50 protein-coding genes and 1 tRNA gene are annotated in these 51,418 nt (G+C 67.5%); 10 read left to right on the top strand and 41 right to left on the bottom strand.

All coding sequences use genetic code 11. The features are described from left to right. Positions 1–273: transposase (locus tag H512_RS0117850; RefSeq protein ID WP_026784612.1), on the bottom strand; the 273-nt coding region annotated here is incomplete at its 3' end. A 118-nt stretch (positions 274–391) separates the two neighbouring features. Here H512_RS0117850 and H512_RS0117845 point away from each other — a divergent pair. Together H512_RS0117845 and H512_RS24715 are read left to right on the top strand one after the other, a co-directional pair. Then, on the top strand, positions 392–958 hold the full coding sequence (locus H512_RS0117845; RefSeq protein WP_026784611.1) for a polysaccharide biosynthesis/export family protein: 567 nt from the start codon (positions 392–394) through the stop codon (positions 956–958). A gap of 112 nt (positions 959–1,070) precedes the next feature. Continuing rightward, positions 1,071–2,549 (top strand): undecaprenyl-phosphate glucose phosphotransferase, encoded by a 1,479-nt coding sequence (locus H512_RS24715; protein ID WP_053240017.1) that lies wholly within the window; start codon positions 1,071–1,073, stop codon positions 2,547–2,549. Here the strand turns inward: H512_RS24715 and H512_RS0117835 are convergent. From H512_RS0117835 to H512_RS24700, 10 genes are all read right to left on the bottom strand, one after another. Further along, entirely contained in the window at positions 2,543–2,917 is a 375-nt protein-coding gene (locus H512_RS0117835; RefSeq protein WP_026784610.1) for a DUF1667 domain-containing protein, read from the bottom strand. The two genes, H512_RS24715 and H512_RS0117835, sit on opposite strands and share 7 nt — an antisense overlap. Continuing rightward, a complete protein-coding gene (locus H512_RS24710; RefSeq protein ID WP_084798585.1) occupies positions 2,917–4,221 on the bottom strand; it encodes an NAD(P)/FAD-dependent oxidoreductase in 1,305 nt (434 codons plus the stop codon). Before H512_RS24710 ends, H512_RS0117835 begins: the two co-directional genes overlap by 1 nt. Further along, entirely contained in the window at positions 4,214–5,707 is a 1,494-nt protein-coding gene (locus tag H512_RS24705; protein WP_053240016.1) for an NAD(P)/FAD-dependent oxidoreductase, read from the bottom strand. Before H512_RS24705 ends, H512_RS24710 begins: the two co-directional genes overlap by 8 nt. Positions 5,708–5,981: 274 nt before the next feature. Beyond that, a tRNA-Pro gene (locus tag H512_RS0117820) sits at positions 5,982–6,059 on the bottom strand. Positions 6,060–6,301: 242 nt separating this feature from the next. Continuing rightward, on the bottom strand, positions 6,302–6,976 hold the full coding sequence (locus H512_RS0117815; protein ID WP_026784609.1) for a MerR family transcriptional regulator: 675 nt from the start codon (positions 6,974–6,976) through the stop codon (positions 6,302–6,304). A 176-nt stretch (positions 6,977–7,152) separates the two neighbouring features. Then, positions 7,153–7,473, bottom strand: a complete 321-nt coding sequence (locus H512_RS0117810) for an integration host factor subunit alpha (RefSeq protein WP_026784608.1) — start codon at positions 7,471–7,473, stop codon at positions 7,153–7,155. Between the two features lie 149 nt (positions 7,474–7,622). Continuing rightward, the gene (locus H512_RS0117805; protein WP_026784607.1) at positions 7,623–8,594 is read right to left on the bottom strand and encodes a beta-ketoacyl-ACP synthase III; all 972 of its coding nucleotides are present in this window, start codon (positions 8,592–8,594) and stop codon (positions 7,623–7,625) included. A 4-nt stretch (positions 8,595–8,598) separates the two neighbouring features. Next, the gene (plsX, locus tag H512_RS0117800) at positions 8,599–9,663 is read right to left on the bottom strand and encodes a phosphate acyltransferase PlsX (RefSeq protein WP_026784606.1); all 1,065 of its coding nucleotides are present in this window, start codon (positions 9,661–9,663) and stop codon (positions 8,599–8,601) included. A gap of 119 nt (positions 9,664–9,782) precedes the next feature. After that, entirely contained in the window at positions 9,783–10,325 is a 543-nt protein-coding gene (locus H512_RS0117795; protein WP_026784605.1) for a DUF177 domain-containing protein, read from the bottom strand. After that, complete coding sequence (locus H512_RS24700) at positions 10,322–10,867, bottom strand: ubiquinol-cytochrome C chaperone family protein (protein WP_036792464.1); 546 nt, start codon at positions 10,865–10,867, stop codon at positions 10,322–10,324. The genes H512_RS0117795 and H512_RS24700 overlap by 4 nt, the downstream gene beginning before the upstream one ends. A gap of 361 nt (positions 10,868–11,228) precedes the next feature. Between H512_RS24700 and H512_RS0117785 the strand changes: the two genes are divergently transcribed. Further along, the gene (locus H512_RS0117785; RefSeq protein WP_245585447.1) at positions 11,229–11,702 is read left to right on the top strand and encodes an outer membrane protein assembly factor BamE; all 474 of its coding nucleotides are present in this window, start codon (positions 11,229–11,231) and stop codon (positions 11,700–11,702) included. A 62-nt stretch (positions 11,703–11,764) separates the two neighbouring features. On the opposite strand, the gene rarD is transcribed toward H512_RS0117785, so the two are convergent. From rarD to H512_RS0117755, 6 genes are all read right to left on the bottom strand, one after another. After that, the gene (rarD, locus tag H512_RS0117780) at positions 11,765–12,682 is read right to left on the bottom strand and encodes an EamA family transporter RarD (RefSeq protein ID WP_053240014.1); all 918 of its coding nucleotides are present in this window, start codon (positions 12,680–12,682) and stop codon (positions 11,765–11,767) included. 114 nt (positions 12,683–12,796) lie between these two features. Then, positions 12,797–14,932, bottom strand: coding sequence for a sodium-translocating pyrophosphatase (locus tag H512_RS0117775; protein WP_026784602.1), 2,136 nt, complete (start codon positions 14,930–14,932; stop codon positions 12,797–12,799). A 296-nt stretch (positions 14,933–15,228) separates the two neighbouring features. After that, positions 15,229–15,810: a YqaA family protein gene (locus H512_RS0117770; RefSeq protein WP_026784601.1), complete on the bottom strand. Its 582-nt coding sequence runs from the start codon at positions 15,808–15,810 to the stop codon at positions 15,229–15,231. Positions 15,811–15,898: 88 nt separating this feature from the next. Beyond that, entirely contained in the window at positions 15,899–16,891 is a 993-nt protein-coding gene (thiL, locus tag H512_RS0117765) for a thiamine-phosphate kinase (protein WP_026784600.1), read from the bottom strand. A 1-nt stretch (position 16,892) separates the two neighbouring features. Beyond that, on the bottom strand, positions 16,893–17,393 hold the full coding sequence (gene nusB / locus H512_RS0117760; protein ID WP_026784599.1) for a transcription antitermination factor NusB: 501 nt from the start codon (positions 17,391–17,393) through the stop codon (positions 16,893–16,895). A 195-nt stretch (positions 17,394–17,588) separates the two neighbouring features. Then, on the bottom strand, positions 17,589–18,101 hold the full coding sequence (locus H512_RS0117755) for a ClbS/DfsB family four-helix bundle protein (RefSeq protein WP_026784598.1): 513 nt from the start codon (positions 18,099–18,101) through the stop codon (positions 17,589–17,591). A gap of 102 nt (positions 18,102–18,203) precedes the next feature. Between H512_RS0117755 and H512_RS0117750 the strand changes: the two genes are divergently transcribed. Then, positions 18,204–18,851 carry a MarC family protein gene (locus H512_RS0117750; protein ID WP_026784597.1) on the top strand — a complete coding sequence of 216 codons (648 nt, stop codon included), beginning with the start codon at positions 18,204–18,206 and terminating at the stop codon, positions 18,849–18,851. A 61-nt stretch (positions 18,852–18,912) separates the two neighbouring features. On the opposite strand, the gene H512_RS0117745 is transcribed toward H512_RS0117750, so the two are convergent. The 3 genes from H512_RS0117745 to H512_RS0117735 form a co-directional block, all read right to left on the bottom strand. After that, positions 18,913–19,227: a hypothetical protein gene (locus H512_RS0117745; RefSeq protein ID WP_026784596.1), complete on the bottom strand. Its 315-nt coding sequence runs from the start codon at positions 19,225–19,227 to the stop codon at positions 18,913–18,915. Positions 19,228–19,358: 131 nt separating this feature from the next. Continuing rightward, complete coding sequence (locus tag H512_RS0117740) at positions 19,359–21,446, bottom strand: molybdopterin oxidoreductase family protein (protein WP_026784595.1); 2,088 nt, start codon at positions 21,444–21,446, stop codon at positions 19,359–19,361. A 102-nt stretch (positions 21,447–21,548) separates the two neighbouring features. Continuing rightward, positions 21,549–21,905, bottom strand: coding sequence for a carboxymuconolactone decarboxylase family protein (locus tag H512_RS0117735; RefSeq protein ID WP_026784594.1), 357 nt, complete (start codon positions 21,903–21,905; stop codon positions 21,549–21,551). Positions 21,906–22,292: 387 nt separating this feature from the next. Here H512_RS0117735 and H512_RS25980 point away from each other — a divergent pair, with 387 nt between their 5' ends. Then, entirely contained in the window at positions 22,293–24,302 is a 2,010-nt protein-coding gene (locus H512_RS25980) for a methyl-accepting chemotaxis protein (RefSeq protein WP_053240013.1), read from the top strand. 73 nt (positions 24,303–24,375) lie between these two features. Here the strand turns inward: H512_RS25980 and thrS are convergent, their stop codons facing one another. The 3 genes from thrS to H512_RS0117715 all read right to left on the bottom strand — a co-directional run bounded on the left by thrS (position 24,376) and on the right by H512_RS0117715 (position 27,726). Then, positions 24,376–26,346, bottom strand: a complete 1,971-nt coding sequence (gene thrS, locus H512_RS0117725) for a threonine--tRNA ligase (RefSeq protein ID WP_026784593.1) — start codon at positions 26,344–26,346, stop codon at positions 24,376–24,378. A 115-nt stretch (positions 26,347–26,461) separates the two neighbouring features. After that, positions 26,462–26,929, bottom strand: a complete 468-nt coding sequence (locus H512_RS0117720) for a threonine/serine exporter family protein (RefSeq protein WP_026784592.1) — start codon at positions 26,927–26,929, stop codon at positions 26,462–26,464. Further along, on the bottom strand, positions 26,929–27,726 hold the full coding sequence (locus H512_RS0117715) for a threonine/serine exporter family protein (RefSeq protein ID WP_026784591.1): 798 nt from the start codon (positions 27,724–27,726) through the stop codon (positions 26,929–26,931). The genes H512_RS0117720 and H512_RS0117715 overlap by 1 nt, the downstream gene beginning before the upstream one ends. An 814-nt stretch (positions 27,727–28,540) precedes the next feature. Here H512_RS0117715 and H512_RS0117710 point away from each other — a divergent pair. Then, entirely contained in the window at positions 28,541–29,482 is a 942-nt protein-coding gene (locus tag H512_RS0117710) for a 1-phosphofructokinase family hexose kinase (RefSeq protein ID WP_026784590.1), read from the top strand. 96 nt (positions 29,483–29,578) lie between these two features. On the opposite strand, the gene sufA is transcribed toward H512_RS0117710, so the two are convergent. From sufA to H512_RS0117675, 7 genes are all read right to left on the bottom strand, one after another. Beyond that, positions 29,579–29,947 (bottom strand): Fe-S cluster assembly scaffold SufA, encoded by a 369-nt coding sequence (gene sufA / locus H512_RS0117705; protein WP_026784589.1) that lies wholly within the window; start codon positions 29,945–29,947, stop codon positions 29,579–29,581. A 177-nt stretch (positions 29,948–30,124) separates the two neighbouring features. Continuing rightward, the gene (locus H512_RS0117700) at positions 30,125–30,502 is read right to left on the bottom strand and encodes an SUF system Fe-S cluster assembly protein (RefSeq protein ID WP_026784588.1); all 378 of its coding nucleotides are present in this window, start codon (positions 30,500–30,502) and stop codon (positions 30,125–30,127) included. Positions 30,503–30,507: 5 nt separating this feature from the next. After that, a complete protein-coding gene (locus tag H512_RS0117695; protein WP_026784587.1) occupies positions 30,508–31,740 on the bottom strand; it encodes a cysteine desulfurase in 1,233 nt (410 codons plus the stop codon). A 46-nt stretch (positions 31,741–31,786) separates the two neighbouring features. Then, positions 31,787–33,136: a Fe-S cluster assembly protein SufD gene (sufD, locus tag H512_RS0117690; RefSeq protein ID WP_026784586.1), complete on the bottom strand. Its 1,350-nt coding sequence runs from the start codon at positions 33,134–33,136 to the stop codon at positions 31,787–31,789. 11 nt (positions 33,137–33,147) lie between these two features. After that, positions 33,148–33,900 (bottom strand): Fe-S cluster assembly ATPase SufC, encoded by a 753-nt coding sequence (gene sufC / locus H512_RS0117685; protein WP_026784585.1) that lies wholly within the window; start codon positions 33,898–33,900, stop codon positions 33,148–33,150. Between the two features lie 100 nt (positions 33,901–34,000). Next, positions 34,001–35,476, bottom strand: a complete 1,476-nt coding sequence (gene sufB, locus H512_RS0117680) for a Fe-S cluster assembly protein SufB (protein WP_026784584.1) — start codon at positions 35,474–35,476, stop codon at positions 34,001–34,003. Between the two features lie 81 nt (positions 35,477–35,557). Next, complete coding sequence (locus H512_RS0117675) at positions 35,558–36,733, bottom strand: cysteine desulfurase family protein (RefSeq protein ID WP_026784583.1); 1,176 nt, start codon at positions 36,731–36,733, stop codon at positions 35,558–35,560. A gap of 312 nt (positions 36,734–37,045) precedes the next feature. Here H512_RS0117675 and H512_RS0117670 point away from each other — a divergent pair, with 312 nt between their 5' ends. Continuing rightward, positions 37,046–37,702 (top strand): alpha/beta hydrolase, encoded by a 657-nt coding sequence (locus tag H512_RS0117670; protein WP_026784582.1) that lies wholly within the window; start codon positions 37,046–37,048, stop codon positions 37,700–37,702. A 97-nt stretch (positions 37,703–37,799) separates the two neighbouring features. Here the strand turns inward: H512_RS0117670 and H512_RS0117665 are convergent, their stop codons facing one another. The 5 genes from H512_RS0117665 to crcB all read right to left on the bottom strand — a co-directional run bounded on the left by H512_RS0117665 (position 37,800) and on the right by crcB (position 42,295). Further along, positions 37,800–38,246, bottom strand: a complete 447-nt coding sequence (locus tag H512_RS0117665) for a hypothetical protein (RefSeq protein ID WP_026784581.1) — start codon at positions 38,244–38,246, stop codon at positions 37,800–37,802. A gap of 308 nt (positions 38,247–38,554) precedes the next feature. Further along, positions 38,555–39,181: a LysE/ArgO family amino acid transporter gene (locus H512_RS0117660; protein ID WP_026784580.1), complete on the bottom strand. Its 627-nt coding sequence runs from the start codon at positions 39,179–39,181 to the stop codon at positions 38,555–38,557. Between the two features lie 127 nt (positions 39,182–39,308). Next, positions 39,309–40,745, bottom strand: a complete 1,437-nt coding sequence (locus H512_RS0117655; RefSeq protein ID WP_026784579.1) for a sensor domain-containing diguanylate cyclase — start codon at positions 40,743–40,745, stop codon at positions 39,309–39,311. A 105-nt stretch (positions 40,746–40,850) separates the two neighbouring features. Further along, positions 40,851–41,915 (bottom strand): RluA family pseudouridine synthase, encoded by a 1,065-nt coding sequence (locus H512_RS0117650; protein WP_026784578.1) that lies wholly within the window; start codon positions 41,913–41,915, stop codon positions 40,851–40,853. Beyond that, positions 41,912–42,295 (bottom strand): fluoride efflux transporter CrcB, encoded by a 384-nt coding sequence (gene crcB / locus H512_RS0117645; RefSeq protein WP_026784577.1) that lies wholly within the window; start codon positions 42,293–42,295, stop codon positions 41,912–41,914. The genes H512_RS0117650 and crcB overlap by 4 nt, the downstream gene beginning before the upstream one ends. A 324-nt stretch (positions 42,296–42,619) precedes the next feature. Between crcB and H512_RS24690 the strand changes: the two genes are divergently transcribed. Then, positions 42,620–44,554 carry a potassium transporter Kup gene (locus H512_RS24690; RefSeq protein WP_084798584.1) on the top strand — a complete coding sequence of 645 codons (1,935 nt, stop codon included), beginning with the start codon at positions 42,620–42,622 and terminating at the stop codon, positions 44,552–44,554. Positions 44,555–44,793: 239 nt separating this feature from the next. Further along, positions 44,794–45,384 (top strand): L,D-transpeptidase, encoded by a 591-nt coding sequence (locus tag H512_RS0117635; RefSeq protein WP_245585446.1) that lies wholly within the window; start codon positions 44,794–44,796, stop codon positions 45,382–45,384. Between the two features lie 72 nt (positions 45,385–45,456). On the opposite strand, the gene H512_RS0117630 is transcribed toward H512_RS0117635, so the two are convergent. The 3 genes from H512_RS0117630 to H512_RS0117620 form a co-directional block, all read right to left on the bottom strand. Beyond that, positions 45,457–45,807 (bottom strand): gamma-butyrobetaine hydroxylase family protein, encoded by a 351-nt coding sequence (locus tag H512_RS0117630; RefSeq protein ID WP_026784575.1) that lies wholly within the window; start codon positions 45,805–45,807, stop codon positions 45,457–45,459. A 179-nt stretch (positions 45,808–45,986) separates the two neighbouring features. Beyond that, positions 45,987–48,005: a putative bifunctional diguanylate cyclase/phosphodiesterase gene (locus tag H512_RS25975; protein WP_026784574.1), complete on the bottom strand. Its 2,019-nt coding sequence runs from the start codon at positions 48,003–48,005 to the stop codon at positions 45,987–45,989. 162 nt (positions 48,006–48,167) lie between these two features. Further along, entirely contained in the window at positions 48,168–48,497 is a 330-nt protein-coding gene (locus tag H512_RS0117620; RefSeq protein ID WP_026784573.1) for a DUF6949 family protein, read from the bottom strand. Between the two features lie 187 nt (positions 48,498–48,684). On the opposite strand from H512_RS0117620, the gene H512_RS24680 reads away from it, so the two are divergent. After that, positions 48,685–49,437 (top strand): hypothetical protein, encoded by a 753-nt coding sequence (locus H512_RS24680; protein WP_053240012.1) that lies wholly within the window; start codon positions 48,685–48,687, stop codon positions 49,435–49,437. 27 nt (positions 49,438–49,464) lie between these two features. Here the strand turns inward: H512_RS24680 and H512_RS0117610 are convergent, their stop codons facing one another. From H512_RS0117610 to H512_RS24675, 3 genes are all read right to left on the bottom strand, one after another. Next, a complete protein-coding gene (locus H512_RS0117610) occupies positions 49,465–49,677 on the bottom strand; it encodes a DUF3126 family protein (RefSeq protein ID WP_026784572.1) in 213 nt (70 codons plus the stop codon). A gap of 142 nt (positions 49,678–49,819) precedes the next feature. Then, complete coding sequence (gene cysE, locus H512_RS0117605; protein ID WP_036792448.1) at positions 49,820–50,647, bottom strand: serine O-acetyltransferase; 828 nt, start codon at positions 50,645–50,647, stop codon at positions 49,820–49,822. A 492-nt stretch (positions 50,648–51,139) separates the two neighbouring features. Next, positions 51,140–51,418, bottom strand: a 279-nt coding sequence (locus tag H512_RS24675; protein WP_036792435.1) for an IS256 family transposase, incomplete at its 5' end; no start/stop codon positions are given.

Raw genomic sequence — 51,418 nt, 5'->3', positions numbered from 1 at the left:
GTCGTCGGTCAGTCCCAGCTCGACCAGCGTTTCGAGGATGCCATCCCAGACGCCACCCTCGGCCCAACGGCGAAAGCGGACATAAACCGAATTCCACTTGCCGTATTCGGGCGGAAGATATCGCCAGGGAGAGCCGGCGCGCATGATCCACATCATCCCATTGAAATATCGACGATTGTCCTGGGCGGGTCGCGCCCACCGCCCTCGCTCGGAAGGCAACAGAGGTTCAATGATCGCCCACGCAGCGTCGCTCACATCGCTCGGATAGCCCAAGGGAACCTCCTCCGAAGAAGAACCCTTGAATCAAACCTCGGCTGATTTGGGAATCCCTTTTGTCAACGCAGCCTAGGCTCCCCTCCTGTATTCGCGCTGATTTCGTGGGGACCTTCGCATGCGGCGACGCGCCTTTCTCGGTCTGGCCCTCCTCGGCCTCGGCGCCTGCACCAGCCTGCCCCGGCGGCCGCCGGTCGCCGCGCCGGCCGTTCCCGACGGGCTCGACGGTCCCTACCGCCTCGACAGCGGCGACAAGCTGCGCGTCACCGTCTTCGAGCAGGCCGCGCTGTCCGGCACCTTCGCCGTCGATCAGGCCGGCTACATTTCCTATCCGCTGGTCGGCAACGTCGCGGCGCGTGGCCTCACCACGCAGGAGGTGGCCGGCGCCCTCACGCGCGGCCTCATGAAGGGCTATCTCAACAACCCCGACGTCACCGTCGAGGTCGACACCTACCGCCCCTTCTTCATCATGGGCGAGGTGCGCAATCCCGGCCAGTACACCTATGTCAACGGCATGACGGCCGAGACGGCGGTGGCCATCGCCGGCGGCTTCACCGCCCGCGCCGACGAGCGCCGCATCGAGGTGTCGCGCCGCCTGAACGGCAAGACCTATGTCGGCCTGCTGCCGCCGAGCGCGCTGGTCCGCCCCGGCGACGTGCTCAGGATCGCCCAGCGGCTGTTCTGACCGTTCACCTTCTCGAAAGCATAAGCGCTGGGATTCGCCGCCGCTTTACTTCACCTCAGGAATTTTCCGGCCATCATGCCGGCACTTGTTCGCCCTTCCGGGATGGATTGCCATGAGCATCACAGAACCGGCCTCCGGGCCTGTCCCCCATCTGCCAACGGCCGCCGAGGTCGTCGCCCGGCACTATCGCGATGCCTCGATCGCCCCGTCGCTGGTCAGCGGCCTCGCCGCCGCCTTCGAGGGCCTCTGCCTGGCGGCGGCCGGCCTTGTGCTGCTGCCGCTGTTCTCCGCCTCGCTGGCCGGCCTGACGACGGCGATTCCGGTGGCTGCCGCCGTCCTGACGCTATTGCTGGCGGCGGCGCTCGGCGCCAATGATCTGGCCATGCTGCGCCGCCACTCCCGGCGCCTCGCCAAGCTGCTGGTCGCTTGGTCGAGCGTGTTCGGCTTCGTCTCGGTGCTGCTGATCGTCGGCGACGGCGTGCCGCAGGTCGAGCGGCTGTGGTTCCCGGCCTGGTATGTGGCCGGCGTGATGGTCCTCGGCCTCGCCTCGGCGCTGACCACGCGCGTCACGCGCCGGCTCACCCGCGCCGGCCGGCTGCAGAAGCGCGCCGTCATCCTCGGCGGCGGCGCCATGGCCGAATCCCTGATCACCGCCCTCGAGGAGAGCGGCGGCAACGAGCTGGCCATCCTCGGCATCTTCGACGACCGCAACGACGACCGCAGCCCGGAGAGCCAGCAGGGCTTTCCGAAGCTCGGCGACACCTCCGACCTCGTGGAATTCTCCCGTGTCGCGGCCGTCGACCTGGTGATCGTGGCGCTGCCGCCGACCGCCGAGGTGCGCATCCTGCAACTCCTCAAGAAGCTGTGGGTGCTGCCGGTCGACATCCGCCTGTCGGCCCATTCCAGCAAGCTGCGCCTCAGGCCCCGCTCCTATTCCTACATCGGCCGCGTGCCCTTCCTCGACCTGTTCGACCGTCCGATCACCGGCTGGTCGCAGGTGTCGAAGCGCCTGTTCGACGTGGTGGTGGCCAGCCTCGCCATCGTGGCGCTGTCGCCGGTGATGCTGGGAGCCGCCATTGCGGTGAAGGCCACCTCCAGGGGACCGATCCTGTTCCGCCAGCCGCGCTACGGCTTCAACAACGAGGTGATCTCGGTGATGAAGTTCCGCTCGATGTACGCCGATCAGGCGGACATCAAGGCGGAGAAGGTGGTGACGCGCGGCGACCCGCGCGTGACGCCGGTCGGCCGCTTCATCCGCAAGACGTCGATCGACGAACTGCCGCAGCTGTTCAACGTGCTGAAGGGCGACCTGTCGCTGGTCGGGCCGCGGCCGCACGCCGTCAACGCCCACACCCAGCACAAGCTGTGGGAAGAAGTGGTCGACGGCTATTTCGCCCGTCACAAGGTGAAGCCGGGCGTCACCGGCTGGGCGCAGATCAACGGCTGGCGCGGCGAGGTCGACACGCCCGACAAGATCCAGGCGCGCGTCGAGCACGACCTCTATTACATCGAGAACTGGTCGGTGCTGTTCGACCTCTACATTCTCATGCTGACGCCGATCCGCATCCTCAATCAGGAAAACGCCTACTGAACGACCGAAATATCCCGCGCCGCCCGGAAGTCGACGCCGAGCCCCAGCGCGTCGGCGACGACGATCTCCCCCTCGGCGATCGGCGCCATCACGGACACGCCGCGCAGGAGATTCAGACAGTCGAAGATGCGGTCCTTCGGCACCGGCGCCACCGAGACCACCGGCAGCAGCGGCAGGCCGCCGCCGGAGACCCGCACCGTCGTCGTCACCATGCGCTTGGGCGACACCACCTCCTTGGCGGCATAGGCGAGGCCCTTGTTGCAGGTGAAGCCGGTCAGCGTCGTCACCGTGCCGTCTTCGACGGTCACTTCGCCGCCGCAGCCGATCGGACAGACGATGCACTGGATCGCATGAACCACGCGGGCCATCACGCCTCCTCCCCGATTTCTTCCTCGGTCTCGGCCTTGCCGGGCGCCGGCGCCAGGCGGAATTCCAGCTTGGTGGCAGCGCCGATCTTCCGCACGGGGATATCGGCGACGATCATCTCGCTCGGCTTGACGATCCTGAGCTTGCGCTCGAAAGCCAGTTCGCCGTCCGCATAAAGCTGGAGCAGCGACGCGCCCATCGGTCTGGCCGCCCGGAAATAGAAGCGCACACTCATTTTGCCCGGCTCAAGGGGCGACAGCCGCTGCGGCACCACCGTGCGGATGCCCTCACCCGCCGCCACCTGCCGCGCCGCACCGCCTTCCGGCAGTTCGCCGCGGGCGTGGCGGGCCGCCGAGCGGCCGGCGATCGCCGCTTCCTCGGACACCCAGTCGACGAGGTCGTGGACATGCAAGACGTTGCCGGCGGCGAAGAAGCCGGGGAGCGAGGTCTGGCGGAACTGGTCGACCAGCGCGCCGCCGGTGATCGGATCGAGCATGAGGCCGGCCGCCCGGCCGAGTTCGTTCTCGGGAATGAGGCCGACCGACAGCAGCACGCAGTCGCAGGCGACGTCGAAGGCGGTATCGGGAACGATCTCCAGTTTCTCGTTCACCTGCGACACCGTGATCCCGGTCACCCGGTCCTTGCCGTGGATCGCCGTCACCGAGTGGCCGAGGTAGAGCGGGATGCCGAAATCTTCGAGGCACTGGACGATGTTGCGGGTGAGGCCGTTGGAATAGGGCATGATCTCGAACACCGCCTTCACCTTGGCGCCCTCGAAGGTCATGCGGCGGGCCATGATCAGGCCGATGTCGCCGGAGCCGACGATCACCACCTCCTTGCCCGGCAGGTAGCCCTCCATGTTGACCATGCGCTGGGCGGCGCCGGCCGTGAACACGCCGGCCGGCCGGCTGCCCGGCGTGCGGATGGCGCCGCGCGTCCGTTCGCGGCAGCCCATGGCGTAGACCACCGACGTCGCCCTGACCACCTGAAGGCCGGCCTGCGGGCTGACCGAGGTGATGACGCCGCCCGGCTCGGCGGCGAGCACCGTCGTGTCGAGCCAGACGTCGATGTCCGAGTTCCGCACCATCTCGATATAGCGGTGGGCGTAGCCGGGCCCGGTCAGTTCCTCCTCGAAGCGGCGGAGGCCGAAGCCGTTGTGGATGCATTGTTGCAGGATGCCGCCAAGCTCGCGGTCGCGCTCGATGATCAGCACGCGCTCCGCGCCGGCTTCCCTGGCGGCCAACGCCGCCGCCATGCCGGCCGGGCCGCCGCCGATCGCCACCACGTCGTAAGACAGTTCACGCATGGATGCCCTCCGCGGCTCCGATGTCGGCGCGCGGCAGGAACAGCCACGAATCCGCCGAGTCCTTGCGGACGGCGGTGACGGGGATACCCAGTTCGCGGGCGAGAATGGCCGTGACGCGCGGCCCGCAGAAGCCGCCCTGGCAGCGGCCGGCGCCGGCCCGCACCCGCCGTTTCACGCCGTCGACGGTGCGGGCGCCGCAGGGCGACAGGATAGCCGCGACGATTTCCGCCTCGGTGATCGTCTCGCAGCGGCAGATGACGCGGCCGTAGAGCGGATCGGCGGCGACCAGCGCCGCCTGCGCCGGCCGATCGAGATCATGGAAGCGCGGCTTGGCCGGATTGACCGGCACGAAGCCCGCCCTCGGCCGGAGCTTCAGGCCGGCTTCGGCCAGCACCTCCACCATCGCCTCGCCGATGGCCGGCGCCGAGGTCAGGCCGGGCGACTGGATGCCGGCGGCATGCACGAGGCCGCGCGTCACCGGCGACGGACCGATGACGAAATCCTTGCCGGCGGCGGCGCGCAGACCGGCGAACTCGGTGATCGCCGTGCCGAGCGGCAGCGCCGGCACGATGCGGCGGGCGCCGGCGACGATGCCGGCGAGGCCGCCGGCCGTCGTCTCGCGGTCGTCGGGATCATCGATGTCGACAGCATCAGGGCCGATGAACACGTTGCCGTGCACGGTGGGCGCCACCAGGATGCCCTTCGACACCTTGTCGGGCGTCGGAAACAACACCGTGTTGACGAGCTGACCGACGCTGCGGTCGAACAGGATGTACTCGCCGCGGCGCGGGCGGATGGTGAAGCTGTCGTCACCGGCAAGGCGCGCCACCGCGCCCGAGTGGAGGCCGGCGGCATTGACGACGAAACGCGTGGCAACGCGGCCGCGCGTCGTGCAGACCGCGGTGATCGCCCCGCCGACGACGTCGATGCCGGTCACCGCGCATTCGGTGACGATTCGCGCGCCGTTCCGGATGGCGTTCTCGGCGAAGCCGACGGTGGCCAGGAACGGGCAGACGATGGCACCCGACGGCGCCCAGAGAGCGCCCGCCACCTCCGGCGAGACATTCGGCTCGTGGGCGAGCAACCGGTCGCGGTTCCAGATTTCGAGGCCGGGCACGCCGTTGTCGCGGCCGCGCTGCCGGAGGTCGGCGACGGTGTCCATCTGGCCGGCGTCCTTCGCCACCACCAGTGATCCCGTCGCCTTGCGCGGAATGCCGAGCCCCTCGGCGAGATCGGCGTAGAGCCTGGCGCCGCGCACGTTCAGCTTCGCCTTCCAGGTGCCGGGATCGGCGTCGAAGCCGGCATGCAGGATGCCGCTGTTGGCCTTCGACGTACCGGTGGCGACGTCCGGCGCTCGTTCGATCAGCAGCACCGACAGCTCGAAGCGCGTCAGCTCGCGGGCAATGGCACAGCCCACCACGCCGCCGCCGATCACCACCACGTCGGCGGTGGCCGGCAAAGGTCCGGCTCCGAAGGTACCCGTCATGCGCCGCTCCCCGAACTCATGCTCCGCTCCCCGATTGCAGCCGGACGCCGGCCCGCCGCTGGCCTTCCCGCCATACCCGAACCGGCGAAAGTTCATTTGATCTTCGTTTCAGTTCGATTTTTCTTTCGTATCATTTTCAATCGAAACTTCGGATCGGTATGAACACCTACGGCCGGTGGCCCGGCGGTCGTCGGCCGTCAGGGAGCGCAGAAAAACGCCCGGGGCGCGCTGTTGCACGCCGGGACGGAATCGCTTGGGATTTCAGGAGGAAAGATGGTCGGGCAGAGAGGATTTGAACCTCCGACCCCGTGTCCCCCAGACACGTGCGCTAACCAGGCTGCGCTACTGCCCGCTCCATCATCGTCAGGCGCCAAGCGCCGGACGGGAGGGATTTAGCCGGTTCGATCCGGCGGGACAAGTGCTAATTTCGCCCACCCCCAGCCGCCGGCCTTTCGGAGATCCTCTGCAACCCCGCTATGGGGATCGGCGGCTCGGCTTCCCGGCACCGAAGCGGCGCCGACGCTCAGCTCCACGAGCACCGGAAGCCCGGAAAGCCGAGGCGAATGGCCGCCGCGGCAAATCCCAGGGCAGGCGTCAGCGCGTCTGATCGAGCAGGCGCTTGCATTCCAGGAGTTCGAACAACGTCGATTGCAGGCGACGGATGTCCTCGCGCGACAGCGCGCCGGAACCGCCGCCGGCCGGCGCCGCATGCTCGGGCGCGGCGCGGAAGCGCTCCATGAAGCGGAAGCCGCCACCCCGGCTGGCGTTCTCCGGCAGGATGCCGGCCGGCAGCGGCTCATCGATCTCCGACGGACGCACCGGCGGCGGCTCGACGCGCGGTTCCGCCCTCGCCTCCATCCGCGGTTCCACCCACGGATCGGCGCGCGTCGGAGCGGCGGCAGGCTCCATCTCCGGCTCGCCCGGCGCGACATCGTCCTCGGCCGCATCGTCCATATCCGCGTCGGCCCCCTCCGGCGCCGCCGGGATCGGCTCGCCGGGGTGGCGCCAGACCTCCATCACGAAGCGGGCGCCCTGCTCCTTCAGGATGCGCTGAACGCCCTTGATTGTGTAGCCTTCACCGTAGAGGAGATACTGGATGCCGCGCAGCAGTTCGACGTCGTCGGGGCGGTAGTAGCGGCGACCGCCGCCGCGCTTCATCGGGCGGATCTGGCTGAATTTGGTTTCCCAGAAGCGCAGCACATGCTGCGGAAGATCAAGATCCTCCGCAACCTCGCTGATCGTCCTGAAAGCGTCCGTTGCCTTTTCCACGCCGCCGCTCGACCTGATGCCGCCCTGAATCCCATGAGACCGGATTCGCAAAGCGCTCCACTATAGAAGGGGTACGTGAAAAATGCCAAGCCCGATCTCGCACCAACGCGAAGATCGTCCACCAGGCCATTGTATTTCAATGATAATTTCCGCGCGGCCCAGGGCTCGCCGGCGGTTCAATCGTCGGCTTCGGCGGCAGAGCTGTCGCCACCGTTGATTTCCGTCTTCAAGACGTTGCTCGGCTTGAACACCAGCACGCGGCGCGGAAGGATCGGCACTTCCTCGCCGGTCTTCGGGTTGCGGCCGATGCGCTCGGTCTTCGAGCGAACCGAAAACGTTCCGAAGGACGACAGCTTGACGGTCTCGCCAGTCACCAGACAATCGGCGATCTCGCGCAGCACCGATTCCACGAGTTCGGCTGACTCGCTCCTCGACAGCCCGACCTTCTGGTACACGGCCTCGCATAGATCGGCGCGGGTTACAGTTTTGCCCCCCATGGATCGCAAGCTCCCGTTGTTCCAGTCGACCGCGGATCAGCCGCCGGTCGAGACCAAAAGACACAGGCGAGGAAGGTAGTGCCAGATACGGATGCGGTCAATCCTTTTTCCGCGCAAGTCTTTCCAAATAAACAAAAAACCGATCCATGCTACCAACGTAGGATCACAGCGCCCCAGGTGAGGCCACCGCCGACCGCCTCGAACAGCAGCACGTCGTCGCGCTTCACCTTGCCTGTGCGCACGCCGGAATCGAGGGCGAGCGGGATGGTCGCCGCCGAAGTATTGGCGTGCCCCTCGACGGTGATAATCGTCTTTTCCAAGCGTATGCCGAGCTTCTTGGCCGATCCCTCGATGATGCGGCGGTTGGCCTGATGGGGAACGAACCAATCGATGCTGGCGCCGTCGAAACCGGTCGCCTCGAACACCGACTTGATGACGTCGCCGACGCCACCGACCGCGAACTTGAACACCTCCTGGCCATGCATGCGCACATGGCCGGGCGCGCCGGTCATCGACGGGCCGCCGTCGGTGCAGAGCTTGTCGACGTGGCGACCGTCGGCGCGGAGGCTGGCGGCGAGCAGGCCGCGATCGGCCGTCGTGCCCTCGCCCTCCTCAACGCCGAGCACCACGGCACCGGCGCCGTCGCCGAACAGCACGCAGGTGGTGCGGTCGTTCCAGTCGAGGATGCGCGAGAAGGTATCGGCGCCGATCACCAGCGCCTTGCGGGCAAGGCCGGTGCGCATCAGGCTGTCGGCGACGGTGAGCGCGTAGATGAAGCCCGAACAGACCGCCTGCAGATCGAAGGCGAAGCCGTGGGTAACCCCGAGCTTCCTCTGCACCTCGACGGCCGACGACGGAAAGGTGCGGTCGGGCGTCGCGGTGGCCAGCAGCACCAGGTCGATCTCGTCGGCGCTGACGCCGGCGGCGGCCAGCGCCTCGGTGGCGGCGGCCGCGGCAAGGTCGGAGGTCAGCTCGCCGTCGGCGGCGATGTGGCGCTCGCGGATGCCCGTGCGCTGCACGATCCATTCATCCGAAGTGTCGACCCGCTCGGCGAGTTCCTTGTTGGTCAGAACCTTGGCGGGCAGGTAGCTCCCCGTGCCCAGAATGACGCTTCGGATCACGGTGTCAGCTTCCTTTCTCGCCGGCGACGGCGCCACCCGCCGCCTGCTCCCGGTAGTAGTGGGCAAGGTCGGTCTCGATCTTGGCCATCAGGCCATTGCGCGCCATGTCGTAGCCGAGATCGAGCGCCGCCGCAAAGCCGAAGGCGTCGGTGCCGCCGTGGCTCTTGATGACGATGCCGTTGAGGCCGAGGAAGACGCCGCCGTTGTACTTGCGCGGATCCATTTTCTCCCTGAGGCCCTGGAAGGCGCCGCGCGCCAGCAGATAGCCGAGGCGCGTCATCCAGGTGCGGCCGAGCGCCGTACGCAGGTAAGCAGTCATCTGCTTGACCGTGCCTTCCGCCGTCTTGAGGGCGATATTGCCGGCAAAGCCCTCGGTGACGATGACGTCCACCCGGCCGCGGCCGATGTCGTCGCCCTCGACGAAGCCGGCATAGTCGAGGTTGGCGAGCGCCGTCTCCTTGAGGATCTGGCCGGCCGCCCGCACCTCCTCGTTGCCCTTGACGTCCTCGACGCCGACGTTGAGCAGCCCCACCGTGGCGACTTCGGTATGGAACAGGGCACGCGCCATGGCCGCCCCCATCACCGCGAAGCCGATCAGCTGCTGCGCGTCGGCGCCGATCGAGGCACCGACGTCGAGCACGATCGATTCCGATTTCAGGTTCGGCCAAAGCGCGGCCAGCGCCGGCCGGTCGATGTTGGCCATGGTCCTGAGGCAGAACTTCGACATGGCCATCAGCGCGCCGGTGTTGCCGGCGGAAACGGCGAAATGCGCCTCGCCCTTCTTCACCGCCTCGATGGCCCGCCACATCGACGACTTCCAGCGGCCGTGGCGCAGCGCACTCGACGGCTTCTCGTCCATCGCCACGGTGACTTCGCAATGGTGGAAGCGCGAGGCGGCCTTGACGGCCGGATACTGCTCCAGCACCGGCAGCACCACGGCTTCGTCGCCAAACAGTTCGTAACGGAGATCGGGGCGCCGCGTCAGTTCGAGATCGGCGCCGGCGAGCGTCACCGACGGCCCGAAGTCGCCGCCCATGACGTCGATGGAGATGGTGAGAGGTTCGGCCATGAATCCTCGGATGCGCGGCGACCGCCGACAATAACGCGGCGGGAAGATAACCATTCCCCCCGCGGACACAACAGCAAAATGTGCGCCCGCCGCCGTGGAGGGCGGCGCGACGGCAACCGTCAGGGTTGCTTGTCCTTCAGCGCGGAGAGGCCGGCGAAGGGCGATTCCGCCTCGTCCTCGCTGCCGTCGTCCTCGATCAGCGGCGTGAACTCGGCCCCCGGCGACCGCGGGTAGGGATCGAGGCCGACGGCGATGAACTCGGTGGCGAGCACGCCGAGATCGACAAAGGCGCCGACGATCGGCTCCGGCGGGTCCTCGGCGTCGATGTCGACCTCGATCTCCTCGTCCACCGGCTCGATCTCGCTTTCCGGCAGAAAGCGCAGATCGACGGTCTCGGAGATGCTCTCGGGCACCGGTTCGAGGCTGACAACGCAGGCTTGCTCGACCTCGGCCCTCACCTCGCCCGTCACCTTGAAGCCGGTCTTGCGGAACGGCGTCACCAGGAATTCAGCCGAGGCGTTCGCTACCTTGAGGATGCCGAGCGCATCGGCGATGGCCTTGCATTCGGCCGGCGTCGCCTCGATGCTCACCGGCGTGCCGCGCGGCTGCACCCGGTCCCAGGCGAAGCGGCGGGAGAAGGGGATAGGATCTTGGTCGGTCATGGCGTCTCCTCGGCGGCGGCAAAGAGCGGCGGGGAAGGCAGGTTGCCGGCGGCCAGTTCGGCGGCCGGCGTTCCGGCGAGGCTGTCGGCGAAGCTGTGGACGTGCTCGGCGAGGCGGGCGGCGTGTTGGGGATCGGCCTTGCCGCCGTAGACGTTGCGCGCCAGCGTGTCGGCGAGCGCATCCGGCCGGTCGCCGGCCAGCGCCGCCGCCGTCGCCTCCATGCGGCCGTAGAAGGCGCCGGCCAGCTTCTTCAGGCGGCGTTTGAGGCCGCTGTCGTCGTAGCCGATCTCGCGCAGCGAGCGCTGCATGTCGTCGATAAACAGTTCGGTGAGGCCGCGCGCCGTCTCGCGGCCGGCCGCCTCGGCGGAGAGGCGATGGACGACCAGGCCGACGTGCAGCATCAGCATCTCCAGCCGCCCCTCGACGCTGTCGGCGACGCCCAGCTCGGCATAGAAGGCCGGCTGGCGCGCCGCGCGCATCAGCCCGTCATAGAGCGGCGCGGCGCCCGGCGGCGCCTTTCGCCGGAAGAGGCCGAACACCATAGTTTTGCCGTTTCCTTCAATGAAGACCAAGGCCGGCGCGGTGATCGACAGGAAACCGCGCCGGACGCACGAATTGACGTTGCCTCGTGACCTATCGCAAGGTAACCAAGTTGCCAAGCGTGGAGCGCATCCGAAATCGCCTTCCAAGGCGTCAGCGGAGCGGAAGCCAAGGTGGCGGAGCCACCGCCGGCGACTGAGGCAGGGTAAACAAGAAGCCGCGACAGCGGCTTCCGGCGCCAAGCGGCGCCGCGCGGAGCGGGTCTTTCGTGGCGAAGCCCCGAAAGACGGAAAGCGGAGCGGAAGCCAAGGTGGCGGAGCCACCGCCGGCGACTGAGGCAGGGTAATAAGCCGGGAGGCTCATGTGAAGTTCAGCCGGAGTGAACGCCCGTCGGGCATGATGTTGGGTCTGAAGGGCGCGGCGCTCGTCCTGCTGACGGCCGTCTCCCTGTCGGCCTGCGGCACGGCGCCCATCCAGCACGGCTATGTGCTGTCCGAGGACGCGCTGGCCCAAGTGCCGGTCGGCTCGTCGCGCGAGCAGGTGCTCTTGGTGCTCGGCTCGCCGTCGACCACCTCGGCGCTGGCCGGCGACGCCTTCTACTACATCTCCCAAACCATCGAAGAGAACCCGATCATGGGCCGCTCGGTCACCGACCAGCGGGTGCTCGCCGTTTATTTCGACGACAAGGGCCTGGTCAAGCAGATTGCCAATTACGGCCTGCAGGACGGCAAGCTGTTCGACTTCATCGAGCGCAAGACCCGCACCAGCGGCGCCGACCTCAATCTGATCAGCCAGATCTTCAAGGGCGTCGGTCGCGTCAACCCGCTCGGTAACTAACAGCGGCCGATCACGACGGATACGGTCTCAGGGGCGCGGCATCGGCCGCGCCCCTTGCTTTTTCACCGCCGGCGTCCGGGCAGCACCGTCGCGGTGTAGACGACCAGCGCCGCCCAGATGAACATGAAGGCGACCAGCTTGCCGGCCGAGAAGGGCTCGTGGAACACGAAGATGGCGGTGATGAAGATCATCGACGGCGCCATGTACTGCATCAGGCCGATGGTCGAGTAGCGCAGGAGCCGCGCCCCGTAGACGAACAGGATCAGCGGCACAGCCGTGATGGGGCCGGCGGCGACCAGCAGCAGCGTGTCGACGGGCGTGGCCGCGACGCCGGTGCCGGCGAAATGGCCGCTCCCGGTCGCGGCGAGCCAGCCGATGTAGGCGAGCGCCAGCGGCGAGATCAGCACCACTTCCAGGAGAAAGCCCTGCGTCGGACCGATCGGCAGCGTCTTCTTGAGATAGCCGTAGATGCCGAAGGTCAGCGCCAGCGCCAGCGACACCCACGGCAGGCCGCCGCTCTCCACCGTCATCAGGCCGACGCCGAACACGGCGAGCGCCACGGCGAACATCTGCATGCGGGTGAGCCGCTCGCCGAGGAACACGGTGCCGAGAGCGACGTTGACCAGCGGGTTGATGAAATAGCCGAGCGCCGATTCGATCGTCCGCCCGCTGCCGATCGCCCAGACGTAGATCGCCCAGTTCACCGAGATCAGGCTGGCGGTGAGAAAGCCCAGGGCCAGCGTGCGCGGCTGCCGGAACACCGCGAGGAAGCTTGAGAAGCCGCCCAGCATGGCGAGGATGGCCGCGGTCATCGGCACCGACCACAGCACGCGGTGCGCCACCACCTCGTAGGGCGAGATGTGGGCGACGGCCTTCATGTAGAAGGGCAGGAAGCCCCACATCAGATAGGCGGAGAAGGCGAAGGCGAAGCCGCGGTAGCGGCCGGGGCCGGCCGGCGCGGCGGCATTGATGGTCGTCATGGACATGGTTCCGGACGATGGCTGACGGCACCCGACGGCGCCACCCGAAAACGCCGAAGCGGCGGCCGGTTGCCCGACCGCCGCTCCGTTCAGTCGAAATACTGAGGTGGTCTATCAGCTATGGGCGAGAACCGCCAGCAGCAGCAGGGCCACGATGTTGGTGATCTTGATGGCCGGGTTGACGGCCGGGCCGGCGGTGTCCTTGTAGGGATCGCCGACGGTGTCGCCGGTCACCGAGGCCTTGTGGGCGTCGGAACCCTTGAAGTGCTTGACGCCGTCCTTGTCGACGAAGCCGTCCTCGAAGCTCTTCTTGGCGTTGTCCCAGGCGCCGCCGCCCGAGGTCATCGAGATCGCGACGAACAGGCCGTTGACGATCACGCCGAGCAGCGAGGCGCCGAGGGCGGCGAAGGCGTTGGCCTTCGAGCCCGAGGCGAAAAGTACGCCGAAGTAGACGACCAGCGGCGACAGCACCGGCAAGAGCGACGGGATGATCATTTCCTTGATCGCCGCCTTGGTCAGCATGTCGACCGCCCGGCCGTAGTCCGGACGCTCGGTGCCGGCCATGATGCCCGGCTTTTCCTTGAACTGACGGCGCACTTCCTCCACCACCGAGCCGGCGGCGCGGCCGACGGCGGTCATGGCGATGCCGCCGAACAGGTAGGGGATCAGGCCGCCGAACAGGAGGCCAGCCACCACGTAGGGGTTGGACAGCGACAGGTCGATGTTGCCGATACCCTGGAAATACGGCACGCCGCTTTCCGCGAAGTGACGGATGTCGTTGGTATAGGCGGCGAACAGCACCAGCGCGCCGAGGCCGGCCGAACCGATGGCGTAGCCCTTGGTGACGGCCTTGGTGGTGTTGCCGACGGCGTCGAGCGCGTCGGTGGTGTGACGGACGTCCTTGGGCAGGCCGGCCATCTCGGCGATACCGCCGGCGTTGTCGGTGACCGGGCCGAAGGCGTCGAGCGCCACGATCATGCCGGCGAGGCCGAGCATGGTGGTGACGGCGATGGCCGTGCCGAACAGGCCGCCGAGCTGGTAGGTGGCGATGATGCCGGCGACGATGACCAGCGCCGGCAGCGCGGTCGACTCGAGCGACACCGCGAGGCCCTGGATGACGTTGGTGCCGTGGCCGGTGACCGACGCCTGGGCGATCGACGTCACCGGACGCTTGCCGGTGCCAGTGTAGTACTCGGTGATCCAGACGATCAGGCCGGTCACCACCAGGCCGAGGATGCCGCAGATGAACAGCTTGGTGCCCGAGGTGACGATGTCGCCGATGACGATTTCGCCCCAGCCGATGGTCAGCGAGGTGGCGCCGCCGAGGCCGATGATCGACAACAGCGAAGACGCCCACAGGCCCTTGTAGAGAGCGCCCATGATCGAGTTGTTGGCGCCCAGCTTGACGAAGAAGGTGCCGATGATCGAGGTGATGATGCAGGCGCCGCAGATCAAGAGCGGATACAGCATCGCCTTGGTCAGCAGGTCGGCATTGCCGGCGAAGAAGATCGAGGCGAGCACCATGGTGGCGACCACAGTCACCGCGTAGGTCTCGAACAGGTCGGCGGCCATGCCGGCGCAGTCGCCGACGTTGTCGCCGACGTTGTCGGCGATGGTGGCCGGGTTGCGCGGGTCATCTTCCGGAATGCCGGCCTCGACCTTGCCGACGAGGTCGGCGCCGACGTCGGCGCCCTTGGTGAAGATGCCGCCGCCGAGACGGGCGAAGATGGAGATCAGCGAGGCGCCGAAGCCGAGGGCGACGAGGGCGTCGATGACCGTGCGGTCGTTGACCGCATAGCCCATCGGGCCGGTCAGCACCCAGAAGTAGACGGCAACGCCGAGCAGGGCGAGGCCGGCCACCAGCATGCCGGTGACGGCGCCCGCCTTGAAGGCGATGTTGAGGCCCCCGGCCAGCGACTGCATGGCGGCGGCGGCGGTGCGGACGTTGGCGCGAACCGACACGTTCATGCCGATGAAGCCGGCGAGGCCCGACAGGACGGCGCCAACCACGAAGCCGATGGCGACCGGCAGACCCAGCAGCCACGCGATCACCACCAGGATCACCACGCCGACGATGCCGATGGTGGTGTACTGGCGCTTGAGGTAGGCCTTGGCACCCTCGGCGACAGCCCCCGAGATTTCCTGCATGCGGGCGCTGCCCGCGTCCGATGCCATGACGGACTTGACCGCCCATACGCCGTAGGCGATGGCCAGCAGTCCGCAGATGATCGCGATGTATAGAACGTACATGATCCCTCCGCAGTGCCGGACGTTCGAGGGTCCGGCCTTGGCGCCACGAACCGAAGGCGAACGCCCCTAGGAAACCCATGGGTTCCCGTGCCCGTTCGCCTTGGGAGCGACCCTCTTTTCCTCCGCCTTGCAAGGCGTGCCGGCATGCGGCTCCGGTCCCGTCCTGCGGACAGATACGAGGGCGGGATTACCGATATAGGCTCGGGATGCGGCGTCAAGGGCGTGAAAGCGCCAAGCCGACAATTTTATGGATTTGTCCCCATCCGCCGCCGGAAAAGCGGCGCGGCGCGGGGCTTTCAGACGACGTAGCGCGCCGCCACGAAGCCGCCGACGATGACGATCAACAGGCCCCACATCACCGCGTCGAGCCGCCGCTCGATGAACTCGCGCACCGGCTCGCCGAAAAGGCGCAGCAGAAAGGCGACCAGGAAGAAGCGGGCGCCGCGCGTCACCACGCAGAGCGCCACGAACAGCGGGAAGTCGTAGGCGGCAAAGCCCGAGGCGATGGTCACCAGCTTGAAGGGGATCGGCGTCAGACCCTTGATCAGGATGATCCAGGCGCCGTAGTGGGCATAGGCGGCGCGGAACTCCTCGAAGCTCTGGCCGTAGCCGTAGACGCGGATCAGCCAGGCGCCGACGCTGTCGAACAGGAACAGGCCGATCGAATAGCCGAGGATGCCGCCGAGCACCGAGGCGATGGTGCAGATCAGCGCGTAGGTGAAGGCCTTGTCGCGGCGGGCCAGTACCATCGGCACCAGCATCACGTCGGGCGGAATCGGGAAGAACGAGCTTTCCGCGAACGACACGGCGGCGAGCCATGTGCCGGCCTTGCGGCTGCCGGCCAGCGACATGGTCCAGTCGTAGAGCTTGCGGAACATCGGCCCTCCGGAAAACGAATGACGCCGGCCTGAAAGCGAGGCCCGCCGAGGTCTACCGGCTCGCCCCGGACGACGCAAGGCAGATGCGTCAGAAATGCCGGTAGGAGCCGGAGCCGAGGTCGGCGAGCGCCGGATGATCGCCCTCAACGGCGATGCCCTCCCCCGCCCGCGTCCGGCCGATCGCCACGGCCGGGATGCCGGCCACGGCTGCGGCGGCGAGGAAGGCGTCCGCCTTGTCATCAGCCATTGACAGCGCCAGCTCGTAATCGTCGCCGCCGGTGAGCGCCACGGCGAGCAGGCGCGGATCGGCGGCGATCGCCGCCCGCGCCGCTTCCGACAGCGGAACCCGGTCAGCGTCGATCTCGATGCCGACGCCGGACGCCGCCGCCATCTTGGCGAGGTCGCCGACCAGACCGTCGGAAATGTCCATGCCGCCGGAAGCGCAAGCCGCCACCGCCGAGGCCAGCGCGCCGCGCGGCCGCGGCAGCAGATAGCGGTCGAGAAGGTGGTCGCGATGGGCGTCGGAGAGCCCCAGCCGGCCGGACAGCGCCGGATCGAGGCGCAGCCGCAGGCCGAGCGCCGCGTCGCCGATCGTGCCGGTGACGACGATCGTCTCGCCGGCCCGCGCGCCGCCGCGCCTGATCATGCCGCCTTCGCTGACCTCGCCGATCGCCGTTACCGACAGCGTCAGGCCGGCCGGCGAGCGCACCGTGTCGCCGCCATAGAGCGAGATGCCATAGGTGGCCTGGTCGGCGGCGAGGCCGGCGCCGAGCGCGTCGACCTGATCGGCCGTGAAGTCCTGCGGCAGGCCGAGGGCGAGGAGATAGCCGACCGGCGTCGCCCCCTTGGCGGCGAGATCGGACAGGTTGACGCGCAGCGCCTTCCTGGCCACCGCGTTCCAGGGGTCGTCGGCAAAGAAATGCACGCCGCTCACCACCTCGTCCTTGGTCAGCACGAGATCAAGGCCGGGGCGCGGCCGGTAGAAGGCGGCGTCGTCGGTGAGGCCGAGGGCGCCGTCGGCGGCCAGCGGCGCGAAAACGCGGGCGATCAGCTCGAATTCACCGATGCCGCCCGACGCCATGTCACGCTCCCTCTTGCGGGAACTCGTCGGGCCGGTTCTCGTGGGCGATGCGGTCGAGCACGCCGTTGACGAGGCGCGGCTCGTCGTCCTCGAAGAAGGCGCGGGCAACGTCGATATATTCGGAAATGATCACCCGGCCCGGCACGTCCTTGCGGCGGATCAGCTCGTAGGCACCGCAGCGCAGAATGGCGCGCAGCGTCGCGTCGACGCGCTTCAGCGGCCAGTCCTCGACCAGCGCGGTGTGCACCATCGGGTCGATGGTCCGCTGGTCGGTGACGACACCGCCAACGATGTCACGGAACCAGCCGGCGTCAGCCTGCCGGTATTCGAAACCGTCGATTTCCTTGCCGAGCCGGAACGCCTCGAACTCCTGCACCACCTCCAGGAGGTCGCCGCCGCCGATTTCAAGCTGGTAGAGCGCCTGAACGGCGGCAAGGCGGGCGGCACCGCGCTGGTTGGCCGGGCGCGGCTCGGGTCGGGCACCGGATCGATCGTCGGTCATCTGCCGTGGTCTCCTGGACGGGCCGGGGATCGACCGGAAGTCTTTCCGGGATCGCGTCCGCGCCCACGCGGACCGGCGCAGGGACGGCGCCGTCGCAGGTCCGCAAATCGGCGGCCGGTCCTGATGTTGCTGTGGCGGCGCAAAAACCACGGAACGGCGCGTTTGTCCAGCGAAAACGGCGCTTCCACCGGCCGATCAGGGAAGACCCTTTTCCTTCTTCCAGCGCCTCAGGCGCTTGCGGGCGTTATCGAAGGGCGAGGAGGTGTTGAACTGAATCATCCGGCCGAAGGTGTAGGCCTCGTACCATGGCTTGCCGTAGAGATCGTCGTCACAGGTGGCGTCGATCACCGCGAGAATACGCTCCTTGGCGGCAGCGAAGCGGTCGAGCAGCGCCGGATAGTCGAGGCCGGCATAGTCGGCGTAGAACTTCTGCGCCAGTTGGCCGAGGTCGTTCCACCGGTAGCCGGAGTCCGGAAAGTCGACCGGCTCGCCGGCGCTGCGGCGGGCGTGCCATTTCAGCACCAGCTCGCACCAGCCGGTGAGATAGGCGACGAGGTCGTGCACGCTCATCACCGTGCCCTTGGCATGCCCTTCGAGCGTCGCCTCGCGGGCGAGCGCCGTCGGCACGCTGTCGAGATCGGCGCGCAGCTTCCGGTAGTTGGCGCTGATGGCGTCGACAAGTTCTGTCTTGCAGGCAGGTATGGCCACGTCGTTTTCCCCTTGATCGCCCCTCGGCAACCACCCTGCCCCTTTCGGCGCCGTCGCTTTTCTGTCAGATGAGCGGGCAACTTCCGAAACGGCGGACAGGCCATGCCGATCGACTATATCCTCAATGCCTTCGCGACACTTTTCGTCACCATCGATCCGGTCGGCCTCGCGCCATTGGTCCTGGCGCTGACCGCCGGCGCCCGTCCCGACATGCGCCGCGCCGTGGCGACCCGCGCCTCGGTGATCGCCTTCCTGGTGCTGATCGCCTTCGCCTTCACCGGCGCCGGCATCCTCACCTTCCTCGGCATCTCCATGCCGGCCTTCCGCATCGCCGGTGGCCTGCTGTTGTTCTGGATCGCCTTCGAGATGGTGTTCGAGAAGCCCAAATCCGGCTCCGGCGACAAGGGCGCCCATGCCGACGTCGCCGTCGGCCATCCGCAGGCGATCGGCGAGGACATCCGCCATCTCGCGGTGTTCCCGATCGCCATTCCGTTCCTGGCCGGCCCCGGCGCCATCTCGGCCACCATCCTCCTGTCCGCCCAGGCGCACGACCCGCTGACCATGGCGATGCTGGTGCTGATCATCGCCGCCATCATCGGGCTGTCCTTCGCCATCTTCATCGCCGCCGACCGCATCGACCGCTACCTCGGCGACACCGGCCGCAACGTGCTGACGCGGCTCCTGGGCGTGCTGCTGGCCGCGCTGGCCGTGCAATTCGTCGCCGACGGCATCAAGGCGATCCTGGCGTGACGAAGCGCCCGCCGGATACTCTGGCATCCGGCAGGGGACATTTCCGATCGGCGGAGCGCGGTTACTTGCCGGCGAAGGCGGCAGCAATGGCGGCGCGGATCGCCTTGTCCTGGTCGGCGGTGAGCTTCGAGCGCGACGGCGCGTCGAAGCTGTTACCCTCGAACTGCGACATGGCCGTCTGAGCGGCCTTGCGGCAGCGGTCAATCATCGAATTCCGGTCGATGCCCTCGGCCCGGTACTGAACGTTGACGCAATAGTCGAGGAACTTGCGCGACAGCGTGTCGCGGGAAATCGTATCGGCTGCCGCCGGCAGCACACCCATCACGCCGACGGCGAGCAGCACGCCCGCAACCGCACTGGAAATCACCCGCATCATGGCCTCGCTTTGAGAATCCCCGGACCGCGCCGCGCGGTCCCGACATTGCCGGCTTCTTATGTCAAACACCGGACGGCCGCAACGGACGGCCGCCACCGCCGGCCGTTTCGGCCGGCAGGTTTGCACGATGATCACAATTTCCTGAGCCATACCTTGGTGTCGTGGAAGGCGGCGCCGCCATAGGGGGCGATCTCGTCCGAGCCGGTCAGCGTGTTGATGCCGACGCCGCCGGCATGCGCCCGATTGCCCCAGATGCCCTCGGCCACCACCACGCCGGCCTTCAACCCCTCGAACAGCTCGGCATGAAGCTGCACGCGGCCGCGATGATTGCCGATCTCCACGGCGTCGCCGCCCGCTATGCCGAGCCGGGCCGCGTCGTCGGGCCTGACCTTCAGCGTCGGCCGGCCCTCGCGGCCGATCGAGGTCGGCGTCTCGGTGAAGGAGGTGTTGAGGAAGTTGCGGGCCGGCGCGGTGACCAGGCGGAAGGGGTGCGTCTCGTCGGCCTCCTCCACCACCGGCCAGTAGTCGGGTAGCGAGGGCATGTCCCGCCACGGCCCCATCGGCCCGATGTTGGACGACTTGATGTTCGTCCAGTCCGGCTTGAAGCGGAACTTGCCGTCCGGATAGGCGAAGCCGTGGACGTAATGGGCGGTGTCGAAGTCCGGCTGCAGATCGAAGAAGCGCTTCTCCTCCAGCTCATTGAGCGTGCCGAGGCCGGAGCGCCGGAGCATCCAGTCGACGTGCTCACGCGCCGTCATCCCGAAGCCGGGATGCTCGGCGCCGAGCCGCTTCGCCAGTTCGTCGATGACGAAGATGTTTTCTCGCGGCCCGTCCGGCGGCTCGACCAGCTTCGGCCCGAACAGCAGGCTCTGCTGGCCGCCGGCCTTGTAGATGTCGTCATGCTCCAGGAACATGGTGGCCGGCAGCACGATGTCGGCCATCTTCGCCGTGTCGGTCATGAACTGCTCGTGCACACAGACGAACAGGTCGTCGCGCGAGAAGCCGCGCCGCACCTTGTCCTGCTCGGGCGCCACCGTCATGGGGTTGCAGTTCTGGATGATCATCGCCTTGACCGGCGGCCCGCCCCGCAGCGCCTCGGCCTCGCCCACCAGCACCGGTCCGACGCGCGAATGGTCGAGATGACGAACACTCCGGTCCTCGGCGTCCTCGCCCTCGATCATCGTCTTGTCGAGGCGGAAGATGGCGCCGTTGCTGTGGAAGGCGCCGGCGCCCTCGCGCGGCCACAGGCCGAGCACGGTGGCGATCGACTGCGCCGCGTGCATGGAGACGACGCCGTTGCGCGACCGCGTGAAGCCGTAGCCGAGGCGGAAATAGCTGCGCGGCGTGGTGCCGACCAGCTTGCCGAACGCCTCGATCTCCTCGACCGAGAGGCCGGTGATCGCCGCCGCCCACTCCGGCGTCCGCGATCTGAGATGCGCCTCCAGCTCGGCCGGCGCGTCGGCGTATTTATCCATGTAGGCGCGGTCGGCGTAGCCGTCGCGGAAGGCGATGTGCATGACGGCGCAGGCCAGCGCCGCGTCGGAGCCGGGCCTGAGCACCAGCCCGAGGTCGGCCTGCCGCACCGTCTCGGTCTCGTAGACGTCGACGGCGACGATCTTCGCCCCGCGCGTCTTTCTGGCGCGGACGGCGTGGGTCATCACATTGACCTGCGTCGCCACCGCGTTGGTGCCCCAGATGACGATGCAGTCGGAAAGCTGCATCTCGCGCGGATCGGGCCCGGCCAGGCGGCCGGTGCCGGCGATCCAGCCGGTCCAGGCCGGCGTTGTGCAGATGGTTTCGTGGCTGCGCGAATATTTCTTGACGTGGCGCAGCCGTTCGAGGCTGTCGCGCTGCACGAGGCCCATGGTGCCGGCGTATTTGTAGGGCCAGACGCTCTCGGCGCCGTACTCCCGCTCGGCCGTCAGGAAGGCGTCGGCGACGCGGTCGAGCGCCTCCTCCCAGGAGATTTCCCGGAACTTCCCCTCGCCCTTGGCGCCGACGTTGAGGAGCGGCTTCATCAGCCGGTCGGGGTGGTAGAGCCGCTTGGCATAGCGGCCGACCTTGGCGCAGATGACGCCGGCTGTGTAGCTGTTGTCGGCCGAGCCGCGGATACGGCCGATGCGACCGTCCGGCGTCAGCTCGACGTCGAGGGCGCAGGTCGACGGACAGTCGTGCGGGCAGGCGGAATGGGCGATGCCCGGGCGAAGCGTGACGTTCATGGCAAGGCGATCCGGTGCGAAACGGGCCGCCACGTTACAGGCTCCCGGCAACGAGGTCGCGCCTTTTTTGCGGGCGGACCCCGACGCCGGCGGAGCGGCCGGTCAGCCCGGTGCCTTCTGCTCCTTGAACTGGCTCCAGGCGGTGAGCGCGTGGTTGGCATACATCACCGACGGGCCGGCGCCCATGTAGATCGCCATGCCCAGCGTTTCCCATACCTCCTCGTCGGTGGCGCCGGCACTGAGCGCCGCCTTGGTGTGGAAGGCGATGCAGTCGTCGCAGCGGACGGCGACGCCGATGGCCAGGGCGATCAGCTCCTTGGTCTTGGTGTCGAGCGCCTTGGGCGCCAGCGCCGCCTGCGCCATGGCCGAAAAGGCCTTCATCACCTCGGGCGTGCCGCTCCGCACCGCCTTCAGCTCGCCGGACAGGTATTTCGCGGTGTCGGGCCAATCCTTGATCATTTCGGTCTCCATATATTTGTATATTAAGATATACATATACACGATCGCCCGAAAAGTCCATGACCGCAGCCGTCCAGTGCCGCCCGTATGAATACCTAGACGCGCATCGCCTCCCGCCAGGGAACACGCAACCTTGTTAATTTTGCTGTTTCGCTTTGCAGAACTGCCCGCTAATTCCGCAGTTCTTACCTCACGATCGGAGCAACCGGGGCCCTCCCGGCGCGGGTTGCCGACTAAATAAGCCGCAGACTGCCGCATCGGTAAGCAGAACGGGCCAATTAACCAGGGAACAATTCAAACGAGAATTTACCGGCCACAGTCATTTGAATTAGTCGTCTGTTAATCGGCCGAAAGTCTACTTGAACCAAAACAAGCAGGGGATTCGGCATGTTGTTTCGCTCAAAGACGTCCGGCTCCCGCCGCGCACGCGGCGGATTGTCCATCCGTCTCAAGGTCGCTTCGCTGTCGCTGGTCTGGCTCGCCGGCCTCGCCGTCGTCTCCGGCACCAGCGGCTACGCCGTCCTGTCCATGCGCGCGCTGGAGGACACCGCCTCGGCGGCCGCCGGCCTGTCGCTCCTGTCGGAGCAGACGCAGAGCCTCGCCAACAAGCTCGCTGCCAAGGAGCGGCTGTTCATGGTGGCGCCGACGCCGGACCGGGCCAAGGAGATCGATAGCCTGATGGACGAGGCGCGCCAGACCATCGGCCGCCTCGGCGCGGCGGCCGGCGCCGTCGGCGCCGCCACGGCGGAAGCCGGCCAGCTCGGGCAACTGTTCGACAAGATCGCCGGCCAGTTCAGCGAGGTGAAGGGCGGCCAGGTCAAGCTCGGCTTCGACGACGCGGGCGGCATCCGCGGCGACATGGAGACCACCTTCCAGGCGCTGCGCACCGACCTCAACAAGGCGACCAGGAGCGGCCAGAACCCCGACACGGTGCGCGTCGTCCAGGCCTTCGCCCAGCTCAATCAGGCGCGCGCCGAATTCATGCTGCGCCACGACGGGCCGAGTTCCGGCGCCTTCGACGCCGCCGCCGGCCGCCTCATTCGCGAGCTGGACAAGACCGCGATCGCCGACGACGTGAAGACCCAGCTCAAGACGAAGCTCGCCGCCCATTCCGCCGCCTTCTCGGCCTATGTCGAGGTCTATGCCGGCTGGGTGAAGGTGGCCGACCAGACGTCGCTGTCCTTCGACCTCGCCGAGCCGCTGACCGGCGCCGTCAAGAGCGCCGCCGCCGATCTCGACCGGACGACCGCCGACGCCTTCGCCGTCGGCAGCACCTTCGCGCTGCGGCTGATCCTCGCCGTCGTGCCGCTGACGCTCCTGGCCGGCGGCCTGATCAGCTGGCAGATCAGCCGCTCGATCACCGGTCCGCTCGGCCGCATCCGCGCCACCATGGACGTGCTGTCGCGCGGCGAGGCGGCGACGGTCGCCGACACCGAGCGCGCCGACGAGATCGGCGCCATGGCCCGCACGCTGGCCGTCTTCCAGGACAATCAGGCCGAAAAGGCCCGCCTCGAAGCCGAACAGCGCGCCGACGCCGCAGCGCGGCTCGGCCGCCAGGAGGCCTTCGAGGCGGCGGTGCGCGACTTCCGCGCCGTGGCCGGCGGCCTGACGCGCGCCGTCACCGACACCATGGCCGGCATGCGGAGCGCCGCCGACGAGTTGCAGAGCGAAGCGGCCCGCGCCCGGACGCAGGCCGAAGGCGCTTCGGCCGCCTCGCAGGGGGCGTCGGAGAAGGTCACCGTGGTGGCCGGCGCCGCCGAGGAGCTGGCTTCGTCGATCGGCGAGGTGGTCAGTCACGTCGGCCGCACCACCACGGTGATCGGCGGCGCCACCGAGGGCGCCCGCCGCACCAACGAGCAGGTGGCCGGCCTTGCCGACGCCGCCAGCCGGGTGGGACAGGTGGTAACGCTGATCCGCTCCATCGCCGAGCAGACCAACCTGCTGGCGCTGAACGCCACCATCGAGGCGGCCCGGGCCGGCGAGGCGGGACGCGGCTTCGCCGTGGTCGCCGCCGAGGTCAAGCAGCTCGCCGACCAGACGTCGAAGGCCACCCAGGAGATCGCCGCCCAGATTTCCGAGATGCAGACGTCGACCGCCGCCGCCGTCGAATCGATCCGCGCCATCGCCGGCACCATGGAGGAGGTGAACCGCGCCACGCTCGGCATCGCCTCGGCGGTGGAGCAGCAGGAAGCCTCCACCAACGAGATCAGCCGCAACGTCAGCGAGGCCTCGGACAACACCGTTACCGTGTCGGCGAACGTCGGCCGGGTAGCCGAGGCGATCGGCAAAACCTCCGACACCGCCCGCCACGTCGAGACCGCCGCCGCGCTGGTGCTCGACCAGACCCGCGACCTCGAAGCGACGATCGACGATTTCCTGAAGCGCGTGGCGGTGTAGGGCCGGCCGTTCCAAAAGGAGAAAGGCCCGGATCGCTCCGGGCCTTTCGCTGTTCAGATCGTCGCTGCGCCGCTCAGTCCTCGGCGAGCGCCCGCTTCACATCCGGCGGCACGATGTCCGCCTTGACCATGGCCAGCGCCTCGTCGAGCGACATCGATTTCGGATGCTGCGAACCGAGGGTGCGGACGTTGACCGAGGTCTCCTCGGCCTCCTTGCGGCCGCAGACGAAGATCAGCGGGATCTTGGCCAGCGAATGCTCGCGGACCTTGTAGTTGATCTTCTCGTTGCGGAGGTCGATGTCGGCGCGCACGCCGGCCTTCATCAGCTGCCGATAGACCTCCTGCGCATAGGCGTCGGCCTCGGAGGTGATGGTGGTGACCATCACCTGCGCCGGCGCGAACCACAGCGGGAAGTGGCCGGCGAAGTTCTCGATCAGGATGCCGAGGAAGCGCTCCATCGAGCCGCAGATGGCGCGGTGGATCATCACCGGCGTCTTCTTGCTGCCGTCGGCGTCGACGTAGAAGGCGCCGAAGCGCTCCGGCAGGTTGAAGTCCACCTGCGTGGTGCCGCACTGCCACTCGCGGCCGATGGCGTCGCGCAAAGTGTACTCGAACTTCGGGCCGTAGAAGGCGCCCTCGCCCGGATTGATGCCGGTCTTGATGCGGCCGCCCGACCGTTCGGCGATCTCGCCGAGCACGCGGGTCATCACCTCCTCGGCGTGATCCCAGAGATCGTCGGAGCCGACGCGCTTCTCCGGCCGGGTGGAGAGCTTGACGGTGATCTCATCGAAGCCGAAGTCCTCGTAGACCGACAGGATCAGGTCGTTGATCTTGTGGCATTCGGCGGCGAGATCGGCCTCGGTGCAGAAGATGTGCGCGTCGTCCTGGGTGAAGCCGCGCACCCGCATCAGGCCGTGCATGGCGCCCGACGGCTCGTAGCGGTGCACGACGCCGAACTCGGCGATGCGCATCGGCAGGTCGCGGTAGGATTTGAGGCCGTGCTTGAAGATCTGGATGTGGCCGGGGCAATTCATCGGCTTCAGCGCGAAGATGCGCTTGTCCTCGGCCTCGTCGCCGGCCGACTGCACGGCGAACATGTTCTCCTTGTACCAGCCCCAGTGGCCGGAGGTCTCCCACAGCACCTTGTCGAGCACCTGCGGCGCGTTGACCTCCTGGTACTCGCCCTTCAGCCGCCGCCGCATGTAGGCGGTCAGCTCCTGGAACATCGCCCAGCCCTTCTGGTGCCAGAACACGACGCCCGGCCCCTCCTCCTGGAAGTGGAACAGGTCCATCTCGCGGCCGAGCCGGCGGTGGTCGCGCTTCTCGGCCTCCTCCAGCATGGTGAGGTAGGCCTTGAGGTCCTCCTCGGTGTGCCAGGCGGTGGCATAGATGCGGGTCAGCATCTCGCGGTCGGAATCGCCGCGCCAGTAGGCTCCAGCCACCTTCATCAGCTTGAAGGCGTTGCCGATCTTGGCCGTCGAGGTCATGTGCGGGCCGCGGCAGAGGTCCATCCAGTCGCCCTGCGCGTACATCTTGATCTTCTGGTCGGCCGGAATGGCGTCGACCAGTTCGACCTTGAACGCCTCGCCCTTCTTCTCGAACCAGTCCTTGGCCTCGTCGCGGCTCCAGACCTCCTTGGTGAACGGCTTGTCGCGGGCGATGATCTCCCGCATCTTCGCCTCGATCTTCGGCAGGTCCTCGGTGGTGAACGGACCTTCCGGCCGGTAGAAGTCGTAGTAGAAGCCGTTGTCGATCACCGGGCCGATGGTCACCTGCGTGCCGGGGAACAGCTCCTGCACCGCCTCGGCCATCACGTGCGCCGCGTCGTGGCGGATCAGTTCGAGGGCGCGCGGGTCGTCGCGCGTCACGATCTCGAGCCGGGCATCGGTGACGATGGGGTCATTCAGGTCGCTGAGCACGCCGTCGAGCGTCATGGCGACGGCTTTCTTGGACAGCGATTTGGAAATCTGGGCGGCGATCTCGGCGCCGGTGGTCCCCGGAGCGTAGTCGCGCTGCGAACCGTCGGGGAAAGTCACATGGATCATGGTCGGTCCTCTTCTCGCTCACTCCCGCAGACGACGCGGGTAAGCCGATGATTTGACCGGTTGCCTTTACCGACTCGGATGGCGGTTTGTCCAGCGTTTGCCGGCCATTGCCCGGTCAGAAATCCTGATTCCGGAGGAGATGGGCCGGAATCAGCAGGCCGGCGCCGATCGCCCCGAGGGTGAAGATCACCCTCAAGAGCGACTGCACGGCGACGATCAGCGTCGTCTCGGCGTCGACGAGGTTCGGCGCGGTGACCGACAGGAAGCCGAGCAGCGCCTGCCCGAAGAAGGCGCCCGGCACCATCGGGATGCAGCCGGAGAGAGCCACGGCATTGCAGGCCGGGCCGAGCTGCCGCCTCAGCGCCGATACCGAGCAACTCGTCACGATGGCCGCCGCGAAGGAGGCGCCTTCGAGGCTCCAGGCGAGATCCTGGCCGACGGTGCGCACGGCGAGCGCCAGCGCGCCGGCGGCGGCGCACCACGGCAGCGCCCGGAAGCCGAAGTTGAACAGCACGCCGAAGCCGGCGGCGGCGAGCGCCCCGAACAGGGCCTGGTGCAGGAGGTGCGGCAGGAGTTCCAGCATCAGAGCGTCCTCAGGCCGAGCAGCGCCTCGGCGAACCAGACGCCGACCGAGGCGAACACCATGATCATCAGCACCCAGACGGCGCGGGCGCTGCCCATGGTCGGGTAGCCGTCCATGATGTCGGTCTGGGCGTTGGTGGAGGGCACGCCGGGAACCAGAAGCAGGATCGACGCCATCATGGCGAGGCTGACGGTGTTGCTTTTGATGAGGATCGAGCCGATGCCGCCGAGCGTCGCGGCGAGAAAGGCGATCAGGCCGGCGACGATGAACACGTTGACGCCCTGGTGCAGCAGTTGGTGGCGCACGTACTGCCCCACCGTTCCCGCCACCAGCACCGCCGCGAAGGCCGGCCAGTCGACGCCGAGCAGCCGGCCGAACGAGGCGCAGGCGATACCGACCGCCACCGCCACCACCCAGGCCGGATGGCGCGGCGTGTCGCGGGCGAGCCGGCCGATCTCGGCCTCCACCTCGTCGACGGTCATGCCGCCCTGCGCCACTCGTACGGCGAGCTGGCGGATCGCCTGGTCCAGGCGGTGATTGACGCCGAGCCGGCCGACCTGAATCATGCGGGTGATGGTGTTGCCGCCGGCGTGGAGGGTGATTTCCAGCGAGGCATAGCCCGAGCGCATGCCGACGTCCTCGACGCCGAAGCCGCGGGCGATCATGCCGACGCCGGCATGCACCACCGATACCGAGGCGCCGCTCTCCATCATGATCCGACCGGCCCGGAGCGCCATGTTGGCGATCCGCTCCAGGTCGCGATGACGGGCGATGACCGGGTCTTGCTGCTGTTCCATGGCGCCCCGTCGTCTCACGGATTCGCCCCGACCCGCGTCGGGGAATCGGCTGGTCTTTCCGTGAGATAACAGGGCGGCGCCCGGCCGGGCAAGTCGCTGGCCGGCCAGCGGCCGCTTTTTCTTGAGCCTTTGATGCCAAAAAGCGCGCCGGACCGGGAGCGAGCGGGGGCGTCGTCCTCGGAGGGCGAATCCGACGCAAGCCATTGAGGCGCCGGCCTTTACGCGCCATCCGGTCCGCCCCGGACCCCGGTGAACACCGCCCTTGCGGCGAGGGCGCACTACCGCTACCGTCCGTTCGGTCTTCGGCGGGAGCGCGGCGCTTGCACAAAAGGCTTAGCTGTGCCAAGACCTATGAAGAACGGGCTTGCTCGAAATGAAACGGTTCTAGCAAACCCTTTCAAGGCAGCCGCGGCGCGGAGGAGAACAGCGCGCCGACGGAGAGCCGGAGGTTGGGAATTGGGGCTGGATCTCGCGGCGCCCAGACGGGCGGCGGCGAGGCAAAAACAGGCGGGGACCGATCCTGATACGAAGCGCAACGGACGCCTAAGCAACCATGGGTTGCATATTTTCTTGCGTCTAAACCACGATCTCGAAAACAGATGCAGTTCACCGCAGCGTAGTTGATCTACGACATGGCTTTTGTAGCGAAACCGGGTTAAACCGACAACCAGTCCAAAAGGCGTAGTGGGGAAGCCCCGCGCCGACAGGACCGGCAAAGACGCCGAACAAGGCGCAGAAGGGCCGGCGGGAAAGCTAGGAAGCGTCTGGAAACGGGCCGTTACGAAACAACGAACGGGCGATGAAATAGCGACCAATGAAACCGATCGTCACGCTCACACTCAATCCGTCCATCGATGACACGGCCGAGGCCGACGTCGTCCGGCACACCCACAAGATCCGCATCTCCAACGAACAGCACGATCCCGGCGGCGGCGGCATCAACGTCACCCGCGTGGTGCAGGAGTTGGGTGGCAGTTCGATCGCCCTTTACATGTCGGGCGGCACCACCGGCCAGATGTTCGACGAGCTTCTGGCGGCCCGCAACATTCCGCGCCGCCGCATCCCGATCGCCCAGTCGACCCGCGTCGCCCATCTCGTCTACGAGCGGTCGACCGGCCTCGAATACCGCTTCATTCCCGAGGGCCCCGAGGTCAGCGAGATCGAGTGGAAGCGCTGCCTCTACGCGCTGAAGGATCTCGAATGGGACTGGTGTGTCGGCTCGGGCTCGCTGCCGCGCGGCATTCCCGAGAACTTCTACGTCCAGCTCGCCGACCTGGTGCTGGAGCGCGGCGGCAGCCTGGTGCTCGATACCTCGGGCAAGCCGCTGGAGCTGGCTCTTGAACGCGGCGGCATCACCCTGTTCAAGCCGTCCGAGAGCGAGTTCGCCAAGCTGGTCGGCCGGCCGCTGCCGACCGTCGACGACATGGTGCCCGCCGCCAAGGAGCTGATCGCCGCCGGCAAGGTGAAGATGATCGCCATCACCATGGGCGGCGACGGCGCGCTGCTGGTCACCGCCGACAACCACCTGTTCCTGAAGGCCCCCGAGGTCGAGGTGAAGAGTGCCTCCGGCGCCGGCGACAGCTTCGTCGGCGGCATGGTCTACGGCCTCGCCTCCGGCCTCATCCCCGAGGACGCCTTCCGCCTCGGCGTCGCCTCCGGCAGCGCCTCGGTGATCATGCCGGGCACCCAGCTCTGCCGCAAGGAAGACGTCGACCGCATCCTCGAGGAGATCGGCGCCCACCACAACAACTGGTGAGCCCCAAGCTCTGGAAATGAGCCCGAACATGACAAGGGGAGCGCGACGACCGTCGCGCTCCCCTTGTCATGTTCGGATATCTCCGGAATGAAAAGCTTATGCTTCCGCCGGTTGCTCCGCCGGCTTCAGGCTGACGCTCTCGCCGCAGCCGCAGGCGCCGACCTGGTTGGGATTGCGGAAGACGAAGCCGGTGCGCAGCGGCGTCTGCTCGAAATCCATCTCGGTGCCCAGCAGGAACAGCACCGCCTTGGCCTCGACGAAGACGGTGACGCCGTGCGCCTCGACGCGCTCGTCGCCGGCCTGCGCCTCGCGGGCGAGATTCAGCGTATAGGACATGCCGGCGCAGCCGCCGTTCTTGATGCCGAGCCGGACGCCGATGGCGTCCTCGGCATTGTCGACGATCTCGCGCACGCGGGCGGCGGCGGATTCGGTCAGCGTCATCACGGCGAACTTGGCGAGAGCCATGTCATCAACCTCGGAAGCGACCCGGTTCAAGGCCGGGACGGATGGACTGAAAATAGGGAGCAAAGGCCGACCGGACAAGCGCCTTGCCGCAGGACAGCCTCGCCGGACTCCCGCACCGGTGCCGGGAGCGATGCCGGCGACCCGGCCCTGCGCCCGATTCGATCCTGCCCGGCGCCCTCAATACCAATCGGTGGCGATCTGCGCTTCCTCGCTCATCCGGTCGGGCGTCCAGGGCGGATCGAACACCATGTTGACCTTGACGCCGTAGACGCCGGGCACCACGCCGACGGCGTTCTCCACCCAGCCGGGCATTTCGCCGGCCACCGGGCAACCGGGGGCGGTCAGCGTCATGTCGATGGTGACCAGACGATCGTCGTCGATGTCGATGCGGTAGATGAGGCCGAGTTCGTAGATGTCGGCCGGAATCTCCGGATCGTAGACGGTCTTCAGCGCCGAGATGATGTCGTCGGTGATGCGGTCGATTTCCGCCGGCGGAATGGCCGAACCGACGGCGGTCTCGGGCTGGTTGGGGGACTGGGCAGCTTGATCGGTCATGGCGGTCATCCGAACAGAGTCTCGGCCTTCCGGAGGGCCGCGACCAGCGCGTCGACTTCGGCGCGCGTGTTGTAGAGGGCGAAGGAGGCGCGGCAGGTCGACGTCACGCCGAAGCGGGCGAGCAGCGGCATGGCGCAGTGGGTACCGGCGCGCACGGCGACGCCGGAGCGGTCGATGACGGTGGCGACGTCGTGGGCGTGCGCCCCGGCCATCGAGAAGGCGACGATGGCGCCCTTCTCCGGCGTGGTGCCGTAGATGCGGATCGAGTTCATCTCGCCGAGCCGCTGCATGGCATAGTCCCGGAGGTCGGTCTCATGGGCGAGGATGGCCTCACGGCCGAGCCCCTCCATGTAGCGCAGCGCCGCGCCGAGGCCGATCGCCTGGACGATCGGCGGCGTGCCGGCCTCGAAGCGGTGCGGCGGCTCGTTGTAGGTGACGCCCTCGGTGGTGACGGTGTCGATCATCTCGCCGCCGCCCTGCCAGGGCGGCATGGCTTCGAGAAGGTGCCGCTTGCCATAGAGCACGCCGATGCCGGTGGGGCCATAGAGCTTGTGGCCGGTCAGCACGTAGAAATCGGCGTCGAGCGCCTGCACGTCGACCGGCAGGTGAACGGCGCCCTGGCTGCCGTCGACCAGCACCACCGCGCCGTGGGCATGGGCGATGCGCGTCACCTCGGCGATCGGCACGATGGTACCGGTGACGTTGGACATCTGGGTGATGGCGACGATCTTCGTCCGCGGCGTGAACAGCGCCTCGAACGCCTGCAAGTCGAAGCTGCCGTCATCGCGGACCGGCGCCCACTTGATGACGACGCCCTTCCTCTCGCGGTGGAAGTTCCACGGCACGATGTTGGAGTGGTGTTCGAGGATGGAGAGGATCACCTCGTCGCCCTCGCCCAGCACCATGCCGCCGTAGCTCGCCGCCACCAGGTTGATTGCCTCGGTCGACGAGCGGGTGAACACGATGTCCTCGACCGACGGCGCGTTGAGGAAGGCGCGCACCGCCTCGCGGGCGTCCTCGTAGGCTTCGGTCGCCGCGTTGGAGAGATAATGCAGGCCCCGGTGTACGTTGGCATACTCGTGGGTATAGGCGTGCATCATCCGGTCGAGCACGGCGCGCGGCTTCTGCGCCGAGGCGCCGTTGTCGAGATAGACCAGCGGTTTGCCGTAGACCGTCTCGGCGAGGATGGGAAAGTCCCGGCGCACGGCCTCGACGTCATAGGAAGCGGACATCGTCATCTTCTCTGTTGTCCCGCCGCCCGGCGTACCGGACAGCGAGGCCGGCTCACGCCGCGGGTTCCCCGGCCTTGCGGGCGGATGCTCTTGTCTTCAGCCAGGCTTCCACCCGGTGGATCAGGGCGTCGTGAACCGCCTGGTCCTGGATTTCGTCGATCGCCTCGCCGAGGAAGGCGAGGATCAGCATGCTCTCGGCCTCGGCCTTGGCAATGCCGCGCGACAGAAGATAGAACAGCAGGTCCTCGTTGATGGCGCCGCAGGTGGCGCCATGGCCGCACTGGACGTCGTCGGCGAAGATTTCCAGCTCCGGCTTGGCATAGGCTTCCGCCTCCTCTGAGAGGAGCAGCGAGGCCGTCATCATGCGGGCATCGGTCTTCTGGGCAAAGGCCGGCACGGCGATGCGGCCGGCGAAGGCCGAGCGGGCCTCGTCGTCGATCACCGCCTTGTAGAGTTCGCGGCTGCGGCAGTTCTCGGCGCCGTGGATCAGCGACAGCGTGGTGTCGGCATGGCGGCGGCCACTGAGCATGGTGATGCCGCGGAAGCCGGCCTCGGCGTCGCGGCCGACGAACTCGGCGAACACCTGCGCCCGGGCAAGGCCGGCGCCGAGCGCCGCGTTGAAGGTGTCGAACGTCGCCTGACGGCCGATCCTGGCCACCAGCGTCGTCATGCTGACCGCCTCGTCCGGTTCGAGTTGCAGGCGGATGTGGTCGACGTCCGCCTCCTCGCCCGCCTCGATCACCGTCATGATGTTGGAATGGTGGGCCACCGTGTCGAGCGATTCCACCGTCTCGATCAGCGTCAGCTTGGCGCCCCTGCCGACGGTGACGAGATGGCGCACTGCCGTCGAAGCGGCGGGCTCGCCTTCGGCGATGTGGACGATCTCCACCGGCCGCTCGACGACGGCGCCGTCGGCGACGGTGATGACCAGGCCGTCGGTCATGAAGGCGGTGTTGAGCGCCACCGCCGTGTTGGCGGCGGTTGCCTCGTCGAGCTTCAGCGCGGCGAGCACGGCGGCATCGCCGGCCTCCAGCGCCTTGGCCAGCGAGAACACGGCCAGGCCGTCCTCAAGGTTTTCGAGGTCGGACAGCTCCGGCCGGTAGCGGCCGTTGGCGACCACCAGGCGGCGGGCCTTGTCGCCCTCCATGGCCGGCCGGGCGATCAGCACGCGCGCCACGTCGGCCGGGCCGGCGGCCGGCGGGAAGGTCTTCAGCCGGGCGCGCAGGTCGGTGTATTTCCAGTCCTCGACGCGGCGGTGCGGCAGGCCGGTCTTTTCGATGCCACCGAAGGCGGCATCGCGGATGGCAATGACGTCGGCCGTTCCGGGCAGCGACGTCCTCTCGGCCGGGTAGCGGGCGGCAAGCGCCTGTTCGGCCGGCGTGCGGGCGGGGGTGGCAGCCATGATCATCCCCCTCAGGCAGCCGCGTCCGCCACATAGGCGGCGTAACCGTTCTTTTCGAGGTCGAGCGCCAGCTCCGGACCGCCGGTGCGGACGATGCGGCCGTCGGAGAGAACGTGCACGATATCCGGCACGATGTGGTCGAGCAGGCGCTGATAGTGGGTGATCACCACGAAGGCGCGATCGGGCGAGCGCAGGGCGTTGACGCCCTCGGCCACCACCTTCAGCGCGTCGATGTCGAGGCCGGAATCGGTCTCGTCGAGGATGCAGATCGACGGCTGCAACAGCGCCATCTGCATGATCTCGGCGCGCTTCTTCTCGCCGCCGGAGAAGCCGACGTTGACCGGCCGCTTCAGCATCTCCGAGCTGATGTTCAGCTTTTCGGCCACCGTCTTCACCCGCTTCATGAACTCCGGCGTGGTCAGCTCGGCCTCGCCGCGCGCCTTGCGGTGGGCGTTGAGCGCCGCCTTCAGGAAGGTCATGGTGGCAACGCCGGGAATCTCGATCGGATATTGGAAGGCGAGGAACAGGCCGGCCACCGAGCGCTCGTTGGGCTCGAGGTCGAGGATCGACTCACCGTTGAGCAGCACCTCGCCCTCGGTGACCTCGTAGTCGTCCTTGCCGGCCAGGATGTAGGAGAGCGTCGACTTGCCGGCGCCGTTCGGCCCCATGATGGCATGCACCTCGCCGGGGCGCACGGTGAGGTCGAGGCCCTTCAGGATCTCGCGGTCGCCGATCTTGGCATGCAGGTTCTTGATCTCGAGCATGGTTCTGTCCTGTCGTCCGGTTGGCCTCGACGCGCGCGGGCGGAGGCTCTTTGTTTTGGGTCTTCGGAAAAGGCGGGCGCGCGTCGCGGCGCGCCCGAAGTCAGCCGACGCTGCCTTCGAGGCTGATGCCGATCAGCTTCTGCGTCTCCACCATGAATTCCATGGGCAGCTGTTGCAGCACGTCTTTCACGAAGCCGTTGACGATCAGGGCGATCGCTTCTTCCTGCGGCAGGCCGCGCTGCAGGCAGTAGAACATCTGATCGTCGGAGATCTTCGACGTGGTGGCTTCGTGCTCGACGATGGCCGAGGCGTTCTTGCTCTCGATGTAGGGCACGGTGTGGGCGCCGCACTTGTTGCCGATCAGCAGGCTGTCGCAGTTGGTGAAGTTGCGGGCGCCCGACGCCTTGCGGCCGACCGACACCAGGCCGCGATAGGTGTTGCTGGAACGGCCGGCCGAGATGCCCTTGGAGATGATCTTCGACGTGGTGTTCTTGCCGAGGTGGATCATCTTGGTGCCGCTGTCGACCTGCTGGCGGCCGTTGGAAATGGCGATCGAGTAGAACTCGCCGCGCGAGTTGTCACCCCTCAGGATGCAGCTCGGGTATTTCCAGGTGATGGCCGAGCCGGTTTCCACCTGCGTCCAGGAGATCTTGGCGTTCCTGCCGCGGCAGTCGCCGCGCTTGGTGACGAAGTTGAAGACGCCGCCGGTCCCCTCGGAGTCGCCCGGATACCAGTTCTGGACGGTGGAATACTTGATCTCGGCGTCATCGAGGGCGATCAGCTCGACCACGGCGGCGTGGAGCTGGTTCTCGTCGCGCGACGGCGCCGTGCAGCCTTCGAGATAGGAGACGTAGGCGCCCTCGTCGGCGATGATCAGCGTCCGCTCGAACTGGCCGGTCTTCTTCTCGTTGATGCGGAAATAGGTCGAAAGCTCCATCGGGCAGCGGACGCCCTTCGGCACGTAGACGAAGGAGCCGTCGGAGAACACCGCCGAATTCAGCGTCGCATAGAAGTTGTCGGTGATCGGCACCACCGAGCCGAGATACTTCCGCACCAGCTCGGGGTGCGTCCGCACCGCTTCCGAGATCGGGCAGAAGATGACGCCGTGCTTGGCAAGCTCGGCCTTGAAGGTGGTGACCACCGAGACGCTGTCGAACACCGCGTCGACGGCGACCGGCCGCTGGCCCTGCTCGACGCCGGCCAGGATCTCCTGTTCCTTGAGCGGAATGCCGAGCTTCTTGTAGGTGTCGAGCAGCGCCGGATCGACCTCGTCGAGGCTCTTCGGGCCCTGGGTCTTCTTCGGGGCGGCGTAATAGTGGAGGTCCTGGAAGTCGATGGGCGGGTAGTCGACGCGCGCCCAGGTCGGCTCCTCCATGGTCTGCCAGCGGCGATAAGCCTCAAGGCGCCATTCGGTCAGCCACTCCGGTTCGTCCTTCTTGGCCGAGATGAAGCGGACGATGTCCTCGTTCAATCCCTTCGGCGCCAGCTCCGACTCGATGTCGCTGACGAAGCCATACTTGTACTTGTCGACGTCGATCGACAGAACCTGATCGACCGTCTCCTTGACTGCAGCCATCTCTCACTCCTTCCACGCGGTTTCAAGGACCGTGGGAATCTCACCTCTATGTAGTCGCTTTTGCCCGCGACCGGTAGACACTCAGGCCGCGGCGGTCCCATGTTGTTTCTTCATAGCGGCAAGGACGTTGCGCGCCCGCAATGCAAACGCCTCGATTTCGTCGTCGATGGTCTCCGGCCCGATGGAGACGCGCAGCCCGCCCCTGACCAGTGCCGGATCGACGCCCATGGCGGTCAGCACCGGGCTTGCCGTCACCTTGCCCGAGGAACAGGCAGAGCCCGACGACAGCGCCACGCCGGCGAGGTCGAAGGCGATCACCGCCGTCTCGGCGGCAACGCCGGGCACGGCGAAGGCGAGCGTATTGGGGAGCCGGGCGGCTCCCTCGCCGAAGACAACCGCGTCGGGGGCCATCTCGCGGATGATCGACGCGAGCCGGTCGCGCCGGGCGGCGATCTCGCTGGCTCGGCCGAGATCGGCCAGCGCTTCGTCGGCGGCGACGCCAAAGGCGGCAACGGCGGCGACGTTCTCGGTGCCGGCCCGCATCCATGACTCCTGGCCGCCGCCGGTGACGAGGGGCGAAAAGCCGAAGCCGTTGCGGCCGCGCACGATGGCGCCCGCCCCCTGCCCGCCGCCGATCTTGTGGGCCGACAGCGTCAAGACGTCCAGCCCAAGCGTCTCGATGTCGAGCGGCAGCCGGCCGGCCGCCTGCACCGCATCGGAGTGGACGAGCGCGCCGTGCGCCCGGCCGATACGCGCGATGTCGGCCACCGGCTCGATCACCCCGGTCTCATTGTTGGCGGCCATCACCGAGACGAGCGCCCGCATCCCGGCCGCCGACAGCGCGGCGAGCCGCCGCTCCAGCGCCGCAAGGTCGACGACGCCGTTGCGGTCGACCGGGATGACCTCGACGCAGCCCTCCGGAAAGCGGCCGCCGCGCGCCACCGCCGGATGCTCGACGGCCGAAACGAGCAGCCGGTCGAGCCGGCACGGCTTGCCGAACAGCGTCCACTCAGGCGTCAGCACGGCATTGGCGGCTTCGGTGCCGCCCGAACAGAAGGTGACGCCCTTGGCCTCGGCGCCGACCAGGCGGGCGATCGAGCGGCGGGCCGTCTCCAGCGCCGCGCGCGCCGCCCGGCCCTCGGCATGCACGGACGAGCCGTTGCCCGGCCGGCCGAGCAGCTCGACAAGACGCGACCGGGCAGCCGCCTTGATCGGCGCACCGGCATTCCAGTCGAAATAGAGCCGCGCCTCGGCCATGTCCTCTTCCATTTGCGGGTGGCGGGCCGGAACGATCGGCCGCATCCGGCGTTCACTACAACATCCGCCTGTTGCCTGCCAGATCGGCGCCCGACCGCCTGACGAACCCTCGGGATGCGATTTTTCTTGACGCCGCACGGGCCGCCGGTCCAGTGCAAACGCACGAGCTGAAACGATGCGTCCCGCTCGCATCAGTTTTGAGAATTTCTAAAACTAGGACCAGACCGCTTCCGCGTCAATATGACGGGCCCGGCCGGCGACAGCGGTGGCCCGTCGGCGGCCAAGCGGTGGAAGGTCGAAACCGAGGACGACATGCCCGAAGTGATCTTCAACGGCCCTGCCGGGCGCATCGAGGGCCGCTACCAGCCGGCCAGCGTGCGCAATGCACCGATCGCCATGATTCTGCATCCGCATCCGGAATTCGGCGGCACCATGAACAACCAGGTGGTCTACCGCCTGTTCTACATGTTCAAGGAGCGGGGCTTTGCCGTCCTCCGCTTCAATTTCCGCGGCGTCGGCCGCAGCCAGGGCCAGTTCGACCACGGCTCGGGCGAGCTGTCGGACGCCGCCTCGGCGCTCGACTGGGTGCAGTCGATCCATCCGGAGGCGCGCTTCTGCTGGGTGGCCGGCTTCGACTTCGGCGCCTGGATCGGCATGCAGCTCTTGATGCGCCGTCCGGAGATCGAGGGCTTCATCTCGATCGCCCCGCCGGCCAACCTCAACGATTTCTCCTTCCTCGCCCCCTGCCCGTCGTCGGGCCTGATCATCCACGGCGACATCGACAAGGTGGTGCCGCAGAAGGATGTGCAGGCGCTGGTCGACAAGCTGAAAGCGCAGAAGGGCATCGTCATCGATCACAAGGTCATCGACGGCGCCAACCACTTCTTCGACCAGCGGATCGAGGAACTGATCGACAATTGCGGTCAGTATCTCGACATGCGCCTCGCCGCCCAGCCGGGTGAAGGCTGACCGCCGGCCTCACGTCCGGATACAATGACAGACACGACAAAGGGCCCCGAACCGCTTCCGGTCCGGGGCCTTTCGTTTCGTCGTTTTCAGCGGTCTCTCAGAAGCGGGCGATCAGCTCGATCGGATCCGACACCCAACCCTCCCGCTCGGACGACCGTTGCTCCGCAGCCTTCTCGGTCTCGGCGGCAAGGTTGAAGTGCGGCTGATACTCCTCGACCAGTTCGCCCACCAGGAGCCTGCGGTCGAGGGAAAACGGCGACACCTTCCAGAACACGCCGGCGGTGAGCCGCTTCAAGAGCGGATTGGCATCGAGAATGGCCGAAACGGCCACGATCATCGATTCGCTCTCGCCGACATACACCGGGTGCGCGCGGCCGGACAGCTCGGTCGTCAGGACGAAGACGCCCGGACGGTCCGGCGCGTCGGCGCTGGTCTCGAAGGCATGGCCGGCATAGCGGGCGGGCGTCTGACCGATGGCCGGCAAAGCCTTTCCGCTCGCGGCAGCGGCGGCCGCTGCGACGAAGGACACTTCGGTGACGTTCATGACACATCCTCCCAAAATTCGTTCGACGCAACACTCCCCGCAAAGATATCACTTGCACCAAGATGTTCAAGGAACATCATACTTAATCGTCATTCATCTTTCGCATATCTCTTTAAGTCATACTTAAAATTTTAAGGGAATATACGTACAAGTAATCGTAAGACCATTGTATCAGACACGATGAGAATATGGCGCTTGCTTCGTCGTCGAAGATTCTATTGACGCAAACGTGATTAAACCCGTGACGCGGGCAATTGTTCCCAACGAATTGGAAAGACTCAACGATCGCTGCCGCGCTCTCCGCCCGGTCAGGCCATCCGCCAGCCTTCGGCGGCGAGCTTCAGGGCGAGCGTCACCATCACCAGCGCGATGATCGCGTCGAGGACGCGCCAGGCGGCCGGCCGGGCGAACACCGGCTGCAGCAGGCGGGCGCCATAGCCGAGCGAGGTGAACCAGATCACCGACGCCGTCATGGCGCCGCCGGCGAAGAAGGCGCGGATGTCGGGCGGGTAGCGGCCGGACACGCCGCCCAGCAGCACCACCGTGTCGAGATAGACGTGCGGATTGGCCCAGGTGAGCGCCAGCGCCGTCAGCACCGCCGCCCGCCGCGTGCCGGCCGGGCCGCCGCCGGCCACCAGCACGCCGGGCTTCAGCGCCCGCCGGGCGGCGCCCCAGCCGTACCAGGCGAGGAAGGCGGCACCGGCGAAAGCGAGCAGCGCGAACAGCGCCGACGAGGCGTTGACCAGGCTGCCGATGCCGGCCGCCCCGGCAACGATCAGGACGGCGTCGGACAGCGCGCAGATGGCGACGATCGGCCCGACGTGGCGGGCGGCCAGCCCCTGGCGCAACACGAAGGCGTTCTGCGCGCCGATGGCGATGATCAGGCTGGCCCCGAGCAGGAGACCCTCGACGGCGGCGGACAGGGCGGCTGACATGACGAATCCCGTTGCGATGCGGCGGCGTTGGAACAAACCCGGCAGAAGCGCCAGCCCTTTTCCACCGGACGTCGCGTAAAGGCAACGGGATGGGCGGCGGCGCCACCCGAAAAGCGCCGGAGCCGGCTCACGCCATGCAGACGCGATCGCCGCCCGCCGCCTTGGCCTTGCGCAGCGCCCGGTGGGCGCGTTCCATCGCCGCGCCGTGCCCCTCGCCGGCGGCGAGGGTGGTGACGCCGATGCTGGCCGTCAGCCGCGCCAGCCCGCCGTCACCGAAGGTCTCGGCGCCGATCACCTTGCCGAGGCTGTCGGCGAAGCGGGCGACCGCCTCGGCACTGCCGTCCTTGAGGATGGCAAAGCCGTCGCCGTCGACGCGCGCCGCCACGGCGGTATCGCCGCCCAGCTCGGCGATGATCCGGCCGACCTTGCCGAGCGCCGCCTCGCCCGCCGCCCGGCCGAACCGGTCGTTGAAGGCGCCGAAGCCGTCGAGGTTCATCAGGATCAGGTTGAGCGGCCCGGCCGGCGCCGGACGCCGGAGCCGCGCCTCCATCTCGGCCTCGAAGCCGGGCCGGTTGGCAAGGCCGGTCGCCGCGTCCCGGAAGGCGAGGTCGGCGAGTCGCTTCTGGTAGACGCCGAGGGCGAAGGAGACCACGGCCAGCGCCAGCGCGATCACCACGAGACCGATGGCGAGGTTGCCGAGGAAGCCGAGCCACAGCGGCCGCATGGCCGCCGCCTCGTCCTGCTCGACCATGACGCGCCAGCCGAGGTCGGGGATCAGCCGGTGCGACAGCAGGATGGTGCGGCCGCCGCGCTCGAAGGAATACTCGCCCTTGTCCTCGCCGAGGATGCGGTCGGCGATGCCGGCGAGGCCCTCGGCGGTGCGGATCGACCCGCCGACCGGCGTGTCGGCGTCGGTGGCGACGATGATGTCGCCCTCTCCGTTGACGAAGTAGATGTTGCGGTTGAACTGGTCGCGGTAGCGCGCCACGATGTTGCGCACCGCCCGGAAGTCGAGGCCGATGCCGGTCAGCGCGATCATCTTGCCGTCGTGGTCGAGCACCCGGTAGTTGATGAACACCGTCAGCGCGTCGTCCTGCTCCTTGTTGATGTCGACGTTGACCTCATAAGGCGCCGTCGCCTCGATTGACCGGAAGAACCAGCGGTCGGCCGGGTCGTCGCGCTTCAGGTGCCGCGGCGGCGCCCGGAAGTGGTAGTAGGCCTGCGTGTCGCGCGACACCAGGAAGGCGGTGAAGGCGTTGTACTGGCGCTGGATGCGCTGGAGATAGCGGGTGATCGCCGTAAGATCGAGTTCGCCGGTATGCAGCCAGTCCTGCACGAAGGTGTCGTTGGCCATCAGCGACGACACCAGGATCGGCCGTACCAGATCGGTCTGGATCTCCGAATAGATGTTCGAGCCGGTGAGCGGCAGCTCGGTCTCGACGATCGACTGCCGCACCGTGTCGACGGCGATGAAATAGCTGACCGTATTGGTGATCAGGAAGCCGATGGCGAGAATGGCGCCGATCAGCGGGATCATGCGCATCCGGTCCAGCATGGCGTTCATCTTTCCTCCCGGCGCGGCGGCTTCAGGCACCCCACCTGATGCCGGCGCTCCTCCGAACCGCCTTCGACCCGTCCGGCAAGGGTCGAGGCCGCGCCGCGTTCCCAATCAATCCTCGGGGAACGACGGATTCTCCTCGGCCTTGTCGCTCACCTCGAAGCCGAGGAGATTCCACGATTGCAGCATGTGCGGCGGCAACGGCGCGGTGACGTCGATCACCGCGCCGCCGGCCGGATGCGGAATGGTCAGGCGGCGGGCCAGGAGATGCAGCCGGTTCTGGATGCCGCCCGGCAGCTGCCAGTTCTCGATGTCGAAATAGCGGGGGTCGCCGATGATCGGGTGGCCCATCGCCTGGCAATGGACGCGCAACTGATGGGTACGGCCGGTGGTCGGCTTCATGGTCAGCCACGACAGCCGGCCGGCCGAGTTCTCGACGATCGAATAATAGGTAACGGCGTGCTGGGCATCCGGCTCGCCGTGCTTGGCCACCGTCATCATGTCGCCGTCCGGACCGGCCACGCGCCTCAGCCAGCTTGAGATCTTGCCCTGCGCCGGCTTGGGCTGGCCGTACACCAGCGCCCAGTAGATCTTGCGGGCCGAGCGGGTCTGGAAGGTGCGGGCGAGCGTCGCGGCGGCAAGGCGCGAACGGGCGACCAAGAGACAGCCGGAGGTCTCGCGGTCGAGCCGGTGCACGAGGCGCGGCTTGACGCCTTTCTTGTCGCGCAGCGCCTCCAGCATGCCGTCGATGTGGCGCGTCATGCCCGAGCCGCCCTGCACGGCGAGGCCGGCCGGTTTGTTGAAGACGAAGACGTGCTCGTCCTCGTAGAGCAGCAGCGAGCGCAGGTAGTCCGCCTCGTTGGCCGAGGCCACCTGCTTGGGCCGGGCCATCGGCGCGCCGCCCTCCCCGCCATCGAAGAAGGAAGCGCCGCCGGTCGCGGCGTCGCCGTATTGCAGCGGCGGCACGCGCACCGTCTGGCCGGCGCCGAGCCGCTGCTCGGTCTTGCACCGGCCGCCGTCGACGCGCACCTGCCCCGAGCGGATCAGCTTCTGGAGATGGCCGAAGCCGAGGCCGGGGAAATGCTCCTTGAACCAGCGGTCGAGGCGCATGCCGGCCTCGTCCTTGGCGACGACGATCATCTCGACGCGTGGCCCGCCGGACGTTTCCTCTGTCATGCGAAGCCCCTCACGAGATGGAGGCCGGCGACCAGCGCTGCCAGCGACAGCACGATCGAGCCGGCGACGTAGACGGCGGTGGCGGCGATGGCCCCGCGCTCGAACAGCACGATGGTGTCGAGCGAGAAGGACGATAGCGTGGTGAAGCCGCCGAGGATGCCGACCGCCACGAACAGCCGGAGCCCCTCCGAGCCGTCGAAACGCAGCGCCAGCAGTTCGATGAATGCGCCCATGATGAACGAGCCGACGATGTTGACGATCATCGTGCCGAACGGGAAGTCCGGTCCGAGCAGCCGGCTGGCGCCGACGCCGACCAGATAGCGGCAGACCGATCCGAAGGCGCCGCCGACGGCGACGAGCAGAATGGGGACAAGGGACATGGGCGGCATCCGGTCGAGAAAGGCCCGCCGGCGGCACATCGAGGAGGACAAACCGGCGGCGGGCATGCCGCGCTTTCTAGAGCATCGCCCGGCAAAATGGAACCTCATTCGCCACGGCGCGTTCTGCGTCAAGGGCTTGCCTCGGAGCCAACCGAATGGCAGCGCGGATGGACGGATGAAACCCGAGGCAAGCCCCGAAAACCTGCATTTATCAGCGGCGGCCTCGCCCGGTGGCTGTGCTTGCGGAGTTGCGTATATTCCGCTATCTCCACGCCGCCGGATCGAGCCGACGTCACCGACGTCCGATCCCCGCGACGGTTCTACATGAACGACGCCAAAACAAAAGCCAGCAAGACGAACGCCCATCCCCCATCAGCCGACGAGCCGGTCACCGGAGAACAGCCGCATGCCGGCTCGACGTTCGGCCTTGCCGTCGGCTCGGTCGGCGTCGTCTACGGCGACATCGGCACCAGCCCGCTCTACGCCTTCCGCGAGGCGCTGCACCACACCGCCTCCGACGGGCTGACCCGCGCCGAGGTGACCGGCGTGGTGTCGCTGCTGATCTGGACGCTGACGCTGGTGGTGACGCTGAAATACGTCCTGTTCCTGATGTATGCCGACAACAAGGGCGAAGGCGGCACGCTGTCGCTGGTGGCGCTGGTGCGCGGCGCCCTCGGCCGGCGCGGCGGCTTCGCGCTGATCATCGGCATTCTCGGCGCCTCGATGTTCTTCGGCGACGCGGTGATCACCCCGGCCATCTCGGTGCTGTCGGCCGTCGAGGGCCTGAACGTGGTGGCGCCGGCCTTCTCCCACTATGTGGTGCCGCTGACGATTGTCATCCTGATCCTGCTGTTCGCCATCCAGAGCCTCGGCACCGGCCGCGTCGCCACCTGGTTCGGGCCGATCACCGCTGTGTGGTTCATCTGCCTCGGCCTGCTCGGCCTGATGCACGTCAACGACGATCCGGCCATCCTCTACGCCCTCCTGCCCACCTCGGCGCTCAGCTTCATGATCAGCCACGGCTTCCTGGCGCTGGTGGTGATCGGCTCGGTGTTCCTCGCCGTCACCGGCGCCGAGGCGCTCTACGCCGACATGGGCCACTTCGGCCGGCGGCCGATCCAGCTCGCCTGGCTGACGCTGGTGTTCCCGGCGCTGGCGCTCAACTATCTCGGCCAGGGCGCGCTGGTGCTCTCCCACCCGGCGGCGCTGGAGAACCCGTTCTTCCTGATGGTGCCGCAGCCGGTGCGGATCCCGTTCATCCTGCTCGCCACCATCGCCACCATCATCGCCAGCCAGGCGGTGATCACCGGCGCCTTCTCGCTCACCCAGCAGGCGGTGCAGCTCGGCCTGATCCCCCGCATCGAAAGCCGCCATACCTCCGAGACGCAGGCCGGCCAGATCTACCTGCCGCGCATCAACTGGATGCTGCTGATCGGCATCCTCGCCCTGGTGGTGTTCTTCCGCTCGTCGAGCGCGCTGGCCTCGGCCTACGGCATCTCGGTCACCGGCGAGATGGTGATGTCGTCGATGCTGGCCTTCATCGTGGTCTGGAAGGTGTGGAAGTGGCCGATCTGGGTGGCCGTCGCCATCGTGGCGCCGTTCCTCTCCATGGAGATCGTCTTCCTGTCGGCCAACCTCCTCAAGGTGTTCGACGGCGGCTACCTGCCGCTGACGCTGGCCGTCTGCGTCGCCACCTGCATGTGGACCTGGGTGCGCGGCAGCGAACTGGTCTACGAGAAGTCGCACCGCGAGAACATCCCGCTCTCCGACCTCCTGAAGATGCTGGGCAAGTCGCATCCGGTGCGGGTGAACGGCACGGCCGTGTTCCTGACCTCCGACCCGGACATCGCGCCGAGCGCCCTCCTGCACAACCTCAAGCACAACAACGTCCTGCACGCCAAGAACATCATCATGACCGTGCACGTGGCGACGACGCCGCGCTATCCGGACGACCAGCGCGTCAAGATCGAGCCGCTGTCGGACGACTTCGTGCTGGTCGAGCTGACCTTCGGCTACATGGAGACGCCCAACGTGCCGCGGGCGCTGGCCGAGTGCCGCCGGCAGGGCATCAAGTTCGACATCATGGCGACGTCGTTCTTCCTCAACCGCCGCTCGTTCAAGCCGAGCCCGCAGTCGCCGATGCCGGTGTGGCAGAATCGCCTGTTCATCTCGCTGACCCGCATGGCGGCCAACGCCACCGACTTCTATCGCCTGCCCTCCAACCGCGTCGTCGAGCTGGGACAGCAGCTCACGGTGTGAGTGTTCATGCTCCGTTAACCAAAACCGCAGCGCGACCGTTGCATTGTGGCAACAAAGCGGCTGGAAGGCGGAACCGGCTACGGTGCAGCGCGTATAAGCGCTTGAAGGACGGCGGCGCACTCTGCATCGTCGTTCTGTCGATTTCGGGTTCGGCGCGGGATTCTGGGCCGAGCGGCAGTCTTGTTGCGACACTCCCTTCCAACCTACTGGACACCGGTTCTTTCACGATGATGAGAAAGATGTTTCTGCTTGCGGCCGCCGCTCTCATGGCCGGGTCGCTGAACGCGGGCATCGCCCGCGCCGAAGAGGAAACCGTCCGCTTCTGGGACCCCGCCACCAACAGCTTCCAGACCATCGTCCGGCGGCCTTCGGCGCGCTCGATGGAAAGCCCGATCAAGAAGGAGCTGATCGACTACGCCGGCCCCTATGGCCGCGGCACGATCATCGTCAACACCACCGAGCGTCGCCTCTACTACGTGGTGGGCGAAGGTCAGGCGATGAAATACGGCATCGGCGTCGGCCGTCCCGGCTTCACCTGGTCGGGCGAGCACCACATCACCCGCAAGGCCGAGTGGCCCGGCTGGACGCCGCCGCCGGCCATGCGCAAGCGCCAGCCGAAGCTGCCCTACTTCATGCCCGGCGGCCCGGACAACCCGCTCGGCGCCCGCGCCATGTACATCGGCTCGACCATCTACCGCATCCACGGCACGGCTGAGCCGTGGACCATCGGTCAGGCGGTGTCGTCGGGCTGCATCCGCATGACCAATGACGACGTCGCCGACCTCTACGAGCGCGTCGGCGTCGGCACCAAGGTCGTCGTCGTCCGCTGATCCATCAGGACCGGAACGCAAGACGCCGTCGCGGCATGCCGCGGCGGCGTTCGTCTTTTCAGCAGGCCAGGATCAGCGCTTGAGGCCCTTCTTCTCGAGTTCGGCGAGATAGGCCGCGAACTGCGCTTCCTGGTCCCGACCGGCCTCGTAGAGGATTTTCCAGGTGTAGAGGCCGCTGTCGTGGCCGTCGTCGAACACCAGCTTCACGGCATAGGAGCCGACCGGCTCGACGGCGGTGATGCGGACGTCCTTCTTGCCGGCCACCGTGACGCGCTGGCTCGGCGCGTGGCCCTGCACCTCGGCCGACGGCGAGTTCACCCTGAGGAGTTCGGCCGGGATGGAGAAGGACGCGCCGTCCTCGAAGGACACGGCGAGCGACCGCTTGTCGGCGGCGAGGCGGATTTCGGTGGGCCAGGCGGCCATGATACAGCTCCGGTCTGGAGCAACTCCGGCAAAAGCGGGAACCGTTTTGCGTCCGGAATTGCATCGAAATAAATAGATAAAGCATCTCCGGCGAAGCTGATCTCACCGAAAATGCCTTGGGGATGGGGTCTCAGCATATATCGCGCCGCCGCCTGCCGCCACCGGTACGGCGGCCGGCGTCACAGCGCCTCGCCGGCCCTTGCCAGCCGGTCGCCGAGCCGGCGGAGATGGGTCACCGACACGGCGGCGTCCGGATAGTTGGCCTCGCGCCATGCCTGGAAATCGTCGTCGGGCATCGGCTTGGCGAAATAGTAGCCCTGCACCAGGCAGCAGCCGAGGCGCTGCACCAGATCGAGCTGCTCGACGGTCTCGACGCCCTCGGCCACCACCTCGCAGTCGATCGCCCTGCCGATGCCGATGATCGCCGACACCAGCGATTCCATCTGCGGATTGCCCGACAGCGCGGCGATGAACGCCTGGTCGATCTTCAGCCGGTCCGGCTTCAGTTGCGCCAGATAGGCGATGTTGGAATAGCCGGTGCCGAAGTCGTCGAGGGCGATGTGGACGCCCAGCGCTTCGAGACCCTTGAGGTTGCGCGTCACCTCGATGTTGTCGCCGAGAATGACGCCCTCGGTGATCTCCAGCTCCAGCCGGTCGGGGCCGAGATTGTGGCGGCGCAGGATGTCTCGCACCTGACCGACGAACTCGCGCCGCTGAAAATGCGCCGCCGACACGTTGACGGCGACGATCGGCGGATACTGCCAGAGAGTTGCCCAGCGGGCGGCGGTGCGCACCGCCTCCTCGATGACGAAGTTGTCGATCTCGATGATCAGGTCGGATGCCTCGGCGGCCGGGATGAACTCGCCGGGCGGGATCATGCGGCCGGTCTCCCGGTCGGTCCAGCGGATCAGCGCCTCGGCCGACGGCACGTAGCCGCGCGTCACGTCCACCTGCGGCTGCCAGTGCAGACTGAGTTCGCCGTCGCGCAGCGCCGCCCTCAGCCGCTCGCGCAGCGCCAGCACCTTGTGGCGCTCGTTGAGAATGTCGGTGTCGTAGAACTGGAGGCGCGACTTGCCGCGCGATTTCGCCTTGTAGAGCGCGAGGTCGGCGAGTTGCAGCACCTCGTGGAAGTCGCGGCTGTCGGTAGGCCAGACGGCGGCGCCGCCCGAGCAACGCACCTCGATGTCGGTGTCGCCGAAGCGCACCGCCGTCTGCAGCCGCGCGAAGGAGGCGCGCAGCAGCGTCACGGCGCCAGCCTCGACGAGGCCGTCGGTGGACACCACCGCCACGAACTCGTCGCCGCCCCAGCGCACCACCAGCGCATCCTGACCAAAGGAGGCGACGAGGTTGGCGACGAAAGCCTTCAGCACGTGGTCGCCGGCCATGTGGCCCAGCTCGTCGTTGACCTCCTTGAAGTTGTCGAGGTCGAACACCATCACCGCCTTGGATGTATGCGGATCGAAGTGGATGCCCTCGATCCAGCGCTCGAAGGCGCGGCGATTGAGCACGCCGGTGGTGACGTCGTGGTCGGCGCGATAATTGGCCTGCCAGGTGGCGCGACGGTTGAGCACCAGGAGCGCCAGCATCGAGGCGATGGCGCCGACCATGGCGATGGACAGCTTCAGCATCGCCGAATAGCTGGCCGCCAGCGTCTCACCCTGCAAGGCGATGTAGCGCGTGCCCTGCTCGCTCATGTTCTCCTGCAACAGGCGGAACTTCTCCGACAGCCGCCGGAGATCGCCGTCGAGGGCGTTGAGGATGGTCGTGTCGTCGGGATGGACGCCCGCGAAGGCGGTCTCCAGCCCGGCCGCCAGCTCGGCGATGCTGTCGATCTGCGAGATCAGCGCCGCGTCGGCCGGCAGGATGAAGGCCGGCCGGGCGTTGTCGATGGTGGCGAGCAGGCCGGCCAGCGCCGCGCGCATGTCGTTCGCGTCGTCCGCCGTGAAACCGAGGATCAGCCGGTTGCCGAGCTTGCGGCGCGACATCTCGACCAGCTTGGCCTGGTCGCCGATGTCGCGGCCGGCCCGGATGGCCTCGCTGGCGTTCGACGCCTCGATGCGCTGGAAGGTGCGGTAGGCCTCGATGGCCGAGTTCTCGGCGAATACCAGCAGAATGGCGGCGAACAGGATGGGCAGGAGATTGACCGCCCGCCGCAGGATGTCCGCTTTGCGGAAACGCAGGAGGGCGAGGACGTTCATGCCGCCACCTCGTGGCGGCGCTTCGATCCCCCGTCTGCCCTTTTCCAGCCGAAACGCGGCATGTCCCTGGCGCCCTGTCAACAAGCACGGGTCGTCACTCTAGGACTGAAACGTTTCGGAAATCTTTCCCGGCCGACAGAGCTTTAGCTTCGTCCGATCGCCTCAGCCAATGGCCTGGGCGACCACGACGAAGAAGGGCAGCAGCATCACGCCCGAACAGAGGCTCCAGGCGCCGGCGATCGCCGTCGAGGCCACCAGCCAGCCGACATTGCGATGCTCGATGCGCCGGCCGCGGATGGCGTTGCGCATCAGGATGGCCGGGCCGGCGAACATGATCAGGAAGGTCTGGGCGATGCCGAGGACGATCGTCTCCGCCTGCATCTCGAAGCGGGCCGGCTTCGAGGTCACCAGTTGGTAGAGCGACGACAAAAGGCCCGCCAGAACGAAGCCCAACATGATCGAAAAACAGGTTGCCAGAATCTCGCCGTCCATCGCTGTTAACCCCGCCTTAACCCTGATCCGAAATGAAACAATGAGCACGGATCCGCTTTCTGCGTCGCAAGGGACGGGCCGCGCCGGCACGGAACGGGCCGGGCGGCGGAACAGGCGGGGTTCGGCGGTGCATCGGGGCCGGGTCGGCGACAGCCGGCAGGCCCCTGTCTCAAATCGGGAGGCGGTCGTGACCCACTATGCGGCATACCCGGACGAAAGCCTGCTGCGTCCGCCGCGGCGCCCGGCCCGCCGCCGCACCAGCGCGACGGCCTGGTTCCTGCGCGCCATCCTGACGTCCTTCCTGCTGGCCGGCGGCGTCATGCTGGTGAACCTGCTGATCGGCCTGTCGGCCGATCTCGACGGCCGCGACGGCCGCTCGACCGATCCGACGCCGGTGGCGCTGTTCATCGGCGACCAGCGGCTGGTGATCCCCGCCAACATGTTCCGCTTTCCCGACCAGCGGAACGTCGGCCCGCACGACCGGGTCGACCTTGCCGTGCATTTCCCGGAAATGGCCGGCTACACGCGCGCCTTCCGCAAGGACTTCCTCGACCTGAGCGCCGACGCGCCGGTCGTCTTCCTCACCGTCCGCCGGCGCGACACGCCGACCGACAGCGTCGGCCGGCTGATCAACGTCTACCAGCATTTCTTCGAGGAAGGGTCGATCCCGGCGCCGGCCGGTCTGGTTGGCCACCGCATGTCCGAGGAATCGGGCCTCAGCGGCGAGGAGGTGTTCTTCGAGGCGGGGTCGACAAATCCGTTCACCACGCATTGCACGGCGCCAGACGACAGCGACTATCCCGCCTCCTGCCTCACCGAGATCCACGCCGGCCATGACCTGTCGGTACAGATCCGCTTCCGCAAGGGCCTGCTCGCCGACTGGGCGGGCATCAAGAGCGGCGTGCGCGTGCTGCTCCTGTCCTTCGGCGTCACGGCCTGAGCCGTCCAGGCGCCGGCGCAAGCCTGGTCAGCCGGCGAGATCCTCGGCGAGGATCGCCATCTGGAAATTGAACGACTTCTCGTCGTCCTCGTCATCCTCGTAGACGACGCCGATAAACTCCTCGCCGACATAGACCTCGGCCGAGTCGGTCTTGCGCGGCCGCACCCGCACGCTGATGGTCGGCGATTGCAGCGTCTTGCGCAGGAATTTTTCGACGCGGGCGATTTCGTCTTTGGTCAAGGTGGTGTCTCCAGTCTGAGGGCCGGCGGGCCGATCGGCGGCGAGTCGCCGGCGTCGGCCTGTTCTGGCACGGAGCGCCTGGCAAGGAAACCCGCGAACGGGCGAGAGGTTGCAGCGGCCGGCCGTTGTCCACGCGCCGTCCTCAGCCTTCGCCGCCCTCCGGCAGCCGCTGCTCCATGGAATGGGCCGGGTCGGCGCAGCCAGCCTCGCCGATCACCCGCGCCGGCACGCCGGCCACCGTGGTGCCGGCCGGCACCGGCTTCAGCACCACCGAGCCGGCGGCGACGCGCGAGCAGGCGCCGACCTCGATGTTGCCGAGGATCTTCGAGCCGGCGCCGATCATCACGCCGTGGCGGATCTTGGGATGGCGGTCGCCGCTCTCCTTGCCGGTGCCGCCGAGCGTGACGTTCTGGAGCAGCGACACGTCGTCCTCCACCACCGCCGTCTCGCCGATGACGATGCCGGTGGCATGGTCGAAGAACAGGCCGCGCCCCAGCCGGGCGCCGGGATTGATGTCGACCTGGAACACCTCCGACGACCGGCTCTGCAGGTAGAGCGACAGGTCACGCCGGCCGCGGTGCCACAGCCAGTGGGCGAGCCGGTGCGCCTCGATGGCGTGATAGCCCTTGTAATAGAGCAGCGGCTCGATGAAGCGATCGCAGGCCGGATCGCGATCCTCGAAGGCGACGATATCGGAGCGGAAGGCGGCGGCGATGCCGGGGTCGTCGGCCACCGCCTCGCGGAAGGCCTGGGCGATCATCGCCGAGAGAACGGTGGTGTTGCCGAGCCGGTCGGCGACGCGCTGGATCACCGCGTCCTCGAGGCGCGTGTGGTCGAGCACGGTGAGGTGCATGAAGCCGCCGAGCGCCGGTTCATTCTCGACGACGGCGGCGGCTTCCAGACGGACGCGCGCCCACACTGGGTCGACGGCGTCGAGCGGGCGGCTCACGGAGATGGGGCTGACGGACAACGGCGGTATCCTCGCGACGAAGAGACAGGCCCGATCCCGCCAGACGGAACGGCCGTGCTTGCTGATTGAGAGCTTATGATAGTCGGCCGGTCTTCGCCGCGAAAGCCCGGCGGCGACGGTTTTGTTGCGCCGGGCGGTATCAGCGGGGAATCCGATTGCTTGCTTCGGCCGACCGACCGCCTGTGATGGGCCCCGCCGAGATCGCCCTCCTCCGGTCCTCCCGCCGCCTCCGGAGGCAACCCGGCTTGTCCTCCATCGACCGGTCCAGCCACTGCCGATCGCCTCGTCGGTGCCCCTGTGAGCCGACGCCAGGGCACGCCAACTGGCTGCGCCTCACGCCAAGATGCCCTTCCCGCCGGCCATCGTCAGCTGCACCGGACGCTTCCGGTTCGCCTTTCGTCGCCGGGCCGCCAGCCGTCCGTAGGGATCGTGTCCCAGGGCGTGGTGTAGCTTCGGCGCTCGCCGTGCCTTCCGGACAGAGCCGGGAACGTGTCAGCTTGCCGCTGGCAGGCTGATGAGCGGATCATCGCTCATCGTGGCGATGGTCTCAAGTGTCATGTAGCGGGACCGCTGGACGGCCCACTCGTCATTTTGTTCGAGCAGCAGCGCCCCGACGAGTCTGACGATTGCGTCATCGTTGGGAAAGATGCCGACGACCTCTGTCCGTCGTTTGATCTCGCCGTTGAGACGTTCGATGGGGTTTGTGCTGTGAAGCTTGGTCCAGTGCTGCCTGGGAAAGGTCATGTAGGCGAGCACGTCCTGCTCGGCGCT

Source organism: Pleomorphomonas koreensis DSM 23070 (genome assembly GCF_000425185.1).
GTDB lineage: Bacteria > Pseudomonadota > Alphaproteobacteria > Rhizobiales > Pleomorphomonadaceae > Pleomorphomonas > Pleomorphomonas koreensis.
This window is presented reverse-complemented; position numbering and strand designations above follow the sequence as displayed.

Excerpts from the sequence above, each read along its gene's own strand:
- crcB (WP_026784577.1), bottom strand. The coding sequence starts at position 42,295 with ATGTCCCTTGTCCCCATTCTGCTCGTCGCCGTCGGCGGCGCCTTCGGA.
- H512_RS0117720 (WP_026784592.1), bottom strand. The coding sequence starts at position 26,929 with ATGCTGGAACTCCTGCCGCACCTCCTGCACCAGGCCCTGTTCGGGGCG.
- H512_RS0117620 (WP_026784573.1), bottom strand. The coding sequence starts at position 48,497 with ATGGACGGCGAGATTCTGGCAACCTGTTTTTCGATCATGTTGGGCTTC.
- H512_RS0117845 (WP_026784611.1), top strand. The coding sequence starts at position 392 with ATGCGGCGACGCGCCTTTCTCGGTCTGGCCCTCCTCGGCCTCGGCGCC.
- H512_RS0117665 (WP_026784581.1), bottom strand. The coding sequence starts at position 38,246 with ATGAACGTCACCGAAGTGTCCTTCGTCGCAGCGGCCGCCGCTGCCGCG.
- rarD (WP_053240014.1), bottom strand. The coding sequence starts at position 12,682 with ATGACGACCATCAATGCCGCCGCGCCGGCCGGCCCCGGCCGCTACCGC.
- H512_RS0117710 (WP_026784590.1), top strand. The coding sequence starts at position 28,541 with ATGAAACCGATCGTCACGCTCACACTCAATCCGTCCATCGATGACACG.
- sufC (WP_026784585.1), bottom strand. The coding sequence starts at position 33,900 with ATGCTCGAGATCAAGAACCTGCATGCCAAGATCGGCGACCGCGAGATC.
- sufA (WP_026784589.1), bottom strand. The coding sequence starts at position 29,947 with ATGGCTCTCGCCAAGTTCGCCGTGATGACGCTGACCGAATCCGCCGCC.
- H512_RS0117660 (WP_026784580.1), bottom strand. The coding sequence starts at position 39,181 with ATGTCAGCCGCCCTGTCCGCCGCCGTCGAGGGTCTCCTGCTCGGGGCC.
- H512_RS0117775 (WP_026784602.1), bottom strand. The coding sequence starts at position 14,932 with ATGTACGTTCTATACATCGCGATCATCTGCGGACTGCTGGCCATCGCC.
- H512_RS0117670 (WP_026784582.1), top strand. The coding sequence starts at position 37,046 with ATGCCCGAAGTGATCTTCAACGGCCCTGCCGGGCGCATCGAGGGCCGC.
- plsX (WP_026784606.1), bottom strand. The coding sequence starts at position 9,663 with ATGGCCGAACCTCTCACCATCTCCATCGACGTCATGGGCGGCGACTTC.
- H512_RS0117810 (WP_026784608.1), bottom strand. The coding sequence starts at position 7,473 with ATGGGGGGCAAAACTGTAACCCGCGCCGATCTATGCGAGGCCGTGTAC.
- nusB (WP_026784599.1), bottom strand. The coding sequence starts at position 17,393 with ATGACCGACGATCGATCCGGTGCCCGACCCGAGCCGCGCCCGGCCAAC.
- H512_RS0117795 (WP_026784605.1), bottom strand. The coding sequence starts at position 10,325 with ATGACCGACCAAGATCCTATCCCCTTCTCCCGCCGCTTCGCCTGGGAC.
- H512_RS24710 (WP_084798585.1), bottom strand. The coding sequence starts at position 4,221 with ATGCGTGAACTGTCTTACGACGTGGTGGCGATCGGCGGCGGCCCGGCC.
- H512_RS24715 (WP_053240017.1), top strand. The coding sequence starts at position 1,071 with ATGAGCATCACAGAACCGGCCTCCGGGCCTGTCCCCCATCTGCCAACG.
- H512_RS0117700 (WP_026784588.1), bottom strand. The coding sequence starts at position 30,502 with ATGACCGATCAAGCTGCCCAGTCCCCCAACCAGCCCGAGACCGCCGTC.
- H512_RS0117695 (WP_026784587.1), bottom strand. The coding sequence starts at position 31,740 with ATGACGATGTCCGCTTCCTATGACGTCGAGGCCGTGCGCCGGGACTTT.
- H512_RS24690 (WP_084798584.1), top strand. The coding sequence starts at position 42,620 with ATGAACGACGCCAAAACAAAAGCCAGCAAGACGAACGCCCATCCCCCA.
- H512_RS0117740 (WP_026784595.1), bottom strand. The coding sequence starts at position 21,446 with ATGAACGTCACGCTTCGCCCGGGCATCGCCCATTCCGCCTGCCCGCAC.
- sufB (WP_026784584.1), bottom strand. The coding sequence starts at position 35,476 with ATGGCTGCAGTCAAGGAGACGGTCGATCAGGTTCTGTCGATCGACGTC.
- H512_RS24705 (WP_053240016.1), bottom strand. The coding sequence starts at position 5,707 with ATGACGGGTACCTTCGGAGCCGGACCTTTGCCGGCCACCGCCGACGTG.
- H512_RS0117655 (WP_026784579.1), bottom strand. The coding sequence starts at position 40,745 with ATGAACGCCATGCTGGACCGGATGCGCATGATCCCGCTGATCGGCGCC.
- sufD (WP_026784586.1), bottom strand. The coding sequence starts at position 33,136 with ATGGCTGCCACCCCCGCCCGCACGCCGGCCGAACAGGCGCTTGCCGCC.
- H512_RS0117630 (WP_026784575.1), bottom strand. The coding sequence starts at position 45,807 with ATGGCCGCCTGGCCCACCGAAATCCGCCTCGCCGCCGACAAGCGGTCG.
- H512_RS0117835 (WP_026784610.1), bottom strand. The coding sequence starts at position 2,917 with ATGGCCCGCGTGGTTCATGCGATCCAGTGCATCGTCTGTCCGATCGGC.
- H512_RS0117635 (WP_245585446.1), top strand. The coding sequence starts at position 44,794 with ATGTTTCTGCTTGCGGCCGCCGCTCTCATGGCCGGGTCGCTGAACGCG.
- thiL (WP_026784600.1), bottom strand. The coding sequence starts at position 16,891 with ATGGCGTCGGGCGGCATCGGTGAATTCGAGCTGATCGCCCGCGTTTTC.
- H512_RS0117750 (WP_026784597.1), top strand. The coding sequence starts at position 18,204 with ATGCCGATCGACTATATCCTCAATGCCTTCGCGACACTTTTCGTCACC.
- H512_RS0117715 (WP_026784591.1), bottom strand. The coding sequence starts at position 27,726 with ATGGAACAGCAGCAAGACCCGGTCATCGCCCGTCATCGCGACCTGGAG.
- H512_RS0117675 (WP_026784583.1), bottom strand. The coding sequence starts at position 36,733 with ATGGCCGAGGCGCGGCTCTATTTCGACTGGAATGCCGGTGCGCCGATC.
- thrS (WP_026784593.1), bottom strand. The coding sequence starts at position 26,346 with ATGATCCATGTGACTTTCCCCGACGGTTCGCAGCGCGACTACGCTCCG.
- H512_RS0117770 (WP_026784601.1), bottom strand. The coding sequence starts at position 15,810 with ATGTTCCGCAAGCTCTACGACTGGACCATGTCGCTGGCCGGCAGCCGC.
- H512_RS25980 (WP_053240013.1), top strand. The coding sequence starts at position 22,293 with ATGTTGTTTCGCTCAAAGACGTCCGGCTCCCGCCGCGCACGCGGCGGA.
- H512_RS0117735 (WP_026784594.1), bottom strand. The coding sequence starts at position 21,905 with ATGATCAAGGATTGGCCCGACACCGCGAAATACCTGTCCGGCGAGCTG.
- H512_RS0117650 (WP_026784578.1), bottom strand. The coding sequence starts at position 41,915 with ATGACAGAGGAAACGTCCGGCGGGCCACGCGTCGAGATGATCGTCGTC.
- H512_RS25975 (WP_026784574.1), bottom strand. The coding sequence starts at position 48,005 with ATGAACGTCCTCGCCCTCCTGCGTTTCCGCAAAGCGGACATCCTGCGG.
- H512_RS24700 (WP_036792464.1), bottom strand. The coding sequence starts at position 10,867 with ATGGTGTTCGGCCTCTTCCGGCGAAAGGCGCCGCCGGGCGCCGCGCCG.
- H512_RS0117745 (WP_026784596.1), bottom strand. The coding sequence starts at position 19,227 with ATGATGCGGGTGATTTCCAGTGCGGTTGCGGGCGTGCTGCTCGCCGTC.